The organism is Alloalcanivorax xenomutans, assembly GCF_032810065.1.
Lineage (GTDB): Bacteria > Pseudomonadota > Gammaproteobacteria > Pseudomonadales > Alcanivoracaceae > Alloalcanivorax > Alloalcanivorax xenomutans.
Genome location: NZ_CP136538.1, coordinates 3,938,527 through 3,995,129, shown reverse-complemented (window position 1 = coordinate 3,995,129; position 56,603 = coordinate 3,938,527). Strand labels below are relative to the sequence as shown.

Here is a 56,603-nt window from a genome sequence, read left to right as displayed (position 1 = left end):
CCCGAGGACGTGGTGGCCAAAGGCCGCGTCGGACCCGGCCGGATTCTGGCCGTGGATATCGAGAAGGGCGAGCTGCTGCAGACCGAGGATATCGACAACCGTCTCAAAGTGCGTCATCCCTATCGTCAGTGGCTCAAGGATCACGCGCTGCGTATCGAGGCCGATTACCTTCCTGGCACCAAACACATCGATGACATAAAACCGGAAGAGCTGCTCAGCTACCAGAAATTCTTCCAGGTCAGTTTCGAGGAGCGTGACCAGGTGCTGCGTCCGCTGGCCGAGGCGGGCCAGGAGGCCACCGGCTCGATGGGCGACGACACGCCCATGGCCGTGCTGAGCCAGCGCCAGCGCCCGCTGTATGACTACTTCCGGCAACAGTTCGCGCAGGTGACCAACCCGCCCATTGATCCGCTGCGTGAAGCGATTGTGATGAGCCTGGAAACCTGTATTGGCGCCGAGCGCAATGTGTTCGAGGAAACCGCTGACCATGCGGACCGGGCCATCCTTTCCACGCCGGTGCTGTCCTACGCCAAGTATCACAACCTGCTGGACATCGACCGGCCGGGCTACCGCTCCGAGCGGTTGAGCCTGCACTATGACCCGGCCCTGGGGCTGCGGGCGGCGGTCCATGCTCTGTGTGAAAAAGCCGAGCAAGCGGTGCGTGACGGTGTCGTCCTGTTGGTGCTTTCCGACAACGGCATCAGCCCGGATACGCTGACAATTCATGCGTTGATGGCCTGTGGCGCGGTGCATCACCACCTGACCGGATGCGGCTTGCGCAGTGATGCCAACATCATTGTCGAGACCGCCACCGCCCGTGACGCCCACCACTTCGCCGTTCTCTTCGGTTTCGGTGCCACCGCGGTGTTCCCCTACCTGGCCGAGGATATCCTGGCCGATATGGTCAAGCGCGGCGAACTGCTGGGCGACGTGGTGGAACTGCAGAAGAATTTCCGCAAAGGCATCAACAAGGGGTTGATGAAGATCCTCTCCAAGATGGGGATTTCCACCATCACCTCCTACCGTGGCGCTCAACTGTTCGAAGCCGTGGGTATTGCCAGCGACGTGGTGGATTTGTGCTTCCGGGGCGTGCAGAGCCGCATCGAAGGGGCTACCTTCGAGGACTTCGAGAGCGACCAGAAAACCATCGCCGCCGACGCCTGGAAACAGCGTAAGCCGATTGATGCCGGCGGTGTGCTCAAGTACATCCACGGCAAGGAATACCACGCCTACAATCCGGATGTGGTGCACGCTATCCACCGTGCCGTGCAGAACGGCGATTACCAGGCGTACAAGGAATTCGCCGAGCTGGTCAATGATCGCCCGGTGGCGACTCTGCGTGATCTGTTGAAGGTGCGTACCGATGTGACACCGGTGCCGCTGGAGGAAGTGGAGCCGATCGAAACCATTTTGCCGCGTTTCGACTCCGCCGGTATGTCGCTGGGCGCGCTCAGTCCGGAAGCTCACGAAGCCATCGCCACCGCCATGAACCGTCTGGGTGGGCGTTCCAACTCCGGTGAAGGCGGCGAGGACCCGGCCCGTTACGGCACCGAGCGGGTGTCCAAGATCAAGCAGATCGCTTCCGGGCGGTTCGGTGTGACCCCGCATTACCTGGTCAACGCCGAAGTGCTGCAAATCAAGGTGGCCCAGGGCGCCAAGCCTGGTGAAGGCGGCCAGTTGCCAGGGGGTAAGGTCAATGCGTTGATCGCCCGGCTGCGTCACTCCGTGCCCGGCGTGACTCTGATCTCGCCGCCGCCGCACCACGATATCTATTCCATTGAGGATCTGGCCCAGCTGATCTTCGACCTCAAGCAGGTCAATCCGCAGGCTCAGGTGTCGGTGAAACTGGTGTCCGAGCCCGGCGTCGGCACGGTGGCCTCCGGCGTGGCCAAGGCCTATGCCGATCTGATCACCATCTCCGGTTACGATGGCGGTACCGCGGCCAGCCCGCTGACCTCCATCCGTTACGCCGGCTCGCCCTGGGAGCTGGGACTGGCGGAAGCGCACCAGGCGCTGCGTGCCAACGACCTGCGTCAGAAGATCCGCCTGCAAACCGATGGCGGTTTGAAGACCGGCCTGGATGTGATCAAGGCGGCCATCCTCGGCGCCGAGTCGTTCGGCTTCGGCACCATGCCGATGGTGGTGCTCGGCTGTAAGTACCTGCGCATCTGTCACCTGAACAACTGCGCCACCGGCGTGGCCACCCAGCGCGACGACCTGCGCAAGGAGCATTTCATCGGCGCGCCGGAAATGCTGATGAACTACTTCACTTTCGTTGCCCGTGAAGTGCGTGAACTGCTGGCGGAGCTCGGCATCAAGAGCCTGCCGGAGCTGATCGGCCGCACTGATCTGCTGGAGCGCATCGACGGCCTGACCGAGAAACAGAAACGCCTGGATCTGACGCCGATTCTGCGCAACGATCATGTGCCGGCGGACAAGCCCACCCATTGCCAGGTGCAGCGCAATGAGCCGTTCGACAAGGGCGTACTCAATGCCAAAATGGTGGAAGAAATGCGTACCGCCGTGGAAAGCAAAAGCGGTGGCTCGTTCCACTACACCATCACCAACTGCGACCGTTCCGTGGGCGCCACGGTGTCCGGGGAAATTGCCAGACACCACGGTAACCTGGGCATGGAAAGCGCGCCGATCCGGGTTCGCTTCACCGGCACCGCCGGGCAGAGCTTTGGTGTGTTCAACGCCGGCGGCTTGCACCTGTATCTGGAAGGTGATGCCAACGACTATGTCGGTAAAGGCATGGCCGGCGGCAAAGTGGTGATACGCCCGCCCAAGGGCAGCCCGTTCAAGACCCAGGATACCGCCATCATCGGTAACACCTGTCTGTACGGCGCCACTGGTGGCAAGTTGTTCGCCGCCGGCACCGCCGGTGAGCGTTTCGCGGTGCGTAACTCCGGCGCCCATGCGGTGGTGGAAGGGGCTGGTGATCACTGCTGTGAATATATGACCGGCGGTTGCGTCACCGTGCTGGGCCATACAGGCCACAATTTCGGTGCCGGCATGACCGGGGGCTTCGCCTTCGTGCTGGATCAGGATAATGACTTCTTCGACCGCATCAACCCGGAATTGATTGAACTGCATCGGATCAGTTCCGAGTCCACTGAATCCCATCGCGCTCATCTGCGTCATGTGATCGAGGAATACGTGGACGAAACCGGCAGCGAGTGGGGCCGGGAGATCCTGGACAATTTCGATGCCATGAGCCGCAAGTTCTGGCTGGTCAAACCCAAGGCGGCGAGCCTGGAAGACCTGCTCAAGAGCACGCGTGCGAACCCGGCATAACGAGAGAGCGACATGGCTGAACGTTTAAGCAATAACTTCCAGTTTCTCGATGTCCCGCGGCACGATCCGAAGAAAAAAGACATCGAACTGCGCAAGCACAAGTACGAGGAAATCTACTACCCGTTCGAAACCCGGGAAGTGGAGCACCAGGCCCATCGTTGCCTGCACTGCGGTAACCCGTACTGCGAATGGAAATGCCCGGTACACAACTACATTCCCAACTGGCTGAAACTGATCAGCGAAGGGAATCTGATGGAAGCGGTGGAGCTGTGTCACCAGACCAACTCCCTGCCGGAAGTCTGTGGCCGTGTGTGCCCGCAGGACCGTCTTTGTGAGGGCGCCTGTACTCTGAACGATGGCTTCGGCGCGGTCACCATCGGCGCCACCGAGAAGTACATCACCGATACCGCTCTGGCCATGGGTTGGCGCCCGGACATGTCCAAGGTGGTGTGGACCGACAAGAAAGTCGCCGTGATCGGCGCCGGCCCGGCGGGTATCGGCTGTGCCGACGTGCTGGTACGCAATGGCGTCAAAGCGGTGGTGTTCGACCGCTACCCGGAGATCGGCGGCCTGCTGACCTTTGGCATTCCCGAGTTCAAACTCGAGAAGCCAGTGATGGCCAAGCGCCGTGAAGTGTTCGAAGGCATGGGCATCGAATTCCGTCTCAATACCGAAGTCGGCACCGACGTCACCATCGATGAACTGCTGGAAGAGTTCGACGCCGTGTTCATGGGCATGGGGACCTACACCTACATGAAGGGCGGGTTCCCCGGTGAGGATCTGGACGGTGTGCATGAGGCGCTGCCGTTCCTGATCTCCAATGCCAACCGTAATCTCGGTTTCGAAAAAGACGCCGCCGATTTCATCGACATGGGTGGCAAGCGCGTGGTGGTGCTCGGTGGCGGTGACACAGCCATGGACTGTAACCGCACCTCCATCCGCCAGGGCGCGGACAGCGTGGTTTGTGCTTACCGCCGCGATGAAGAGAATATGCCAGGCTCCCGCCGTGAGGTGGCCAACGCCAAGGAAGAAGGCGTGCAGTTCCTGTTCAACCGTCAGCCCATCGAAGTGGTCGGCGAAAACGGCAAGGTGGTTGGCGTGAAAGTGGTGGAGACCAAGCTGGGTGAGCCGGACAACAACGGCCGCCGCCGCCCCGAGCCGATCCCGGGCAGTGAGGAAGTGCTGCCGGCCGACGCGGTGATCATCGCCTTCGGCTTCCGCCCCAGCCCGGCGGACTGGTTCGAGCCCCAGCGTATTGACCTGGATGACTCCGGCCGCGTGCTGGCGGCGGAACAACAAGCGTTCCCGTTCCAGACCAGCAACGAGAAGATCTTCGCCGGCGGCGACATGGTGCGCGGCTCCGATCTGGTGGTGACCGCCATCTGGGAAGGCCGGGAAGCGGCCAAGGGCATCCTTGACTACCTGGATGTCTAAACCCGGGTGCTCGGAAACGCTTCCATGCAATACGCTAAAGGGCCTGCTTTCGCAGGCCCTTTTTCTATATGATGCGGTAGTCTTTTTATGTTTCGCGTGCTCACCTGCCAGGGTGTTGCGTGAAAGCGCTTTCTAAGGAATTTCCATGACCCACGCCCCGCTCCAAAACGATCGCTTCCTCCGCGCGCTGGCCCGTGAACCCGTGGACCGTACCCCGATCTGGATGATGCGCCAGGCCGGGCGCTATCTGCCGGAATACCGCGCCAGCCGGGAGACCGCCGGGTCGTTCATGGATCTGTGCCGCAACGCCGAGCTGGCCTGCGAGGTGACGTTGCAACCGCTGGAGCGCTATCCGCTGGACGCGGCGATTCTGTTCTCCGACATCCTCACCGTGCCTGATGCCATGGGGTTGGGCCTCTACTTCGAAACCGGTGAAGGCCCGAAATTCCACAAGACCGTGCGTACCGAGCAGGACGTGGCGGCGCTGCCGGTGCCGAACGCGGAGGCCGACCTGGATTACGTCATGCGCGCCGTGTCCACCATTCGTGGCGCGCTTAACGGGCGGGTGCCGCTGATCGGCTTCTCCGGCAGCCCCTGGACACTCGCCACCTATATGGTGGAAGGCGGTTCCAGCAAGGACTTCCGCCACCTCAAGGCGATGATCTACAGCCAGCCGGAGGTGGCCCACGCCCTGCTGGAAAAACTGGCCCTGTCGGTGACCGATTACCTTAATGCCCAGATTCGTCACGGTGCCCAGGCGGTGCAGATTTTCGATACCTGGGGAGGGACCCTGTCCGCCGAGGCCTATCGGGAGTTTTCCCTGGCCTACATGCAGCGCATCGTCGACGGCCTGATCCGCGACCACGAAGGCCGCAAGGTACCGGTGATCCTGTTCACCAAGAACGGCGGCCTCTGGCTGGAAGCCATGGCGGATACCGGTTGCGATGCCTTGGGGCTGGACTGGACCGTGAACATCGGCGACGCCCGCCGCCGGGTCGGCGAGCGGGTGGCTCTGCAAGGCAACATGGATCCGGCGGTGCTGTACGCCGAGCCGGCTGCCATCCGTGCCGAAGTGAAGCGTATCCTGGACGATTTCGGCGACCATCCGGGGCACATCTTCAACCTGGGGCACGGTATTACTCCCCACGTGGACCCGGAACACGCCCGGGTCTTCATCGAAGCGGTGGTGGAGTTGGGTGCCAAGAAAAACGGCCCATAAAGGGCCGTTAAAACTGGAAAAAACAGCAAAAACAAGGAACACATGTCGACCGTTTGGATGCGGTAACGGCGTCATGCAATTGTTACCTTACTCCTATTGGTGCATAAGAAAAACCCCTGACTACGAAGCCGCCGTGGGAGGTCCCATGGTACTTGGCAAGCTCACTGATACGCCGCCACGCTAGCATGCCATTCGCCAGCAGGCTGGCTCCCACAGATCATGCTACGAAGCCGCTGTGGGAAGCGGCCTTGGCCGCGAATGCCCCGCTGGCCGTTGGCCATTCGCTTGCCAGCAAGCTTCCCACAGCGGCTTCGTGGCGATCTGTGAATTCATGCTGAATGAGCCTGGCTTTCCTTTTGCTTACTGACCAATCCGTCGCAACTGATAAAGATTCCGGGTGGTGGCTACCACCTCACCGTGGCTGTCCTTGAGTTCGGTGTCCCAGGCGAAGTCGCATTTGCCGTTGGCCTCGGCTTCGGCCTGAACTCGCTGGACTTCTTCCTCGCTGATCCGGACTTCCACTTCGATATCGGTGGTGGCCGGGCGCCGGAAACGGATCTGCATGTCCTTGACGATGGGATAGAAACGGGAGGTATCGAAACTGGTCATGTAGATCACGCCGCCAGGCAGTTCCGCCAGGGTGTAGAGCGCTCCGGCGTACATGGTGCCCACATGGTTGTGGTTCGGGGCCAGCGGCATTCTCATCCGGCAATAGCCCCGGTCCACTTCCAGAGTTTCCACTCCGCACCTTTCCACGAACGGAAAGGCGCGGCCGGCATGGGTCTTGATCCGTTCTTGTTGTTCTTCGCTCAGGCTCATTAACCGGCTCTCAGATAAAGTTGGTCGGTCTTCGCCGCGCAGATGAAGTCATTGCGATGCAGACCGTGGATCTTGTGGGTCCACCAGGTCACCGTCACCTTGCCGTACTCGGTGAGCAGGGCAGGATGATGACCCTCTTCCTCGGCCATGGCGCCCACCTGGTTGGTGAACGCCAGGGCGTCATTGAAGTCGTGGAAGGAATATTGGCGTTGCAAGCGTTCCTCGCCGTCTTCCTCGATGCGCTTCCAGTCCGGAATTTCCTCGGCCAGGGTATCGGCCTCCTGGTCGCTGATCAGGGGTGCATCGGCACGGCAGGCCTCGCAACGCTGTTGATGCAGAGACATGATGAGGCTCCTTGTAGGGTTTGCGGATCATTTCCAGATTAGTGCATTGGCGTGGCGCTCGCATCCGCCTTTCCCGGCATGGCGGTCAGCCGCGGCCCAGCAGGTCCCGGGCGATGGCGATCACCTGCATCTCGTCGGTGCCGGCGTAGATCTGCAGGATCTTGGCATCGCGCATCAACTGCTCCACACGGGATTCGCGCATGTAGCCGTAGCCGCCGTGGATCTGCACCGCCTCGGTGGCCACTTCCATGGCGGACTGGGCGGCGTAGAGTTTCATCGCCGAGGCTTCGGCCAGAGTCATCTGCTTGCCGGCGGCGGTCAGGTCGATATAGCGGAACACCATGTTCTGCAGATTGCTGCGGGCCACTTCCATTTTTGCCAGCTTCAATTGGATCAGCTGGTTTTCACCGATGGCGCGGCCGAACTGCACCCGTTCACGCGCGTAATTCACCGACAATTCCAGTGCCCGCTCCACCATGCCCAGCGCCATGGCGGCGACACCGGCCCGTTCCTGCATGAAGGTGGATTTGGCGCCGGAGCGGCCGTAACCGGTTTCGCTGCCGCCGAGCAGCCGGTCCGTGCCGACTTTGACGTCGTCAAAAAACAATTCACCAGTGGGAGATGAACCGATGCCCATTTTCTTGAACGGCTTGGATTGGGTCAGCCCCTCCATGCCGCTGTCGAGAATAAAGGAGACGATCTTGCGGTCACGGGGTTCCACACCCTCCTCATCCAGCTTGCAGATCAGGATGATGGTGTCGGCGTAAGGGCCGTTGGTGATCCAGGTCTTGGAGCCATTAATAATGTAGCTGCCATTGCCGTCACGGCGGGCGACGGTCTTCATCTGGCCAAAGGCGTCGGAGCCGGAATTGGGTTCGGAAATCGCCCAGGCGCCGATTTTCTCCATGGTCAACAGGGGCAGGGCCCAGCGTTCTTTTTGTTCCAGGGTGCCTTTGCTCATGATGGCGCCGCCAGCCAGGCCCATGGACACGCCCATGGCGGTGACCAACCCCTGGGCGTGGCGGCACAGCTCGATGGTGGGAATCAGACGTAGTGCCGCTTGTTCGGCCGCGGCGGCGGAGGAGCCTTCCTTATCTTTCTCCTGCTTCGGTGTGCCGGTTTTTTCCCTGGCGATCTGGCGCTCGAAGCTCTGCCGCGCCATTTCGTCCATGCCGAAGGTTTTGATCATCTTGCGCAGGATGTCGTAAGGCGGGACGCCGTTGTATTCGATGTCGTCCAGATTGGGCACCACTTCCTTGGCGATGAAGTCGCGCACCATTTTCTGGATCATTTGTTGTTGTTCGTTCCACTCGATCATGACAATGGGGTTCCTGAGGCTGTATGTCGATCCCACTGACATTAGCAGTGTCCCGGAGGCGGGTCATTGATCTGGAGTGGCGCCGGGATTGGCGGAAAAGGTCAGACCACCCTGTCGATCCGCGGCAGCGGCTCGAAGCTCACCTTCATCACCAGCCCATCGTCCCCGGCGCTGCTGCTGGCCATGTGAATGTCCTCGGGGCGCAGGCGGGGGTGGCTGCCGTCGAAGAACTTCCGTGCCGCGAAGGCGTTACGGGTACGCTCCTGGGCCTGTTCCAGGGTGATGCCGTCGCCGCCCAGCAAGGCCCGAATGTACTCGGCGCAGGCCACGTCCTCGTCTCCGGTGGGGTGGGAGGCCACCAGCACCACCGACGGTGGGGCTTTCTCCTGAATATAACGGGCGGTGGCTTCGGCATTGATCAGCGCCGCCACCAGCACTTCCCGGCTATCCCGCGCCCGCAGGGTGGCGGTGACGCCGTTGGTCGTGCGCAGGATCATGGTGCGGTTCGTCACGTCGCTGTTGGCGATTTCCCAAGGGGAGTTGCCGTAGTCAAAACCCTTGATCGGCAACGCCTGTACCTCGCCGGCCAGCAGCGCTTGAGGGTAGTGCTCGCGCAGAGCAAAGGCTTCCTCCGCCGTGGCCACCGGCAAAATATGGTCGAGACCGCCGACGAACGCCTGATGGCTGGTGGTAAAGGCGCGGATCACGTCGATGATCACGGTGATGCCGTTGATATTGTGCGGCGGGTTGTGGCCTTGAGCGATGCTGATCTTCATGGCGCGTGCGGTCCCTTGAATGGAGCAAGCGCGTATTGTAGAGCCTGGTGCCGCCGGCGGCACCCTCAATCAGAATCCTCTGCCTGGTCTTGGCTGGCGCTCAGCGCTAGCAGGTCCGCGACAGCACCCAGACCCGCACCTCGGTGGCGCCGGCGGCCAGCAGCGTGGCGGCGGCTTCGCGGGCACTGCCGCCGCTGGTCATGACATCGTCCACCAATAACAGCCGGAGCCCCCGAACTGGCGTCTGGATAGTGAAAGCGCCGTGCAGATTACGCAGCCGCTGGCGCCTACTGCTGCCCTGCTGGTGCGCGGTGGCCCGCTGTCGGCGCAGGGCGGGGAGAACCGGCCTGCGCCAGAGTGGGGCCAGCAGGTGGGCCAGACGCTCGGCCTGATCGAAGCCGCGCCATAGCCGCCGGCGCCAATGCGCGCTGATCGGGCACAGGGCATCGGCTTGCGCCCAGGGTAACGGCCGCTGAGCCAGCAAGTGCGCAAAAGCTCGCTCCTGGTACAACTGACCATGATGCTTATAGGCGGTAATCAGGCGATCCAACGGGAAGTCATAACGCCAGTCGCAATGGGTGGTGGTGAACGGAGGCGGTTGTTTCAGGCAACGCCCGCACAGGGCCGCGCAGCCACCGGCGGGATCCGGCAGGCCGCAGCGGCACAGGCTGGCAGGCAGGCGACAGCGCTGGTTCAGGAAGTCCTGGCAGGGCGGGCACAGAGGTGCCCGGGCGCGCCGGCCACACAACAGGCATATCGAGAAAGAGTGTTTTTCGATCAGATGTAAACTTTGGAAATGTTTCATGGTTGACAGGGTGTCCGGGGCTGCCTAGCCTTTGGGATCTCAAGAAGGAGAACCAGCATGACCGTAGCCGCCGCCAACGCCCAGACGACTTCTTCCCGAACCGCTGTACGCCATGACTGGCATCGGGGTGAGATCGAAGCCCTGTTTGCCCTGCCATTCAATGATCTGATCTTTCGTGCCGCCACCGTGCACCGTCAGTTCTTCGATCCCAACGCGGTGCAGGTGAGCACTCTGCTGTCGATCAAGACCGGCGCTTGCCCGGAAGACTGCAAATACTGCTCCCAGTCCGGTCACTACAACACCGAGCTGGAAAAGGAAAAACTGCTGGAAGTGGCGCGGGTGGTGGAAGAGGCCAAAGCGGCGCGTGACAAAGGCGCCTCCCGGTTCTGCATGGGTGCCGCCTGGCGCAGCCCGCGGGAAAAGGACATGCCCTATGTGCTGGACATGGTGCGCCAGGTGAAGGCCCTGGGCATGGAAACCTGTATGACTCTCGGCATGCTGGATGAAAATCAGGCCCGTAATCTGGCCGAGGCCGGCCTCGACTACTACAACCACAACCTGGATACCTCGCCGGAGTATTACGGCCAGGTGATCACCACCCGCACCTATAATGACCGTCTGAACACCCTGGCGAATGTGCGGGACGCCGGCATGAAAGTGTGCTGTGGCGGCATTATCGGCATGGGCGAGAACCGCGATGACCGGGTCGGTCTGCTGCAACAACTGGCCAATTTGCCCCACCATCCGGAATCCGTGCCGATCAACATGCTGGTGAAAATCGAGGGCACGCCGCTGGCGGACGTGGATGACCTGGATCCGCTCGAGTTCGTGCGGACCGTGGCGGTGGCCCGTATTCTGATGCCGGAATCCTATGTGCGGCTGTCCGCCGGGCGTCAGGAGATGCATGACGAGGCTCAGGCGCTCTGTTTCCTGGCTGGCGCCAATTCCATCTTCTACGGTGAGCGATTGCTCACTACCGATAATCCGGAAGCGACTCACGACCGGCAGTTGTTCCAACGTCTCGGCATCCACCCGCTGGACCCGCGCCATGAAGCCTCCGACGAAGCCCACGAAGAGGCGTTGCGCGCCCAGGTGGCGGAGCAGCAAGCAGAGGAACAAGGAGAGGAACAGGGGTTGTTTTACGACGCGATGAGCAAACGCCCCGCCAAGCACGTATTGGACCGCGACACCGGCCGGCCCACCGCCGGCGCCACGCTTGACTCCTGACCCCATGGGGTTCGATCTGCGGGCGCGGCTGGCGGAACGCCGCGCCCAACACCGCTATCGCACGCCACCGCTGATGCATTCCTCCTGCGGACGTACCGCCGTGGTGGACGGCCGTGAATTCCTCAACTTCTGTTCCAATGACTATCTCGGCCTGGCCGGTGATCCGCGTATCGTCACCGCGTTCCGCGATGCCGCCGATCAGTGGGGAGTGGGCAGTGGCGCCTCCCATCTGGTGTGCGGCCATCAGAGCCCGCATCAGGCTCTGGAAGAAGCGCTGGCGGAGCATTGCGGGCGGAAGCGGGCGCTGTTGTTTTCCAATGGCTACATGGCCAATCTGGGGGCCGTGACCGCTCTGGTCGGCCGGGGTGACGCGGTCTTTCAGGATCGCCTGAACCACGCTTCGTTACTGGATGCCGGCCAGCTCAGCGGCGCCCGCTCCCGCCGTTTCGCCCATAATCAGCCGGATGCCCTGGCCGGCCTGCTGGCGCGCAGCGATGCGGCCCGCAAGCTGGTGATCACCGACGGCGTCTTCAGCATGGACGGTGACGAGGCGCCCCTGCCCGCCTATCTGGCTGCCTGTGAGGCCCATGATGCCTGGTTGATGGTGGACGATGCCCATGGCCTCGGCGTGCTCGACGGCGCCGGGCGCGGCTCGCTCTGGCATCAGGGCGTGCAGGACCGGGTGCCGGTCTATATGGGCACGCTGGGCAAGGCTCTGGGCACCGCCGGCGCCTTCGTGGCCGGCTCCGACGAATTGATCGAAACCCTGGTACAATTCGCCCGCACTTACGTCTACACCACCGCCATGCCGGCGGCGGTGGCCGCCGCCACCCTGGTCAGCCTGGACATCGTGCGCCGGGAAGCCTGGCGCAGGGAAAAACTGACGGCACTGGTTCAGCGGTTCCGGCGCGGCGCGGCCGAACTGGGTTATGCCCTGATGGACTCGAAAACGCCGATTCAGCCCCTGCTGGTGGGTGGAGACGCCGATGCTCTGGCTCTGAGCCGGCGCTTGCGCGACAGCGGGCTGCTGATCAGCGCGATCCGGCCGCCGACCGTGCCGGAGGGGCAGGCGCGCCTGCGTATCACCTTCTCCGCCGCCCATGAGGAGGCGGATGTGGACCGGCTGCTGATGGCGTTGCGGCAGGCGTCCGACGGCTGAAGCGGCGCGCACCGTATCACTCAAAGGTGGTTCCATGCCGAAACTGATTCCGTTTCACAACACCTACCGCTGTACCGGCAAGGCCGGTGAACAGGCCGGGGACCTGGTGCTGGTCCACGGCTGGGGGCTGCACGCCATTGTCTTCGATGACATCGTGCCGGCTCTGCTCGAGCACTTCCGGGTGACCGTGGTGGACCTGCCGGGCATGGGCCAGAGTCCGTTGCCCAACGACGAGTACACGCTGGATTTTCTGGCTGATCAGATCGCCTCGGTAATGCCGGAGCGGGCCCATGTGCTGGGTTGGTCCCTGGGCGGGCTGGTGGCCCTGAATCTGGCGCAACGTCATGCCCAGAGGGTCGCCTCGGTAGTGACGGTGGCGACCACGCCGCGTTTCACCCGCGCCGACGACTGGCCGCGGGCCATGCGGCCGCAGATTCTGCGCACCTTCGCCGAGGTCTGCGAAGAGGATTTCGAGGGCACTCTGGTGCGCTTTCTGGCGCTCAACTGCAAAGACAGCGAGAACATGCGCGAGGACGTTGCCCGGCTCAAGGAGATCCTCTATTTTTGCGGCCTGCCGGCTCGCCGGGCGCTGATCGAAGGGCTGGTGATTCTGGCGGACACCGATCTGCGCACGGCTCTTTCGGCGCTGAGCCAGCCCTTGCTGATGGTGTTCGGTGAACGTGACAACATCGTGCCGGTGACGCTGGTGGATGACATCCGCCCGCTGCTGAATGAGCACGGGGAAACCGCGGTGATCGAGCGGGTGTCCCATGTACCGTTTCTATCCGCGCCGGAGCGCTTCTCCGCCGTGGTTCTCGATTTTTATCGGCGTCACGGCATCGTCACCGACGCCGCTGACGGGTAATGACCGTAATGTCCTCTGTTTTCAATCCATCCGCTGGGCATGAGCCCGCCGTCACCTCGTCCACGGCCACCAAACGGGCGGTAGGACGCCAGTTCGGCCGGGCCGCGGCCAGTTATGACGCTCACGCGGTGCTGCAACTGTCCTGTGCCCGCAGTCTTCTGGCCATGGCGCCGGAGTCTCTGCCGATACCCCGGGCAGCGGATCTGGGCTGTGCCACGGCGCCGTTGAGCCGGCAGCAACAGGAGCGCTGGCATGAAGTGCGCTGGCTGGCCCTGGATCTGGCGCCGGCCATGCTTCAGGAAGCGTCCCAGCGCGGCCGCACCGGGCGATTGTTCTCGCCGGTATGCGCCGATGCCGAAGCCCTGCCGCTGCCGGACCGGTCCCTGGGACTGGTGTTTTCCAGCTTTGCTCTGCAATGGTGTGATCCGGCGGTGGTGATCGCCGAGGCCGGGCGGGTGCTCGCTCCCGGTGGTCATTTGTTGCTGGCGGTGCCATTGCGGGACTCCCTGCGGGAGCTGTCCGAGAGCTGGAAAGCCGCGGACCGCCGTCCCCACGTCAATGATCTGCCGACCATGGTGCAATGGCATGACGCTCTGGCCACGGAAGGGTTATCCACGGTAACCCAGCAAACCCTGACGGTGACCCAGCACTACCCCGACGTGCGTGCCATAGCCCGCACCCTCAAGGCCACCGGGGCCGATCACGTGCAAGGTGGAGGGGGTGGCCTCACCGGCAAGCGCGCTTTTCGAACCATGCTCGACGCCTACGAAACCCTGCGCACCCGGGACGGTCTGCCGCTGACCTGGCGGGTGCTGTTTTTACATGCCAGCAAGGAGGTCCTCTGATGCCCGCGTTACCGGCCCTGAAGGGGGTGTTCTTCATCACCGGCACCGATACCGAAGTGGGCAAGACCTGGGTCAGTTGCCGGTTGCTGGAACGGGCCCGGGAGGCCGGCTTGAGCTGCTACGGGCTGAAACCGGTGGCGGCGGGCTGCGAGGACACAGAGGAAGGGTTGCGCAACGAAGACGCCGTCAACCTGATGGCGGCCTCATCGGTGCAACTGCCCTATGACGTGGTCAATCCGGTGGCACTGAAAGCCGCTATCGCACCCCACATCGCCGCGCAACAGGAAGGACGCAGGATCACCCTGGCCCAACTGGCCGGCTATGTACGTGGCGCGATCAGCAGCCATCCGGCGGATCTGATTCTGGTGGAAGGCGCCGGCGGCTGGCGTGTGCCTTTGAACGATCGCGAAATGCTCGCTGGTCTGGCGGTGGAACTGTCCCTGCCGGTGATCCAGGTGGTGGGGATGAAACTCGGCTGCATCAATCACGCCATCCTCACCGCCGAGGCGATTCAGGCGGACGGCTTGCGCTATACCGGCACCGTCGCCAACTGCTTCGGCGACATGCATGTGCGCGAGGAAAACCTGCTCACCCTGCGCCAGCATCTGCCCGGAGCTTTTACCGTTATCTGAGAGACAGATTGTTTGCTGCCCTTTTCTCTCAGTCATCTACAAAGCCGCTGTAGGAGCTAGCCCTGCTGGCGAATCTTTTTGGCTTGGTGCCTTATTCGCCAGCAGGCGGAGGGCTGCCCCGACTGGCTCCTATAACGATTTCGCAGTCCGCTCTGTGGGAAGCAGCTTTACAGCCAATGGGCGCGTGAGCATGTCAGTGTCACGCACCGGCAGGCTGGCCTGCAACCCCGCACCCGTTGTCATCATTCAGTTCTCAACTGCAAGATCAGAACCCGGTTATTACCGGTGTCGCTGATCAGCAGTTTGTCATCGTGGAAACGGACTCCGGTGGGGCCATTCAGGGTGCGTGCCGTGGCGCTGCCGTCATCGCTGCCATCCTGGTTGTCGTCGTTGCGGCTGGTGTGTCGGAAGTCACCCTGCCCGAGCACCACGTCGGCGAGCTGGCCGTTTTCGGTGGGGAAGGTGTTCCAGACCAAGACCCGATGGTTTGAGGCGTCGGGTACGGCCAACTGAGTGCCGTTGGAATCCAGTCCATCGGGCCAGAAATAACCTGCTGGGGATACGGAGGCGTTACTGGTGTTGAAACCAGGTTGGCCGATAACCACATCGGCGGGTTGGCCGTTCTCCGTGGGGAAAGTGTTCCAGATCAGCACCCGGTAATTATGCCGGTCGGCTACCGCCAGACGCTCGCCGTCGGTCCATACGCCGGCGGGATAATTCAGGGTGTTTGCCGAGGGCGCGTCGTCCTTTTCGCCGTCCTGATCGGTATCGTTCTCGGTGCAGTGATTGAAGTCGCTCTGACCCAATATCAGATCAGGTGCCTGGTCACGGCTGTTGGGCACGGTGTTCCAGATCAGAACCCGATGCTGCCCGCTGTCGGCGATCACCAGTTTGCCGTTGCCGCTGAGCGCCACCGAAGTGGGGAAGTTGCGATAGTTTACATCGCAAGGTGAACCAGGATCAGGAAATACTTTCGACAGTGATACCGGAGTGACGGTAGTGCTGTCCGTCGGTACCGGGCCATAGAGAAAAACATCATTGCCATTGTAATCCGCCACCGCCATCTTGCCGTCGCCGATGGCGATGTCACGGGGACGCACGAACAGGCCACTTTCCCCGCTGGTGAAGTCGCCCTGCCCGAGCACAAAGTCGGCAGGCAAACTATTCATGTCGGGGATGACGTCGTAGCCAAGGATCCGGGCGTTCCAGGTGTCGCTGATGAATAACTGACCCTCGGCGCTGACGGCCGGGCTGCCGGCCGGCTTGTCGAACCCGCTGGCGCCGATCGAACCATTCTGGTTCGCTTCCGTGCCGATGAAATCGGGCTGGCCGATGACGACGTCCGCTTTCTGAAATGTCTCCAGCGCCGTCGGTGGTGGCGTGTCGCCACCACCGCCACCACCGCAAGCGGTCAGCGTGAGGGCCGTGCCCAGGATCGGTGCGGCAAGCCGCCAGGAGGTCTGGTGTCTCGAATGGTCCATCATGTCGCGCTCCGTCTCGTTTTTTTCTTGCCGGGGCTTCCCAGCCTTCACGTCATGGAAGCCGCCTGTTTCAACGCCTCCCAATGCCGATCAATGGCGATATGTTAGCGCCCAAGTGCGCATACTCCGTTTCTTTTTCTAATAATTTGGGGATTTTGTGAATAGGTTGCACTTTTACCCATCCCGCTCGATCAACCACTGCGCCACTCGAGGCCAGCTTTCCTGCTGCGCCTTGCCACCGCCGAGAATGGCCATGTGGCCGCCACTCACCGACAGGCACTTGACATCGGTGCTGCTCACCAATGGCAGCATTGCCCGGGAGCATTCGGGGGTAACGATCATGTCGGCGGGGCTGGTGATATTCAGCATGGGCACAGTGACCCGGCTGAGGTCGCCTTCATCTCCTTTCATGGGCAGCCGGCCTTCGGCCATGACATTGTCCACCCACAGATAATGGATGATGTCCTGAATCACCGCGCCGGGGTAAGCCACCATGTCATCGAGAAATGCGCCGTTGGTGGCGTGATTGCTCACATAGTCGTGATCGTCCAGGTGGCGCAACAGGTCCAGGTAGCCCTTGAGGCTGGCTACCGGACTGGTCAGTTTGAACGCCAGACTATTGAGCCAGCCCGGTGAGCGGAACCAACCCGGTGAGAGTTCGTGGGCGCGCCAGCCGGTACGTCGCCGCAGCCAGCCCAGGGTATGGCTGATGCGTTGATACTGGCGGCCGAGTATCCCGTTGCGATGATAGTCCGTGGGCGCGCCGACCAGGACCAGATTGCCGATGTCCGGATCACGTCCCAGCGCGCAATAGCACAGACTGAACAGCCCGCCGAAACTCCAGCCGTGCAGATTCAAGCGACGTTCGCCGCTGTGCTCGCGAACCCGTTCCAGCATGCCGGGAAGGCGTTCGGCAAAGTAATGGGCCAGCCCCTGACGGTCGTGCGCCCTGCCGGGGCGTCCCCAATCGATCAGGTACAGCTCGAAACCCCTGGCGCGTAAATAACGTACCAGACTGCGTTGCGGGAACAGGTCGTAGATCAGCATGTTCACCGCCAGCGGCGGCACCAGCACCAGGGGGGTACGCTGTCGTTGTGTACTTACCACCAGCTCGCTGCCGTCTTCCAGCGGGATAGCGGTTTCCGTCAGTGGTGGGTAGTAGCGCAGCCGGGCCAGCCCGTCGTCATGGATGACTTGAAAAGGCGTGGTTTGCGCCTGAATCAGGGGGCGCGGACGGGTGATCCATTGACGGGCGTTGTCGAAGGTAGCGCGGGCGGTGTCCAGGGTGGGAACGGACAGCGGCATGAAACAAGCCTCCGTAAATAGGGAGGCGCAGTGTACGGCGTGGCTCTGATGTCAGCACTTGCCGTATCGACGGAGCGGACCGGCGTCCCCGTCAAACGGCGGGAGGGCCGTCAATCTGGCAACAGTCGGGAGCAGCTCTCGGCAAACTGGCTCATGATCAGCTGCCGCATCCATCGGCTTGCCGGGTCCATGGTCACGCTTTTCGGCCAATAGAGATTCCAGAATAAAGGCGGCACCTTGAGCGGCGCCTCGGTGATATACAGGCCGGTGGTTTCCGCCAGCATTCTCGGTACCGTCCATAAAAGGTCGCTTTCCGCGGTGATGTTCGCCGCCACCAGGTAGTTCTGAACGCGCATGGAGATATGACGCTGCTCCCCGAGAGCGTGCAGGGCCACATCCACTTGTCCGCGGCCGCGCTTGCGGCTTGAGACGTGAATATGGTCGGCGCCGAGATAACATTGCAGGGACAGCGGGCCCTTCGCCAACGGATGGCCGTGGCGCATGGTAACGACGTAAGGCAATTCGGCAAGGAACGCCTGGTCCAACTCCAGGGCGTTGATGTCCGGTGCATCGATCAATAAATCCAGGCCGCCGGATTTAAGGTCCTCCTCGCCGATACGGCGATCCACGTAATAGGTGCTGAGCGCCACTTTAGGGGCCTGCTCACGTAATTTCTCGCGCAGCCCGGGAAGTATCAGAGCCTGCCCCAGATCATTCATGCCAAGGCGGAATTCCCTTTCCGAAAGCTCCGGTTGAAAACGTAGATTTTCTCCCACACTGCGGCTGAGCAGGTCCAGAGCCTGGCGCACATCCACGATCATGTTTTCCGCCACTGGAGTGGGCACCATCCCTTCGGGGCCACGTACAAAGAGAGGGTCATCAAAGGTCTCGCGTAGCCGCCGGAGCGCGTTGCTTACCCCGGACTGGGTAATATTCAAATGGCGTGCAACCTTGGTTACACGGCGCTCACGGTACAGCGCTTCAAAGACAATGAACAAGTTCAGATCTATGCGGTTCAGTCTCATGGTTCTGTCTTTATTTGATGTATTTGTGATGAAAATGATGGCGTATTTCAAAAAGTGATTTGAGCCCGCCTGCCGCGATTACTACTCTTCCAAAAAGTATAAGCGTGAAATCAATGGCAGGTTGGATGCAAAAATGAATACCGGAAACCCTCTCAAAGTCCTTATGCCCGTGCCGAATAAGCATGCAGGCGCCTCTCTCGCTTATCGGAAAAAATGGGGTGCCATTGATATCGCCAGCTCTTCCCTTGTGAATTCACATCTTATGAAGCGTGCCTTTTCCCGGTTTGACCGGCGTGGTCGCGCTTGCCGGAAGCGGGCGCGCGCTAATTCAATTTAACTCTATTTTTTCGATAAAAAAAGCGGACCTTTCGTTCTGCAATAAAGCAATGGGAGGCAGGCTTTGTGGTGCGAATACGGTGAGGGGCGTTGCCGTCGGTTTCGGAGTGAGGCGGATATGAATTCAGGTTGGTACCAGTATATTGCCCAGGACCGTGTTGTCTGGGGCGTTCCCGCCGGGGAGGCGGTACGTTCCGAAGTGGAGCGTCTTGGTGCCGAGCGTGTTTTCATCATTACCGGCAGAACGTTGAACAGAGCGACGCCGGTGGTTGACGGTATCAGACAGGCTCTGGGCGTAAAAAGTGTTGGCGTATTCGACGGCTGCCGTGAGCATACGCCCCGCCAAACGGTGATCGAGGCCGCCGCCGCGATACGACGCGCCGGACCGGATCTGATCCTGTCCGTGGGCGGTGGAACAGTTATCGACACCGCCAAGGTGGTTCTCGTGGCGCTGGCGGAAAACGTGGTCGATGTGGCGGGTCTGGACCGCTGCCACATAACCGTTGATGCCTCGGGTGAGCGGCGGATTCCTGATTTGCGGGCGCCGCCAGTTCGTCAGATCGCGGTCCCTACCACCCTGTCCGGTGCCGAGTTTTCCTGTCTGGGCGGCGCCGTGGATGAGCGGCGGCATGTCAAGGATGGTTACCATGGCGCCGCTTTATGCCCCGCGACGGTGATCATGGACCCGGCCGTCACTCTGCCAACACCTGAACGCCTTTGGCTATCGACCGGGATCCGCGCGCTGGATCACGCGGTGGAATCCCTCTGCAGCCGTGCGCCGGCGCCACTGGTGGATGCCTGCGCCTTGCACGCACTGTCGCTTCTAAGTGAAGCCTTGCCTCGTAATCGGCGTGCGCCCGAGGATCTGGACGCACGGCTGCGGGCTCAGCAGGGCGCCTGGCTGGCCTCCCAGGGCATCTTGCGGGTCGATTATGGCGCCAGCCACGGTATCGGTCACAGCCTCGGTGCGGTCACCGGTCTCAGTCACGGCTATACCTCCTGTGTATTGCTGCCGGCGGTACTGCGCTGGAATCGTGGACAAGGGGAAAACCGCGCCCGCCAGAAACGAGTCGCGGCATCTATGGGGCGTACCGACGGCGACGCGGTTAGCGCCGTGGAAACTCTGATCAAAGATCTGGGACTGCCTGTCCGGCTGCGGGAACTGGAGGTTGATCCGGGTTGCTTCGAGTCGGTGGCGGAAGGCGCCATGGGCAATATCTGGGTCAATACCAATCCCCGGCCGATACGTACCCGGGAGGACATTGTCGCCATTCTCAACGCCGCCTATTGAGCGGCGTCCACGAATAATGACGTTATTAGTAAAACAAAGGTGGTGAATCATGTTTCTGATCAAAAAGAACTGGAAAAAATGGACGACAGCGGCCTCGCTGGCGGCCTTGTTCGCGGCGCCGCCGGCATGGGCTGATGATCTTGATGCCCCGCAGGGTGTCACCGACACGGAAATCCGCATCGGTCATCTTGGCCCGCAGACCGGACCGGTAGCGGCTTACGATAAAATCCGAATGGGTATCCAGTCCTACTTCAAGCACGTCAACGAGAATGGTGGAGTGAAGGGGCGAAAACTGCGGTTGATCGCCTATGACGACCAGTATCAGCCTGGCCGGACAGTGCAGCTGACCAAGCGTCTGGTGGATGAGGACAAGGTGTACGCCATGCTTGGCAATGTGTGTACTCCTTGCAATGTGGCGACCCGGCGGTTCAATGAACGCAGTGGTATTCCCATGCTGATGACCAGCTCTGGCTCCAAGCAGTTCGTCGATCCGCCTATCGCCAACTATATGGGTTCCAGCCTGGCCAATTATGAATTCGAAGCCCGGGTTTTGACCAACTATATTGCCACGTCTCTGAAGGCGAAGCGGGTGGTTGTTGCTTACCAGAACGACGACTACGGGAGCCCGCTGGCGGAGGCCGCCAAGGAAGCGTTGAAGGAGTATCAGGATGTGGAGCTGGTCGGTGAAGTGAATTTCCAGGCGGCGGATTCCGATCTGAGTACTCAGGCCCAGCGTATTCGCCAAGCTGATCCGGACGCTATCCTGGCCTTCTCAACGCCGGCTCCGGCGGCGCAGCTGAAAAAAGCGCTTTATAACATCGGATTGTCCGAGCCGGCTTTCCTGGTGTCCTCGGTTGGCGGTGACTCTGAAACGATGTTCGACCTGGCCGGGAAGGAGGTATGGAACGGCACCATTTCCAGCGCGGTTTTACCCAAGCCGGATCAAAGCGACGACGAAAGCATCAAGCAGTACATAGAACAGTTTGGCAAGGACTACCCGAAGGTGGCGCTTGCCGACTGGGGACAAACCGGGTGGGCCGCGGCGGAGGTGCTGGTTGAGGCGTTGAGACGTAGCGAGACACTGAGCTGGGATGATTTCCTGAGCGCTTTCGATTCGTTCGATAACTGGACCGGTTCCATGTACGCCGGGGTCAGCTTTTCCGAACATAACCATTATGGACTGACCTCCATGTTCATCACCGAAGCCAAGGATGGGCATATTGTTCCGATTTCCAAGCCGATCACCTTTGATCCGGTGACGGGGCAGATCAGCGGCGGTTGAAGAACAGTGTCGCTCGCAGTAGGCGGCCCCGCTCTGCCTCGGCTGATAGCGGGGCCGCATTAAGAAGAAAAACATCTCGGGAGGTATGTCCGCATGGGACAGATCGTAGTAAGCGGCCTGATCTTCGGCTGTGTCTATGGGCTCGCGGCGCTTGGCCTGGTGCTGATTTTCAGAACCACCGGTCTGGTCAACTTTGCTCATGGCGAGATGGCCATGGTCAGCTCGTTCGTGGCGTTCTCATTACTGACAAACTTTGAATTACCCTACTATGGGGCGTTTCTCGCCGCCATTGCGTTCTCGGCGTTTTTTGGCATCGCGGTGTTCTGGGTGCTGATACGTCATGTCAGTCAGGCATCCCATCTTAATCAGCTGGTGATGACACTGGGTGTGTTTCTCGCCATACATGGCGCGGCGGGACTGATTTGGGGCCACACCCCCACCAGTTTCCCCAAGGCGGTGGAAGGTAAATCCTTCTCCATCGCCGGTGTCTTCATCACGCCCAACGAAATCTTTGTGTTGGTGATCACCTTCCTGCTCTCCATGATTCTCTTTGTCCTGTTTCGCTACACTCGGGTGGGGCTGGCGATGAGAGCCTCTTCGCAGGATCTGGTGGCGGCGCGGCTTATGGGTATCAATGTCAATGCCGTATTTCTGGCGACCTGGGCCGCGGGTTCCGTGTTGGGCGGCATTGCCGGCCTGTTGACGGCGCCCTTCACGTTCCTCGGGGTGTCGATGATGTTCAATGTGCTGATCATGGCCTTCGCGGCAGCCGTGCTGGCCGGATTCATGAGCTTGCCCGGGGCGGTGATCGGCGGACTTATGATCGGCGTATTCGGCAATCTGGTGAGTTACTACTGGGCGCCGGAAATGGCTCTGGTTTGCACCTTCGCACTAATCGTCGCGGTTCTTTATATCCGCCCGCAGGGTATCTTCGGTGACGCCCCGACCATGAAGAAGGTGTGACAATGAAAAAAGTATTTGATCGGCGGTGGTTTGTATCCCTGCTTGTACTGGTTTTGCTGGCATTTCCATTTCTGGTCGGTCAGTCCTCGTACTTCATGGGACTGGTGGTCACCATGGCGATTTATGCCATTGCCGCCATGTCCTTGAACCTGTTAACCGGTTACGGCGGCCAAGTGTCCATAGGTCAAGGCGGCTTCTTGATGATGGGGACGTATTCAACTGGCGTTCTGTCAACGACTTTCGGCTTGCCGATCTGGTTGGCCTTGCCGTCGGCGGGCGTCATTGCCGCGCTGGTGAGTCTGGTGATCGGGCTGCCGGCGGTCCGTCTGAAAGGCCATTTTCTGGCGGTGGCAACGCTGGGGTTTGGATTGTCCATTCCGGAAATTGCGTTGAATTGGAAGTCGGTGACGGGAGGCTATTCGGGCCTGCCTTTGATGCGCCCGGAATGGGCATCCGATGACCTGACGTTCTTTTATGTCATTCTGATGCTGACTTTCCTGGTGACCTGGGTGCTGATGAATATCGCCAACAGCCGGCTCGGGCGGGCATTCCTGGCGATCCGGGACAGTGAAATCGCCGCCGCGGCCACCGGTATCAATGTTGCCGGCTACAAGACCGTCATGTTCATGATCAGCGCCTTCTTCACCGGCCTGGCCGGCGGTCTGTATGCCTATTGGATTCAATACATAAGCCCGAATGACTTCACCATCATGGCCTCCTTCTTCCTGTTGGCGATGATCGTGGTAGGTGGTTTGGCGTCGATATGGGGCGCCATTCTGGGCGCTGTCCTGTTTACCGGGATTCCTCACTTCTCCGATGCTTACGTCGGTGTCACCAATTTGGTCATCGGGTTGGCCGTGGTGCTGGTGATTCTGTTCCGTCCGGCCGGGCTTGTTTCACTGGGTGAGTTCTTCCAGCGGAGGAAACAGCGTCCGTCCGGTGAGACACCTGTGGAAAAGGTACCAGGGCAGGATTTCGAGGAGGCCGACAATGCTTAGTTTCGATCGCCTGACGGTCCGTTTCTCTGGTCTTACCGCCGTGTCCGAGCTGTCCTTGCGGGTGGAAAAGGGAAGCATCCATTCCATCATCGGGCCTAACGGGGCCGGCAAGACCACGGTGTTCAACTGTATCAGCCGGTTCTATACGCCGGCGTCCGGATCGATCAGCTTCGAAGGCACTGACCTGGGGCGGCTTAACCCTCATCAGATTATTGGCCAGGGTATTGCCCGCAGCTTTCAGAACGTGGAGCTGTTCTCGAAAATGACGGTCATGGACAACTTGCTCACCGGCCTGCATTCCCGGTTGAATCACAATCTTCTGAAAATTTGTTTCAACCTCCCCTCTATCCGGCGTACGGAAGCGGAGGCCCGCCGAAAGGCGGACGCCGTGCTGGAGATGTTCGGCCTGTCTCACTGCGCCAATGAACGTGTTGAAAACCTGCCGTATGGGTACCAGAAGATGGTGGATATCGGCCGGGCGGTTATGGTCGAGCCCCGGCTGATACTGCTGGATGAACCGGTGGCGGGAATGAACACCTCCGAAACCGGAGGTCTTTCCCGACTGATCCGAAAACTGCGCGATGATATGGGGATTTCGGTATTGTTGATTGAGCATGACATGTCGTTGGTAATGGACATATCCGATCGCATCACGGTAATGAATTTCGGTGAAAAGATCGCCGAAGGGAGCCCGTCGGCGATCCAGAACGACCCGGCGGTGATCGAGGCCTATCTTGGGGAGGTGGACGATGTTGAAGCTTGATGATGTCTGCCTGTACTACGGGCGGGTGCATGCCTTGCGGGGTATTTCCCTGGAGGTTCCTGAAGGGCGGATCGTCTCATTACTGGGCGCCAATGGCGCCGGCAAGTCGAGCACCTTGAAGGTGATTTCCGGCTTGTGTGCTCCGCAAAGCGGCGACGTGCGGTTGAACGGAGAATCCGTGCAGGGACGATCCTGCGGCGACCTGGTCAAGAATGGCGTCATTCATTGCCCCGAGGGGCGGCGGGTTTTTCCGCAGTTCACCGTGGAGGAAAATCTACGTGTAGGCGCCTACCGCCGTATTGGCAACAAGGATGTCGACGAAGACATGGAGACGGTGTTCGGCTATTTCCCGCGCCTGAAGGAGCGTATGCAACAAAAGGCGGCGACGCTGAGCGGCGGTGAACAGCAAATGCTGGCCATTGGCCGTTCATTGATGGGCAGGCCCAGGCTGTTGCTGCTGGACGAGCCTTCGCTGGGCATCGCGCCGAAGCTGGTGATGGAGATTTTTGAGATTCTCAAGCGGATCAATAAGGCCGGCACCGCTATTCTGCTGGTGGAACAGAACGCCCATATGGCGATCAAGATATCCGACTATTCCTATGTGCTGGAGAATGGCCGCATTGGATTGGAAGGCGACTCCGCCGAAATCAGTCAGCGGCCGGAACTCAAGGAATTGTATCTGGGCGGTTGAAGAGAGGGCTCCTGTTCTCCCTCCCCCGGGCCGGGGAGGGGAACGGGTCAGGCAAATTCCGCTTGTTTGAGCAGGCGGCGCTGTATCTTGCCGGTGGCGGTCTTGGGCAGATCCTCCACGAAGGCGATTTTGCGAGGGTATTTATAAGGCGCGGTGAGTGCCTTGACGAAAGTTTGAATCTCCCGCGCCAACTCGTCGCTGGCCTGATAGCCTGGTGACAGAATGATAAAGGCTTTCACCACTTCACCACGATCCGGATCAGGGCTGGCGGCGACGGCGCATTCATGGATGGCCGGGTGTTCCAGTAAAGCGTTTTCCACTTCCACCGGACCAATGCGGTAACCCGCGGAGTTGATGACATCGTCACCGCGTCCCTCGTAATAAATGTAGCCGTCTTCGTCCATATGTGCGTTGTCACCGGTGATGAACCAGCGTTCTCCATTGGCCTCCACATAACTGCTGGCGCTTCGCTCCTCATCTTTATAGTAGCCGAGCATGATTTGCGGGTTGGGCGTCTTGATTGCCAGACGGCCGATTTTGCCCGGTGGCAGTAACCGGTCCTGTTCGCCAAGAATGGCCGCTTCCACGCCGGGCAGAGGCCGCCCCATGGAACCCGGTCTGACCGGCATGGACGGGTAATTCAATACCGTCATCAGGGTCTCGGTCTGGCCATAACCATCCAGCAACTGAGCGCCGGTGCGGTCACGCCAGGCGTGCACGATGTCCGGGTTTACCGCCTCCCCGGCGGAGACCGTCAAGCGCAGCCGGTTCAGGTCCCGGTTTGTTATATCCTCGAGCAGAAGACGGCGCAGTTCGGTGGCGGACGCGCAGAAAACGCTGACCTGATAACGCTCCAGCAGTGCCAGTCGTGATTCCGGGTCGAAAGGGCCATCGTGGAACAGGACGGCGCTTCCGCAGCTCCAGGGACCATAAAGAATGCTGGTGCCGGCTTTGCTCCAGCCAGTGTCGGCGGTACACCACATCAAATCATCCTGGTCGAGCGACAGCCAGTACCAGGCTGATCCGCGCCAACTGAACAGGGCCGCACTGGAGTGCAACACCCCTTTTGGCATACCGGTGGAGCCGGACGTATAGAACAGGATGGCGGGATCCGTCATGCGCAGCGGGACGGGCGAAAAATCCTCGGCGGCGGCGGCGACGGCCTGATCGAAATCAAGCCAGCCCTCTGCTTCGCCAACACTGATACGGACTTTGAAATGATCTCCGAACTTGGCGGCGTGTTCCGCGGTGGTGATCGCGGCGATGGCGCCGGAATGCTCGCGGCGGTAGCGGATGTCTTTCTCGGTGAGCATGGTGACACAAGGAATCGGTATGGCGCCCAGTTTGTTACAGCCGACCATGGCGATCTGCCAATGGGGCAACCGGGGCAGCACCACCAGAACGCGGTCGCCCTTTTTGATGCCGTGGGAGGCAAGCACATTGGCGAACTGGTTGGTGAGACGTTTAATGTCGGCGAAGCTGTAGATCTGCTCCTGGCCGTGTTGATTGGTCCAGATCAGTGCGGTTTTTTCCGGCGTACGCGCCCAGTAGTCGACCACATCGCCGCCGAAGTTGAAATGGTCGGGAAGCTGCCATTCGAATTGGGAGTGGGTTTTTTCGTAGTTATTCATCGGCATGCGTTGCATCGGCCTGCTCCTTCTCACTTAAAAATACTGGCCCCGGCTAACATCCAGGGCGAATGAACACAATTCCCGGGCGAGTTGCCCGAACTCAACGCCGGAGTCGTTGTCTTCTCCGTTCAGAGTTTTGCGCTGGCATATCTGCTGAAACACCACGGCACTGCGCAGTAGTGCCAGTACCCGGAAATAAGTCAGGGATGTCAGTGTGGTCCCGGTCAGATTCTGGTAGAGAGTGGCGGCTTGTTCGCGGCCGGGGAAGCCGTCACCGGCGGTGGGCATTTGATTCAGGGCGTGCATACAGGGCGGGTCGTCGCGCTCGGTCCAGTAGCTGAGGAGCACCCCCAGGTCATAGAGCGGGGCGCCCCGTGTGCCCATGTCCCAGTCGATCACCGCCACTGGTGACAGGTCGTGTTCACGAAGCAGCACGTTGTCGAGTTTGAAATCATTGTGGATAAAACAATGACCTTGATCCGCGGGTATCCGCTGTTGCAGCCATTCAATCAGCCGGATCAGATCCGCCGGCGGGTGGTTGCTCCAGGCCAACCGGGCCCGCTCGACCCAGCCGGTCAGGGTGCGCTGAATGAAACCGTCCGGTTTGCCCAACTGGTCCAGACCAACACGCTCGGGAGGAACGGCATGCAGGTCCGCCAAAAGGCGAATCAACAGGGTGCCCAGATGCGATCCCAGCGGGACCTCGCCGCGCCAGTTTTGCCGGATCGTTTCCGGGATCTGCCCGCCGATGCTGAGGCCGGGCCGGTATTCCATGATGAAGAACCGGGCGCCCAGCACCTCGCTGTCCTCACAATAATGTAAGGCCCGTGGTGCCAGCGGGTAAGCCTTTGGAAGCCGGGACAGGATCAGACTTTCACGGGCCATGTCATTGGCGCCAGGCGGTATTGGTCCCGGGGGCGGGCGGCGAAGCACCGCCCATTGCTGATCAAGGCGAATCAGATAATTGAGGTTGCCGAAACCGGTGGCGAATTGGCGGGGCGGGATATCGCTATCGAAGTCCAGTCCCTGGCCGTGGAGATAATTTGCCAATCGCCGCCAGTCCTGAGGGTACTGATTGCGCGCATGGTGAAAGTGCGCTTCTGTAACAGTGTGAATCGTATTGGACATGCCGCCTCCCGGATCACAGCGATTTGAGCAGATGGCCGCCGTCGACCGCTAATGCCACGCCGTTGACAAAACTGCCGGCGTCGCTGCACAGCAGCAACAATGGCGCGTCCAGTTCCGATACCTGGCCGAGCCGGCCGGCGGGGGTGTGCCCGATATACCGCTTGCCTTGCTCGGTGGCGAAATAATCCTGGTTCATCTCGGTTTCGAAATAACCGGGACACAGGGCGTTGACGCGGATGCCCTGTTCCGCCAGTTCCAGTGCCATGGCCCGGGTCAGTTGGATCACCGCGGCTTTGGACGCGCTGTAGCTGCTTTGTCCGATACCGACCCGGAGGCCGAGAATGGATGCCACATTGACGATGGCGCCGGGCAGGGATCGGGATACCAGCCGCCGGCTTATTTCATGGGCCACGCGCCAGACGCCGTTCAAATTGGTTTCGATGACAAAGTCCCAACGGGGCTGGTCGATCTTGAGGAAGCGCCCGGGATCGGCCACACCGGCATTGTTGATCAGAATATCCACCGCTCCCCAATGTGCTTCGATACCATCAATGGCGTCGGTGACGCTGGCCGGATCGGTAACGTCCATGGCGACGGCATAAGCTTCGCCGTTATTATCGCCAATTTCTCTGACCAGTCGCTCCAGGGCGCTGGTACGCCGGGCGGCCACGGCCACGCGGGCGCCGGCCAGAGCCAGCACCCGGGCAAAGTGCGCGCCAAGACCGCTGGAGGCGCCGGTGACCAACGCGGTCTTGCCTTTCAGTGACAAGCGATCGGCAACGGGGCTCATGAGGCCGCTCCGTTCTGATCGGCGTAACGGCGGATGATGGTTTTGCCCAGGGTCATTTCGTGAACCTGGTCGGGACCGTCGGCGAGCCGGCACCAGCGCGCGTAGTTGAAGCCTTCCGCCATGCAGTAATCGGCGGTAAGGCCACCGGCACCGTGGATTTGCATACAGCGGTCGATGATGTTCTGCACCAGCCGGGGCACGGTGGTCTTGCTGGCGGCGATCAGATCCAGCGCTCCCTGAGTACCATGCTGATCCATCTGCCGACAGGTTTTCAGGAGGAGCAAACGCGCCATCTCGATTTCCGAAAAACAACGGGCGATATCCTCGCGCACGGACTGATGCTGGCTGAGCGGACGGCCGAAGGTGGCACGGGACTCCGCACGCTGACAAGCCAGTTCCAAAGAACGCTGAGCGACACCGATCAGGCGCATGCAATGGTGGATGCGGCCCGGTCCCAGACGCCCCTGGGCAATTTCGAAACCGCGTCCTTCACCGAGCAACATATTGCCCAGCGGTACGCGAACATTATTGAAATGAACCTCGGCGTGGCCGAGAGGCGCGTCGTCGTAGCCCAGGGTGCTGAGCGGACGGACCAGCTCCACGCCGGGCGTTTCTTTGGGCACCAGCACCTGGCTTTGCTGTTGGTGCCGGTTCGGGTTGTCGGGATCGGATTTGCCCATGACGATAAGAATCTTGCTGCGTTCATGGAAGGCGTTGGTGATGAACCACTTGCGGCCATTGAGCACCCATTCGTCGCCATCACGCCGGATTTGCAGCTGTACGTTGGTGGCATCCGAGCACGCCGTGTCGGGTTCGGTCATGCAGTAGCAGGAACGAATGTCGCCGTTCAGCAGCGGTGTCAGCCATGTTGCCTGCTGGTCGGCGTTGCCGTACTTCATCAACACTTCCATGTTCCCGGTATCCGGGGCATTGCAATTGAATACCTCCGGTGACCACAGCACACGGCCCATGATTTCAGCCAAAGGCGCGTAATCAAAATGACTCAGTCCGGGGTGGTCGGCGAAGTGGCTCAATTCCGGGGTAACGAACAAATTCCATAGCCCGGCCTGCTTGGCCTTGTCCTTTAATTGATCTATCAGGGGGAGCGGGGCAAACCGGTTGTCGGCGTGATCCAGTTGTTCGGCGTGGGCCCGTTCGTTGGGATAGATATAATCGTCCATGAAGCGAACGAGCCGATCCTGGAGTTGTAGAGAGGTGTCGCTGAAGGAATACATTCGGTGTCCTTATGATCACGGTATCAGTTTGTTATATCAGTGATTGGTCGGCTCCGGGGCCAGGCCCGGACCCTGGCCCGCCGGTTACGCCGGGATAGTCAGAGGCCGTGGAATTCCGCGATGTCATCCAATCGTGCCCGCTGGGTGCGAAGCCGGTTCACGTCGGCGCTCTCATCCCGGTAACCGATGGCCATGCCGGTGAACAGCATCCACTCGTCCGGGGCCTGGAAAAACGTCCCCAGCGTTTGCGGATAGCGCGACCAGCACTCCTGCGGGCAACTGTCGAGACCCGCTTCGCGCAGCAGCAGCATCACAGATTGCAGGTACATGCCCAGGTCCGACCATTGCGGCGGACCCATGCTGCGGTGCACGTAGCAGAACAGCGCCACCGGCGCTCCGAAGAACTGGAAGTTGTTGGCGAACCAGCGTAACCGTGCCGCCTTGTCCTTGCGGGGAATGCCAAGCAGGCCATACATGTCCTCGCCGACCTGAAAACGCCGGTCCCGGTAGGGGGCAATCAGATTGGGAGGATAAACGTCGTATTCACGGTCTTCTCCGCCGGGGGCCTGCTCCAGGCGTTGGCGCATTACTGCTTTGAGCGCCGCCATGCGCTCACCGCCGATCACATAAAGATGCCAGGGCTGGAGATTGCCGCCAGATGGTGCCCGGCTGGCTTTCTCAAGCACGGTGCGCAGCAGCGCGCCGTCCACCGGCCGGTCCTGGAAGGCGCGGACCGAACGCCGGGAATCGAGCGACTCACTGACGGTTGTAGCCGTATTGGTCATTGGCGATTACTCCTTCAAAGGCGGTTTGCTCTGACATTAAAAACAGTCAGACATGCGGTCGGTACCGACCAGCGAAGGCGGCGCTGGAATGCGGTGTTCCAAGTCTGAAAAGCGGTGTTGAAACGGTAAATTTGAGTGTGATGTTTCTCAAATCAATTTTCAGAATGACGAATTATTTCTCATGGAAATATACCTGGTGCCCGGGTAGAGGGCAGGCAGGGGCGATTCGCCATCAGACTGGCTTCCCCCAGCGGGGGCTTCGTTTGGAGGCGAATCAGAAAATCCCGTTGTCCAGACCGGCGGCCAGATACAGCCCCAGTTCTTCCACCTGCTCCACAAAGGCATCCTGCCAATCGCCTCGGCAGACCCGTGGTGGCTGCACCCAGTTCCAGCGCAGGCCGGTGACGATGGATTCGATGGCGCGGCGGGTGCCGGTGCCGTCGTGGCCGGCGCGGATGTAAAGCGCGCAAGGCAGTCCCTGTTTGTGTTCCAGTACGGCGTAATAGGTACGGTCAAAAAAATCCTTCAGTGCGCCGCTCATATAGCCCAGATTCTCGGTGGTGCCGAGCAGAATGGCATCGCAGGCCATGACGTCATCGGGGCCGGCTTCCAGCGGCGGTTTCCAGATCGCGCGGACATTCTCGATGTCGTCATGGCCGGCGCCGCGCAGGGCGGCGTCCACCAGTTTGCGGGTATTGGGCGAGGGCGCATGGGCCACGATCAGCAGGGTTTTGGTGTCGCTCATGAGGTCAGTTTAAGGAGCCTCCCCCAGATTCACCAGGTCCGGGTCGATACCCAGGGCTGACAGATTCTCGGTGGTCACCCGCTCGGTGCAGAAGCGCATCAGATAGTGCGGGCCGCCGGCCTTGAAGCCGGTGCCGGAGAGGCGTTCACCGCCGAACGGCTGGCAGCCGGGCACGGCGCCGATCTGGTTGCGGTTGATGTAGAGGTTGCCGACGCGGACTTGCTCCACCCAGTCAGCGATGTGCGCCTGGATGCGGCTGTGAATGCCCAGGGTGAGGCCGTAGCCGGTGCGCTCGATGTAGTCGATCACTTTGTCCCGCTCATCGTGACGCCAGGCGGCGATGTACAGCAGTGGCCCGAAAATTTCTTCTTCAGGCAGGTGTTCCCAGTCCACCAGCGCCGCTTCCGGCGCCACGTAGAATCCCTGTGCGCCAAGAGCCGGGTCAACTTCCGGCGTGACCGCGCTCCAGCGAGCGTGGCGGCGCAACCCGGCGCGGGCCTGTTCCAGTTGATCGCGGGCGCCGGCGTTGATGACCGGCCCCACGTCGCTGGCCAGCAAGGCGGGATGGCCCATTTTCAGCGACGCCATGGCGCCTTCGAGCTTGGGCAACAGGCGGTCGAGCAAGGTGTCCTCCACCAACAGCACCCGCAGGGCGGAGCAGCGCTGACCGGCGCTGGTGCAGGCGCTGGTCAGCACATCCCGCACCAGTTGTTCCGGCAGCGCGGAACTGTCGGCGATGAGGACATTGAGTCCGCCGGTTTCGGCGATCAGCGGCAGCAGGGGACCGTCACGGGCGGCCAGGGCGCGTTCGATGTGTTTGGCGGTGGCGGTGCTGCCGGTCACCGCCACTCCGGCGAGGGCAGAATCGTTAAGCAGGGCGTCGCTGATTTGGCTGGCCTCGCCGCCGACGAAATGCAGCGCCGCCTCTGGCACGCCCGCCTCGTGCAGCAGTTGCACCGCCCGCCAGGCGATGAAGGGTGTGTCGGAAGCCGGCTTGGCCAGTACGGTGTTGCCACTGACCAGCGCCGCGAGAACCTGCCCGCAAAAAATCGCCAGCGGAAAATTCCAGGGACTAATGCAAAGGAAGACGCCACGGGCATGCCAGGTCAGTTGGTTGGCCTCACCGCTGACATGCTCCAGGACCAGCGGTGTTCCCTGCAGTGTCTCCGCCTGTTGCGCGTAGTAGCCACAGAAGTCATGGGCTTCGCGCCAGTCGGCGAAGGCGTCGGCGAAGGTCTTGCCCCCTTCCAGCATGAGCAAATAAAGCAGTTCCGGCTGATGCTGTTCCAGCAAACCGGCGAAACGTCGCACGATGTTCGCTCGTTCCGACACTGGCCGATGGCTCCAATCCACGAAGGCCTCCCGCGCCTGGGCATAGGCCTGATGGACCGTGTCAACGTCGGCAAGGAAAACTTCTCCGAGTTCGCGGCCGTCGGCGGGGCTGTGGCGAGGCCGGGGCTGATTGTTCGACGCGCCGGCGCGCCAGCGGTGACCGGACCACCGGTGCAGGGATTGCCGTAATGAATGCAGAACGTCAGGGTCGGTCAGTGACGGTAGCGTCGGCACCCGGCGGGGCGCGAACCGTTCTGGTGGTGGTAGCAATTCCTGTGGTTGTTCCCGGGCAGGGCGCCAGTTCAGGGTAGGGTCCACCGCCAACTGTTCCGCGGCGATGTGTTCATCCAATAGCAAATTGACGAAGGACTGGCTGCTGCCGTTTTCCATCAGACGCCGGACCAGATAGGGCAGCAGCGTACTAAATGGGCCCACGGGGGCGTACAGGCGAAGTGGATAGCCGTGCCGTTCAACGAAGACCCGGTGCTGGGCTTCGCCCATGCCCGCCAGTCGCTGGAATTCAACATCGCCGCTGCAGCCGTCCAGATGATGATGCAGCCAGGCCAGGGTATGGCAATTGTGCGTGGCGAATTGCGGATAAAAACACGTCGGTTCGGACAGCAGCCGTTTGGCGCAGGCCAGGTAACTGATGTCGGTATGCACTTTACGGGTATGGACCGGGTAATCACACAGGCTCTGCTGTTGCGCCAGCTTGATCTCGGTGTCCCAGTACGCCCCTTTCACCAGGCGCACCGGCAATTTCAGATTATGTTCGCGCGCCTGATCGGCCAGCCAGTCGATCACCGCCGGCGCCCTTTTTTGATAGGCCTGCACCGCCACGCCCAGCCCCTGCCAATCAGCAACTTCCGGCAGGGTGAGGGCTTGCCCGAACAGGCGCAGAGCGATCTCCAGGCGGTCCGCCTCCTCCGCGTCCAGGGTTACCGGAATGCCGATGGTGGCGGCGCGGGACACCAGATCCCGCAAGCGGGGCCACAGTTGCTCCCGTACCGTGGCCCACTGGGCGAATTCGAAGCGGGGATGGAGCGCGGATAACTTGATGGAAATGCCATCCCGGGCCAGTACTGGCAGGTCCGGGGCCTGGCCGGCGAGGGCCTCGATGGCCTGGCGATACTGGCGGTGGTAGTGCTCCGCTTCGTCGTCGCTCTGCGCCGCCTCGCCGAGCATGTCGAAGGAATAACGCAGCGATGGATCGCGGCGCCGCAGAGCTTGTGGCAGGGTTTCGCCGAGCACGAACTGGCGCGCGATCAATTGCACGCCTTGTACCAGGGCGCGGCGGAACAGTGGATCACCAAGGCGCCGGCGCAGCCCATGCCAGGCATCTGGAAGACTTTCATCCTGCTCCAGCCAGCGGGCTGACAGGGACAGGCCGCGGGCGGCGACCTGTATCAACGCCGGGGCGTCGTCGTCCGGCAGGCTCCAGTCGCCACGGGTGAGCAGATCGTGAATCAGGTCGTTGGCGTTATCGGCATCGGGAATGCGTAACAAGGCCTCCGCCATTGTCAGCAGCAGACGGCCCTCGCGGGAATTCAGGCGCCAGCTGTGCAGGAACTGTTCGAACAGGGCCGGGCGGGCGGCGCGGGCCGCCTCCACCAGAGACTGGCATTCGGCGGCGATGGCCTGCCGATCCGTTTCGGCGAGCCTCAGAGCGGGCAACAGATCGGCGATCAGGATGTTCTGATCCGCCAGATGAAGCGCCCGCAACGGGGCCAGGTCGGGGCGGGGGTCGGGCAGGTCGGCAAGCGGTGGGATCATGGTGTCGATCTCCAGGCTCTCCATGAAGCCATCAACGGGGGTATGCTGATGGCAACGGGGCGTGCGGAAAGAGTCACGTCTGTTTTGAGGATAACCGCGACGGGCGGTTTCGGCGAGGATTGGCCATGTTGTCATTACCCGCGCTGGCGGCGCCGTCCTATCTGGGTGGACGGCGACCGGAAAGGCCCTGGCGGCCTGGAGATATCCGCTTGACGCCGTTGTGGCGAAGACTGCGGCGGCGCCATGGTCTTACGCTGGACTGGCGCGGCTGTTTAACGCCACCGGACAAGGCGTCCGGCCAGCCCGCCCTGGCCGAATACCTGAACAGACTTCGAGACGGCGTGTACAACGAACTGAGCAGCGGCCGGCCATTGTTCGTGCTCGGCGGCGATCACGCCAATGCCATGGCGGTGTGGGACGCCGCCATGGCGGCGGTCGGTGAGCGCCGCTTCGGACTGCTGTGGATCGACGCTCATCTGGACTGCCATACCTTCATGACCACCCCTTCGGGCAATGTGCATGGCATGCCGCTGGCGGCCTTGTTGGGGCTGGCGGATCCGCCTCTGGCGGCGCTGATGCCCGGCCGCTGCCGGTTGCGGCCGGAAGCACTGTGTCTGTTCGGGGTGCGCAGTTATGAGCGTGCCGAACAGGAAGCCATGGCGCGCTTGAAGGTCCGCGTGATTCAGGCGGCCCGGGTGCGCCGCGACGGCATCGACGGGGGTTTGGACGGAGCGCTGGATCACCTGGAGCGGCACTGCGAGCACTATGGAATCAGCATCGATCTTGACGCTATCCATCCGCGCCAGGCGCCGGCGGTGGCCACGCCGGTGGTCGGGGGGCTCAATGGTCCCGCCTTGTGTCAGGCGTTGTGCCGGAGGGTGGATCCGGATCGCTGCCGGATCCTGGAAATCGCCGAGTTCTACCCGTCGCTGGATCGTGCCGGCCGCACCCAGCGGCTATTGGCGGATCTGGTTGGCGCCTGGTGGTGGTCCCGCGGCGGCCGTCGGCGGGGGTGGGCCTGAGGCCTCGTCAACCGCCCGCCACCAATGAAAACAAGTCCTTCGGATCGGCCAGATCCGGTACCAGGGTCACCTCGCTACCGATGTCGTATCGCTCCGCCAACCGTGCTACCAGGTCCAGCACCGCCAGGTCTTCCACGGCGATGCCCACGGCATCGAACAGAGTGATTTCATCATCAGTGTCACGGCCGGAGCGCTGATTGGTGAGGATTTCCCATAATTCAGCATGGACGCTGGCAGCCCCGGTTTGCTGGATCTCGCCTTCCTGTTCGCTTTGCGGCCGGTACTCCACCACGGTTTTGCAACGGCGTATCACCTCTGGTGACAGTTCCGTTTTACCCGGGCAGTCGCCGCCCATGGCGTTGATGTGGACGCCGGGACGCAGCAGTGCTTCGTCGATCAGGGACTGGTGTTGCTTGGCGGCGGTGAGGGTGATCCAGACATCGGCGTCACGGAGCGTATCGGCGATGTCCTGTCCCCGCCGCAGCCGGAAACGGTGGCCGAGATGGCCGGCGAATTTGTCCATGGCGGTGCCGTCGATGTCGAAGTAGTTGACCTCCGTCACCGGCAGGCGGCTGGCCAGGGCCAGCACCTGGAATTCCGACTGGGCGCCGCAGCCGATCAACGCCACCCGCTGGCTTTCCAGCCGCGCCAACAGGCCGGCGGCCAGGGCCGCCACGGCGGCGGTCCGCACCGCGGTCAGCAAGGTCATCTCACTGATCATCAGCGGATAGCCGCTGGGCACGTCGGCCAGCAGGCCGATGGCAGTGACACTGAGTTTGCCCCGCGCCGGGTTGCCCGGGTGGCCGTTCACATATTTGACGCCATAGAGCCGGTCATCGGCGCAGGGCATCAGTTCGGTAACGCCGAAAGGGTAATGGAAGGCGTGGCGGGGAGAGAGCTGTAACTCCGGCCAGCGGCGCAGATAGTCCTCGATGGCATCCACGGCCAGCGCCAGGAAAGGTTCCAGGCCGACGCGCCGGATCAGGGCTTGCATATCGGTCACGGTGATCAGCTTCATACGCCCTCCCGCGTGGATACGTCCCCATGCTACCCCCGCTGGCCGCCCTACAGATAGTCCAGAGGCAGGGCACTGGTGTCGATCACCCGCCGCATCACGAAGCTGGAGTGCACGCCGCTGACACCCTCGATGCGGGTCACCTTGTTGAGCAGAAAGTTCTGATAGTGGTCGATGTCCGGCACCACCACCTTGAGCAGGTAGTCCGCTTCCTGGCCGGTGACCAGATAGCACTGCTGCACTTCCGGGTACCGCGACACGGTGGCCTCGAAATTGGCGAAGCGCTCCGGAATGTGGCGATCCATGCTGACCTGAATCATGACGGTGAGATCCAGACCCAGCTTCCGGGGATCCAGCACCGTTTCCCGCCGCAGGATGATCCCCGCCGCTTCCAGCTTTTGTACCCGGCGCGAGCAGGGTGAGGGGGACAGGCCGACCCGCTCAGCCAGTTGTTGGTTGGTGAGACCTCCGTCTTCCTGGAGAGCTCGCAGTATGCGGACGTCGGTACGGTCCAGATTTGCCGGTTTTTCCATTGGTGTGACGATTCCTGTCTATTTTCGAATGATTTTCGAGATAATATTGCTCAATATTCGAAAATTGAGGGAAAAAAGCAAGCACATTGCCTGGTTGTCTACGTAAACTGTCTCTTGTCGTCACGGGTCACAAGTCCGGGCGACACCGGAAGCGGCCCCGCCCTACCCGGCGGTGGTCGTACCCGGATCCGCGTTGGCCGGTGATCCCGGAGAACGACAGAGGGCCTGCCTGGCGGGCCCCCAGAACCCAAAAAGCGGGCTTCCCTTACCAGGGTATCAACTGGAGTCACTTCATGAGTTTCGATCATCGCAAATACAGTCCTTTCGTCACCGTCGACAAACCGGATCGCAAGTGGCCGAGCCGCCGCATCGAGCAGGCGCCGCTATGGGCCGCGGTCGACCTGCGTGATGGCAACCAGGCGCTGATCAAACCCATGTCGGTGGCGCAGAAAAAGCGTTTCTTCAAGCTGTTGGTGGAAGTGGGCTTCAAGGAAATCGAAGTGGGTTTCCCGTCCGGCAGCCAGATTGATTTTGATTTCTGCCGTGCCCTGATCGAGGAAGACCTGGTGCCGGACGATGTCCATATCCAGGTGCTCACCCAATCACGGCACGAGCTGATCGAGCGCACCTTCGAAGCGGTACGTGGCGCCAAGAACGCCATTGTTCACATTTACAACGCCACCTCGCCGACGTTCCGCGATCAGGTGTTCAATGTGGACAAGGAAGGTTGCAAGGCCATCGCCGTGCAGGCCGCCACCTGGGTGCGTGACATGGCGGCGCGGCAGCCGGAGACCCATTGGAGTTTTGAGTACTCGCCGGAGACTTTCAGTGCCACGGAGACCGATTTCGCCGTTGAGGTGATCGATGCCGTGAATGAGGTATGGCGCCCGGATCAGGGACAGCGGGTGATCATCAACCTGCCCGCCACGGTGGAGGTGAGCACGCCGAATGTGTTCGCCGATCAGGTGGAGATCGTGCATGAAAATATCCGCTATCGGGAGCATGTGCTGATCAGCGTCCATACCCATAACGACCGTGGCTGTGGCGTGGCCGCCGCCGAGCTGTCGATGATGGCCGGCGCCGACCGGGTGGAAGGCACCTTGCTGGGTAATGGCGAGCGCACCGGGAACATGGATCTGGTCACCTGCGGCATGAACCTCTATACCCATGGGGTCGATCCCGGAATTGATTTCTCACGGATGAAGGAAATCGTGCAGGTGGTGGAGGAGATCACTGATATCCCCACGCATCCTCGTCATCCGTACGCCGGTGACCTGGTGTTCACTGCCTTTTCCGGCAGCCATCAGGATGCCATCCGTAAGTGTCTCGGCCTGTACAAGCCTGGTGACATCTGGCGTGTGGCTTATCTGCCCATTGATCCGGCGGATCTGGGCCGGCGCTATGAGGAAGTGGTGCGGATCAATTCCCAGTCCGGTAAAGGCGGCGTGACGCACGTGCTGGAGCGGGACTACGGCATCAGCCTGCCGCGCTGGCTGCAGCAGGAAATGGCGAAACTGGTACAGAGTGATGCCGAGGAAGACGGTGGTGAGATCGATAGCCGCCGGGTACATCAGCGCTTCAACAGTGACTATCTGGAAGTGCCGAATGGCTGGACCCTGCGTTCCTATGACCTGCATCGCGGCGAAGAAGGGGTGCAGGCGCAGATCAGCATTGGCGATGAGCGTTCACCGGTGACGGTACTGTCCGGCCGCGGCGAAGGTGCCGTTGGCGCTCTGGTGGAGGCACTCAATCGCCGTCAAGGGTGGCAGTTGCAGGTGGAAGCGTTCGATGAGTATTCCTTGGGCGACAACACCGAAGCCAATGCCATGGCCTGTGTCCGGGTGCAGGTTGGCGGCCACACACAAAGTGCCGTGGCGCTGGCCGCGGACACCACCGCCGCTGCCCTGCAGGCGATCCTGTCCGCCGCTGGCCGCATGGCCGAAGCTCAGGCGCGGAAAAGCGCCTGAGATTGGCATCGCGAGCCTGCCCCTTCCCATTCGTTTCCGATCACCGGTCCTGTTCTTGTGGCTGGTGATCGGTTTTGTCCTTCTTCTCTCCGGGCTCTCCCTCGCTTCCATCATCTTTTTCGCCTGGATTTGGTGGCGAGCAATCATCAATCCAGGCAACCGCCTCGGTGGGGACGAAGTAGGTCTTTTTTGAGCTTGTGCCGTGTGGGCGTACCACATATTGGCTGTCCGCTTCCGTCAGAATTTTCAATGGAATGCTCGTGATGGGGGTGGCGCGTATATCATCTAGAACAGAAAGCTGAGTGTTCAAACCAAAAATTGCACAGGCCCTGGCGCCGGAGGCGGAGATTTGTAGAGCATTGGCGGTTAATGCCGACCCCACCGGTTGAAGAATGGTGTGGGATAAAGTCATCAATGCCAGCGCAGCGAAAGTGCTAGTGGCGATCGGCTGCTTATTTTTTGACAACGTACCTATGAAAATGGCGCCAAGGATTTGAGTGAGTATCAAGGCAATGAAAAAAGTACTAATTAGAGAGATTCTTTGATCATTGGGTCCTTGTTGGATACTGCTTTCCGAAATCGCTAATGCGGGAAGGGTAAAGATAAAAAAAGTCAGGATTTGAAATAGGCTGCTGAAGAGACTTATAAAAAAAGCATGAGTTATGCTTTTCCTGGTTCGTAATATAATGGCTACCAGGGTGGTTAGGAAAAAAGTAGCGAAGACGAGGAGCAGACCTGACGTAGTGATTCGGGTTCCATCTTCCGAATTTGGTTCTAGAGCGAGAAGTTTGTATACGGTTGCCAACCATATGACGCATGACAATAGTGAGGCCATCGACCAGATTAGAGCAAAAGGATGTTTCTGAAAGAGTAGTTTCGCTCTTCCCGTTATACTCTGAAATCGACTCCGCTTGGTCGCTAGTAGAAGCCTTTTCTTTCTGGAAGGAACTCTGACTTTTGGTAGCTCTGAATACAGAAAGAGTGCAGGAGAAAGAATCATTGCAACGATGAGGGTAATCGCCAGCAACTGAAATACAAATAAGGCCGGTAACCCAGTAATGATTCCGGGTGAGAATAAGCTTAGTGGGACTTTTTCGTGGACGATATAGCCATAAAGCCCCAGTACGGCCAGGACAAGAACCATACTGGCCAATGGCCAGGTCCGCTCATTTAACCATTTCAAGTCACGACTGATTGATTTTATTGCGCGGTGGGTGGCAGGGCCGCCGGAGGTTGAAAGTGCTGTCTTATTCAAACCTAACTATCCATGAATATAGAAAACCCAATTAATCCGAGCCGATATCGAAAAAACGCCCCAGCAACACCGACAGCAACCGCTGATTGGCGGTGAATACCTGGGGCATGCTGAGGATTTCCGTGGCGCTCTGGGTCCAGGGGCCGGGGCTCAGGTCGGTCGCGCATTCCTGGCATAGGGTGCGGGCGTTGTCCTCGCCCATTTCCAGGTGAAATTGCAGGGCCAGGACGTTTTCACCGTAGCTGAAGGCCTGATGCTCGCATCCCCAACTGCGTGCCAGATGCAGGGCGCCGTCGGGGATTTCGAACGTATCACCGTGCCAGTGAAATACCGCGGGTGCATCGTTGAACAGGCTGCCCAGCGGGTGCTGGCGGCCCAACTCGGTGCTCTGTACCGGAAAAAAGCCGATCTCCTTGTCCGGATTCTTATGCACCCTGGCCCCGAGCGCGCGGGCGATCAGTTGGGCTCCCAGGCAGATACCAAGCACCTTGTGGCCGCGATCGATGCAGGCGCGGATAAAACGCTTCTCGTCCGCCAGCCAGGGGTAGCGGTGCTCATCGTCCGCGCTCATGGGCCCGCCCATGACGATCAGCGCGTCCAGGTCATCCGGATCGGGCAGCTCTTCACCGTGATAAAGGCGGGTGGCGGTGATGCGCGCGCCATTGGAGGCCAGCCAGGGTTCTATGGCTCCCAGCTTCTCGAAGGGCACATGGGTCAGGTAATGGATGCGCATGACCAGCCTCTCAGTTCCGGTTACAGGTACTCCGCGGTGAACACCGCCAGCAGATGGTGTTCCTGGTCGTAGAGACTAAGCCGCTCACCATCGATCCGAAAGCCCCGGGTTTGCTCCAGACTGGCGAGGAAGGCGCCGGAGACATTGTCTCCGGCGCAGGCGCGCCGGGTGGTGGCCAGCTCTCCGAAGCTGAGGTTGTCGCCGTCCAGGGTGAAGCCGCCGGTGAGCCGGTTACAACCGGTGTCGCCTTTGACGGTCTTGTCACTGGCGAGGATCAAATGGACCTGGTTCTGGCCTTCACCAGGGGGCGGGGCGGACTGGCCGTTCACGTCAATCAGCTTCCAGTAGGTGTTGGTGAGCTGGGCGGAGGGTTGCTCGCACTGCTCGGGTTCTCCCACGTTGCGATAGTCGCGAACCACCAGGGCATCCACCTGCGTGCCGGCCTCCTGGCCGCGCCGTTTTTCCAGGGTCCCGTCCAGTTCCATGAACAGGGGAGCCATGGGTTCCAGGCCCGCCTGCTGATAAGCCTTGGTCAGGGCGTCGGCCATGGCGCCGGCCACCGTCAATCGCCGGTCGCTGTTACACGGCGTGAAGATGGCCTGCCCGTCGTGATAGAGGTAGCGGCCGACCAGACTGACCGGCGCCGGGCCGCTGTCGTGGGCGGTCAGGGCCAAGGTGTCGAGGTTTCCCTCACCATCCCGCTGCAAAGGCGCGTCCCCGGTGTTCATGACGACGCCGCCGTCGACAATGACCCGGGCATTGACCGCATAGTCGGTGCCGGCCTTGAGGCGCCCCTTGGCCAGGTACAGATGGAACGGCTGCGGACTGTCCCGCAAGTGAACCAGGCGCTGCAGCAAGGGGGTCCGGTTGGCGTCCATCAAGGTCACGGCCAGCACCGCTTGCGGGGGCAGTTTGGTATCGCTGGCGAAGGTGATTTCGCCGGCGATCTCTTCCACCGCTTCGCTATCCCGTTGATACACACCGGTGTAAGGGAGGTTTTCGTCCTGCTCTCCCTCCTGGCCTTCCAGGGTCAGTGTGTCCTGCTCCAGGGCCACGCTCAGGGTGGCTTCGTTGACGTTATCCTGCCCATTCAGGTAGCGCAGGATCAGTTGATCGTCGCGGCGTTCCCAGCTCAACCCCTGGTGCTTGCTGTCGCCAACCAGAAACAATTCGCCGTCCTCGGCCAGTACCAGGATGCGTGTTGCCTTGTCACCGTCGGGGCGCCAGGCGCCGCTGATGCTGTCCCGTTTCACGGCGGCCGGCTCGGGGGCTGGGCTGGCTTGCTCGGGCTGCGGTTGCGGCGCAGCGGGGGCATCGGGGGAGGGGCTGTCGTCACAGGCAGCCAATAGCGCTACCAGGGGCAGCACGAGCCCGATTGCTTTCATAGGAAGCTCTCCAAATTCTGTCTTGAATCTCTAGTCGAATCGAACGCCGGGTTCGAACCCGTGGGTGCGTGATGGTGAGATACCAACCGCCCCGTTTTGTTCAGCTCCGGTCTGGCAAGGCCACCAGCGGGAGCTGGTTTTGTATCCACTGGGTGCGCTGGTGAACGTAATCGGTGACACCACGCACGTCGTAGTAGCTGGGGCGCGGCAGCATCGCCGCCAGTTGCGCCGCCTGCGCCGGCCCCAAGGACGCGGCGCTGATGCCGAAGTAATGCCGGGCGGCGGCTTCGGCACCGAAAATCCGGTTGCCCCATTGGGCGGTATTCAAATACAGCTCCAGGATCCGCTGTTTGGACATGGTCGCTTCCAGCATCAGCGCGATCAGCGCCTCCTGGCCTTTGCGCCAGTAGCTGCGGTCACTGTTCAGGAACAGGTTCTTGGCCAACTGCTGGGTGATGGTGGACCCCCCGGCCACCGGGCGCCCCGCCTTGCGGTTGCGCTCGATGGCGTGGCGGATTCCGCGCCAGTCAAAGCCGATATGCTCAACGAAACGGGCATCCTCGGAGACCAGCACCGCCCGTTTCAGGTCCGTGGCGATCTGATCGTAATCACGCCACAGATACTGCACCGTGCCGTGTTGGCGGGACCGTTCCATGAAGGCGGTATTTTGCGGGTTGTAGGCACGTAAATACAGTACCTGGCCGAGGAACCACAGTTGTGTTCCCAGCACCACGATGACGGCCAGACCCAGCAGCGAAAGAAAAAAGCGTTTCATGGCGTACCCGTTCCGTCCGGCGATGCCGGCGGCGTCCCTTCTCATGATCCCGGTCTATGTTGTCCAAAAGCGGCGGGTTTGTCAGGTTGAAAACGTCGGGAACGTGACCGGAGCCTGCTCCTGGTCAGCGTCCCGGCACCGGCAGGTCGAGCTTGGGCGGCTCATGCCGCTTCGGTGAGGAAAATGGCTTGGCGGTGTTTCGAGGCTGGTCCTGGCTCTTGGTGCCGGTCATATCGTTGATTTCCAGCTTGTGTTTTTCCATGGGGTTCTCCTCGAGAGAGCCGGAATCATCGTTCTGCAGGCGGGTACGCGGAGTGCTGCTCAGGCCTTCGTAGTCGAGGCCGTAATTGTAGTCTTCCTCGTAGACGTCATCGCCGCGGATGTAGTCGTAGCCGTCCGCGTGAACCGGGCCGGCGGTCAGCAGGCCGGCCGCCAGGAGGGCGATAAGCAGGCGCATGAGGCTTCTCCCTGTGGCTTCACGGAAGATTGGACGCCAGCGGGCCGGAGGGGTTCCCGGCCGGGTCAGTCTTGCTCGGGCGTCTTTGCTGTCAGAGCCACGATCGCCTCGCGATTGTTGACGAACAGATTGTCGTCACCAAGCCGTTGCAGCAAGCCGATGTGGGCCAGACGGTCGCGCACCTGCTTTTTCACCCCGGACAGGGCCAGCCGGATGCCGCGCCGCTGCAGGTCCTGATGCAACTGGGACAGGGTGTCGGCACCGGTGGCGTCCATGTCGTTGACCGCTGAAGCGCAGATCAGGATAACCCGGAGATCGGTTTCTTTTTGCAGACGTTCGCGGATGAAACGGTCCATTAGCGGCGCGGTGATGTAGGTCAAAGAGGCGTCCAGGCGCAGCGACAATACCCCCGGCGCGATCGGAGGCAGGCCGTTGAGGGTACGATCGCGCAAGGTACCGGCGGGATCCAGCCCCAGCTCAATCAGGCGCGGGTGGGCGCGCCGGTAAAGAAAGAACACCATCGCCAGCAGAAAGCCGGTGAGGACACCCCAATGCAGGTACGGCACCGCGATCAGAGTGGCGATGAAGGTGGCCACGGCTACCACGCCATCGTCCCGCGAGGTGCGGAACAGATGCAGAAAGGCCTTCGGCTGGATCAGATTGAGTACCGGCACAATGATGATCGCCGCCAATACCGCGCGGGGCAGATGTTGCAGGTAACCGGTGAAAAACAGCAGGCAAACCAGTGTACACAGGGCGGCGAACAGAGCCGACCAGCCGCTGGTGGCCCCCACGTAGAGATTCAGGGCGCTGCGGGAGAAGGAACCGCTCACCGGGAAAGCGCCGCTCAGACCACTGGTGATCTTGGCCAGGCCCTGGCCCACCAGTTCCTGATTCTGATTCCAAAGGCGGCCGTCCGGATTGGGCAGGGTGCGGGCACTGGCCATGGCTTCGGTAAAGCTGATCAGGGCGATGATCACCGCCGCCGGCAGCAAGGCGCGGTGTTGTTCAAGGGTGAGGGAGGGTGGCCATTGGGGGGTGGGCAGACCGGCGGGAATCAGTCCCACCACGTTCCCTCCCAGTGCCTGATAGCCGAACAGGGCACTGATGGCGATGCCCACCACACACACCACCAGAACACCGGGCAGGCGTGGCGCGAAGCGTTTTTGCAGCCACAGCAGTGCGATCGACCCCAGGCCGAAAGCCAGGGTCCATAGCCAGGCGGCGTCGGCATCGGCCAGATGACGCTGGAGGCCGGCCAGGGCAGTGCTGAAATCCTGGCTCTCCAGGCCGAGCAGGGCCGGCACTTGAGACAGTAAAATGATCAGTGCAGCCGCGTTGATGAATCCCGTTATCACGGCGTTGGAGATGAAGTTAGCGATCACTCCAAGGCGAAAGGCGCCAAGCAGGAACTGGATCAGACCGGCATACAACGCCAGCCAAATGGCCAGCACCACCCATTGGCCGCTTTCCGGTTCGGCCAGAGGGTGCAGCGCGGCGTAGGTCAGCAAGCTGGTGAGGGCCACCGGGCCCACCGCTAGCAGCGCCGAGGAGCCCCACAGAATCCCCACGATACTGGGCAACAGCGCGGCATAGAGCCCGGTGACCGGGGGCATGCCCGCCAGAGTGGCGTAGGCGATGGCTTGAGGAATCAGTACCAGTCCCACGGTAATGCCGGCGAAGGCGTCCTTGCGCAGTGATTGTGCGCTGGGACGGGGCCACTGCGTGAACGGCAGCAGGCGGCGGATCCAGGGCTTCATTGAAACTCCATGAGCGACATCGCGGCGCGGCTCACGGTAAGACCGGAGCGCCGGTGCAAGCTTATTTGAGGTAATGTGAGGCAATTATAAATGAGGAGGGGCGGGTATTGAAATTGGTTCTCCAGCCTATTTTTTGATGGCTGGTTATTAACAGGGATGATTACGGCAAAGGCTGAAAGCGGCCACCGGCCGCTTTCGCCAGGATGGATCACTCCACGGTGATGAAAACAGGGTTGGAGTAGAACCACAGATCGTTGTAATTGCGGGCGTTGATGGCATCAAAGCGGGCGGCGTCATTGGCTACCTCTACTTTGGCGTCCGGCAGCGGCTCGCCGTCTTCCATTTGACCAGGCACATTGACCGCCAGATTGGTGCCGCGCAGACGCAGGTACTGATCGCCGGTGACGGTGAGAGTGTGGGTGATGACATTGTAACCGTCCTCGTCCACGGTCCAGTCGTTGGCGGTGAAGCGGGCCAGAACCCGGGTGCTCGGGTTGCTGGCGGACTGGTAATCGGCGGAATCGGGTTGCGCGGGCGCCTGGACATCGCCGACGATCAGGTCCACATGATCCACCGTCGGTTTCATATAGGCGGACTGGCCGCTTTCCAGCGGATACTCGTAGTGATTGGTTTGCGGGCTACGGAAGCGGATGGTCACCGTCACCTGTTCGCCCAGGGCCGCCGTCAGAGTGCCGCCCATCGGCGTGCTGCCTTCGGTGCTCTCGGCCTGAAACTCCAGTGCGTCGATCAGATCACCGAAAACGCCGAACAGACGGCCGCCGCGCAGACCGTCCAGCAGGGCGGAAGCATCCTCGCCATCCTTCCAGACATAGGTTTTGGCGTACTCGCCAGGGGCATAGCCGCTGCTGTATCGGCCCTGCGCCGTGGTGAAATGGTAGTCGGAGTTGGCCACGTTCCAGATCCGCCGGCCTTCACCCAGCAGCGCGTCCCAGGTGCCTCCCAGTTTCGCTACCAGGTAGTCGACACCGCCATAGGTGCGCGAACCGAGGTTTTCCTCGGTATAGGCCTCGGCGTAGCCGCCCCGATCCGGCTCCATCTGATTACCGACCATGCCTTCGATGGCGAAGAACTGATCGGGGGCCAGGTCGTGCATCTGACGGATCTGGGCGATGGTGTATTTGCCCATGTAGCGGGAAGGGTGATTCAACAGCATATAGCTGTCGGGATGATTGTCACGCAGCCAGCGTAACGCGGTGAGGGCGTCCTCGTGGGTAGTGTTGGCGCGCGGCTGATCGCCCAGGCTTTCCACCAAAGCGGGATCGAAAAGGCTGGCATCGCGGGTGGTGAACAGATACTCGAACTCCGCCACCGCTTGCAGATTGGCCTCGGACATCGGGTCGTCCATGCCGATGCCGACATTGACGTGATCATGGGTCGGCATGTCCCACTCGAAAGAGGAGTACATCAAGGCGCCGGGATAGCGGTCCTGGTCCAGGGCCTGCTTCAGATAAGGCACTTCGTAGTCGATGAGCGCCTGATAAAAGGGTATGGATTCTCCCAGCTCGGCGCCGTCATGATCCCGATAGGACGTGCGCAGATGATTGGAAATGGTGAGCCAGTCCAGGTCGTAGCGGGTGAAAGCATCGTCCAGCACGCTTTCCAGGGACACCTGGGCATCGTCGGATTGATAGGTATGCACATGCAGATCGCCGGCGCTCCAGGTCCCGCTGGGTTGCGGTTCTGGAGTTGGCTCCGGGGTGGGTTCCGGAGAGGGTGAGGAACTGTCCCCGGAGCCGCCGCAGGCGCTCAGGAAAGTGGCGAGTGTGATGGCCGACAATAAAGAAACGCGAGAGTCGCGGGAAAAAAGAAATGACATTAAAAGTACTCTCCAGATCAGGGCACCAGGTCTGGCGCCGTGAAAAAGAAGAGCACTGTGGATCAATCAGGTGACGATATAATGACGCGGAGATACATACTGGTCAGTCTTTCTTTTCTTTCCAAAAGCGCAGGTGAAGAGCGGCGGCTTCCTCTTCCAGTAGTGGTCCGATCACCTGAACGGAGCGCTGTCCGGCGGCGAAAACCGTCCGGCAGGGCAGGTCCAGGGTCGGATTCTCGGGGTGGTTGCCGGTAATCGCTTTGAGTCGTTTCTCGGAAAGACCGTAGACCACGCGTCCGATGCCCGCCCAGTAGGCCGCCCCGGCGCACATGGCGCAGGGCTCGGCGGAGGTATAGAGCGTGCACCGGGCAAGAAAATCCGGTGAATAAGATTGAGAAGCACGCGTGAGGATCACCCGTTCCGCATGTCCGGTCATATCATGATGAGGCAGGAAGGCGTTCTCCTGTTCCAGCAGAATTTCGCCATCGGCATCCACAAGTAGCGCACCGAATGGATGGCAGCCATCGTTCAGTGCCCGTTCGGCGACCAGGAAGCTTTGCCGTATATAGTGCTCGTGATCCAGTCCCCGTGATATTTCATTGGTGTTCATGGTTATCCCATTCATCTCTTAATAGCTGCGACGGCAGAGTGATAAAGCGCGCTCAGGATTTCGGCAGGCTCCAGGGGAACCACCATTTCTGGATCATCGCCACCAGCCGGAACAGGATCAGGCTGATGGTGACCAGAATGGCCAGTGCGGCAAACGCCTGGGGCACTTTGAAAAACGAGGTGGAGAAGGCGATGAAAAATCCCAACCCATTCTCGGCGGCGACAAATTCCGCCACCACCGCGCCGATAATGGCCAGCGTGATGGAAATGCGCAGCGCGGAGAAAATATGGGGCACCGCGAAAGGCAGTTGAATGTTGCGAATCTCGCGCCAGCGGCTGGCCCCGAGGGAACGGGAGAGCTCCAGCAGTTCAGGTGGTGTCGACATCAGTCCAGTGACGGTGGAAACGACGATGGGGAAAAAGGTGATCAGGAATGTAATGACGATGCGCGGCGCGTCTCCGGCGCCCAGCACCACCACGATAATCGGCGCCACGGCGACGATGGGGGTGGACTGCACCACCACCAGCATTGGGTAGAGTGTTCGGGACAGCAGCCGGCTGTTGGCCAAAGCCACCGCCAACGGAATGCCGATCATCACCGCCAGCGCATAGCCCAGCAGGCTGACCCGGAGCGTTGCCCAGATATGGCCACCCCAACTGCTGGGGCTCACCGCCAGTGCGCCTTCAACGATGGCGCTGGGAGGGGGAAGCAGATACACCGGCACGTCCAGCAGACGGCAGCCAAGCTCCCAGATCAGCAGCAAAAGCAGGGCGGCAAGGACCGGTGCTCCCCGGTCCAGCAGTCGCAGAAGCGCGCGCCCGGCGGATTCAGGCGAGGACCGCATGGCTGAAGACCTGGCCGCGGATATGGTTGGCGATTTCATGGAAGCGGGGCTCCGACAAGGTTTTCAGGGTGCGCGGGCGTGGCAGGCCCACGTCGATGATCTCGCGAATGCGTCCGGGGCGGGCGGACATTACCAGGATGCGGTCCGCCAGCAGCAGGGCTTCGGGAATGGAGTGGGTGATGAATAGCACTGTTTTGGGGCGCTCGGTCCAAATGCGTAGCAGTTCGAAGCTCATCTCGTCACGGGTCAGGGCGTCGAGGGCGGAAAACGGTTCGTCCATCAGCAGAATATCCGGGTCGTGCAGCAGGGCACGGGCGATGCCCACCCGCTGTTGCATGCCGCCGGATAATTCGGAGGGGCGTTTATGGGCGAAGTCCCGCAGCCCCACGGTGCCCAACAGTTCCTGCGCCCGCTGTTTTTCCTCAAGGGTGACGCGGCCGTACTTGTGCTTCATCGGAAAGGTGATGTTGTCCTCCACATTGAGCCAGGGCAGCAGCGTGGGCTGTTGGAATACGATGCCGATTTCCTCGCGGGGCTCGGTCACCGGCAGTCCATAGATTTCCGCCCGCCCGGAGGTGGGCCGTACCAGGCCAGCGATCACCCGAAGCAGCGTGGATTTGCCGCAGCCGGAAGGACCGATAACGGCAATGAACTCGTGCTTGTGAATGTCGAAGCTGACGCCGTCCAGCGCGTTGATGACGCCGCCATCGGAGGAAGTGAACACCTGGCCCACATTGTTGAAGCGAATGCTTGGTCGCGGGCCGTCGTTATCGTCGTGGGGCGCCATGAAAACCTCGAATCGGGTTTGAGTCCATAAAGCCATCCGGAGTGGCCGTCATAGTGTGAGCGTTGCAACATGCGCGCCAAAAGCAGAGATTTCCGCACGGGCCGTTGCCAGACCGGCATCATCCTAAGCTGCGAAAAAAACGCGGGCCGGAAAGCCCGGACCCGCGTGCAATGAAAACGTTTTCTTGATGTTGTGCTTGCCTACTTGCTGATGAAGTCACCACTGACGGCGTCTTCCGGATTCAGCGTATCCTCCGGTAACCCCTGGGCTTTGGCGACCCACTTCCAGGTGGTCGCAAGGAGAGAGGGATTGAAAGTGCCAGCGCCATCGCGCTCGCTGATTTCGTTTTTCATCAAAGGAATGGAGGCGGAAAACTCCTCGGCGGCCACCGCCGCGTCCACTTCCGCCACCTTCGCCTTCAGCGCTGCTCCCGCTTGTTGGGGATCTTCAATAGCCATTTTTTGCGCCTGGCGATAAATGGTGAGTACCTTTCTGACCAGCTCCGGCTTTTCCTTGATCAGACGGTCGGATGCAAACACCGAGAGGCCATAGCCATCAAAGCCATAATCGGACCAGGGTAAAACCCGAATCTCCTTGCCGGCTTGCTTCATTAAGGCGTTGAAGGCCGGCAGCTTGGTGATCCAGTTGATGGTGCCGTCCACCCGGCCGGTACTCATCATCGGGCCCATGGCTCCGGGATCCACTTTGGTGACACGCACATCGTCCGGCGACATGCCGTTGGCTTCCAGGACCAAGGGCCAGGTGACATTGGAGGCGGAGAAGGTGGCGGTAGCGAGATTCTTTCCTTTCAAATCGTCCAGGGTTTCGATGCCGGAATCGGCACTGACGAAAACCGCATCCGGCTGTTTGGTATAAACGGAAAGCACGGCAGTTACTGGCACGGTGGCCCCTGCCTTCGCTTGCAGTAGCGCGGACAGGCCGCCGGTTCCCATGTCGGCGGCGCCAGTGGCCAGTTTGGTGACCACATCGCTGGAACCACGCCCTGACATGATTTCCACTTCAATATCCTCGGCGGCGAACAAGCCTTTTTCCACGGCGAGGTAAATGATGGCCTTGTCGCCGGCGGGCAACCAGTCGTTGAGCCAGCGGATTTTATCCGCCGCCTGAACGCCCGCCGTCATGCTCACCAAGACGGCGGTCAAAAGGTAACGTCTGAAACGGTAGATCATGGAAAACTCCTTTTGGGTCCGGGGTCGCGTGCGGCGATACACCCTCGTCTATCTATAGTGGTCCATGCAAAGGGCATGCCTTGTCCCGTGTGTTAACGCGATGAAAGAAACCAGCCAGTATCTCTCCAAGCTTTTGGGGAGAAGCCAGTTGCGGGGCATGCCCTGTATCGAGTGTGGCGACGTCTGCGCCGGGCACCTGTTGTTGCATCCAGCGCTGTGCCTCCAGGATCACCGAGCGGTCACGCAGCGCTTCCACATACAAGCGTGGTAATGCACCGAAGCGCTCAGGTGTCCAATGCGCGACACCAGCGCGAGGACCTTCTGGTTGCGGTGTGAGCTGTCGCGCGGCGGCCCAGGCGGGAGCATCGTCGACGTCGTGAAAAAAAATGTCGCGGCCTGCGGCAGGCGGCACCTTGCTGTAACGGCGCCTTTGGTCCCAGATCAGATGCGGGCCGATGCCGGCGGCGGCGGGATTTCTCTGGACCAGATGCCGGGTCAGGTCGGCGAAGCCGGTGCCCGTGGGCAGCATCATTCCTGCCACGTAGGCGATGCCCGCGATATGGTCCGGGCGGTTTTCCGCCACCTGGGTGGCGATCACGCCGCCGCCCGAGTGCGCCACCAGGAAGGCGGGGCCGTCGAGCTGATCGAGGGCTGTTTCCACACAGGCGACGCAGTCCGCGAAATCGACCTGCTCCGCGGTGCCGGTACCGTGGCCATTGCCGGGCAGATTCAGCGCGTGGGGATGGAATCCCCGCTGACGCAACAGGGGTACCAGGGCGTCCCAGACCCAGGCGCCGGCCCAGGCGCCGTGAATCAGAATGACATCGTTCATCGAGTTACTTGAGCTACTTATAGGTGCGTTGATACATGTCGATCATGTGCTGTTCGACGGTAACCGGCGGATACTTCGGGGAAGCGCCTGGGGCAAGACAGCTGGGCAGGCACCGCACCTGATGGTCCGGATTTCCGGAATGGAAGAACGGCACGGAGAAACGCTCACGGCCGGACAGGTTGACCACGCGATGCAGGGTCGAGCGATAGCGGTCATTGGTCCAGCGGGCGATCATGTCACCCAGGTTCACCACATAGGTGCCGGGAACGGGATCGGCATGAATCCAGCCCTGGCTGGCCTGATCCCAAACCTGCAGACCGGGATTGTCGTCCTGTAGCAGCAAGGTGATGCCACCAAAATCGGTATGGGCGCCACAGCCTTTTTCGCCGGGCTCGGGATTGCCCGGTTGCGGCGGATAGTGCAACAGACGCAGGACCGCCATCGGCTCATGGCAAAAATCAGCGAAGTAGTCTTCCGGCAAGGAGAGTGATAGCGCCAACCCTTGCATGATCCGCGCGCTGAGTTCGTTCATGGCTTCGAAGTAGGTTTCCATGGTCTCACGGAAGCCGGCTTGCCGTGGCCATTGGTTGGCGCCGTGATTGAACTTGCCGGCGCGTACCGCCGGATGGTCGTCCGGCAAGTCGCGGCCAATATAGTAGCCTTCCTTCAGATCCGGTGGCGCGTCCGCTTCCAGAGTCTGGCCGCGCAGCGGTTCATAACCCCGGTTGGCGGGCGAAAGCGCTTTGTCGACCTGTTTTTTGGTCGCCAGTGGCTGTTCGAAGAACGCCTTGGCGGCAGCGAACACCCGCGCCTGCAAGCGCGCTTCGATACCGTGGTTGCGAATGTAGAAGAAGCCCTTGTCGAGGCAGGCGGCGCTGAGTTGTTCGGCCACCGTTCGGCGTTGTTTCTGGTCACCGTCGATCAAGGCCCCGATATCGATGATCGGCAGTGACTGCTGATTAACCTTTTGCGCTTGCAGGGTGCTCGTCATGGAACTTCTCTCGTTGGCGGACGATCCTTGCCTGCCAGTTTGCGCGGCGTCCCGGCGGTGCCAAAGAAGAGAATATCGACCATGCCGATGCCGATCCGGCAGCGGCGTCGGGGATCAATCGGTCAAGGGTTCACCGATGTCGTTGGCCTCACGGAGTTCCCGCTCCGCCAGCTCATCGGCCAGCAATCTTGCCACTGCATCGGCCGCTACTGGCAGGGAACGGCCGGTACGGGCATAGATACCGAGGTCACTGAAAACCGGGCCATTGTCATTGAGAGGAATATGCCGAAGCGTGCCGGCGGCCAATTCCGCTTCCAGCCCGATACGGGTCTGGAAGGTGACACCGACACCGCGTCGCGCCAGCTCCTTGCCCAGTTCCACCGAGTTGGACTGCACCACGCCCTTGTCGCCGACGCCGGCGCGCTCGATGGCCGGCTTGAGCAGGTGGTATACCGATAGATCGGTCTTGGCCAGGATCAGAGGGTACTCAGCACAGGTGGCGAAGCTGACTTCGTGGCGTTTTGCCAGAGGATGCTCAGCCGGCACCAGGGCTCCGAGTCGGAACCGGCCTACCATGATCTGTCGCAGGCCGGTGCTGCGTTGCAGGGCGAAGGCCATGCCCAGGTCGGCGGCGCCGCTGGTTACGGCTTCGGGAATGTCGCGGGAACCGAGGGTGACCACGCCCAGGGTCACCTTCGGGAAGTGCTCCCGGGCGCGTTCAATGATGGTGGGCATGAAGTCCGAGGTGACCCCTTCCACGGTGGCGATTTCCACGTGACCGGTGCGCAGCCCTTTGAGCGCGTCCAGCTCCGAGCGTGCCCGTTCCGCGTCCTGCAATACCACCAGGGCATGGCGGGCGAAGATCTCACCGGCGGTGGTCAGCCTGAGTCCACCAGGCAGGCGTTCGAACAGTGGCGTGCCAACTTCGTCCTCGAGTTTCAGGATCTGCCGGTTGACCGCGGAGGACGCCACGAACAAGCGCCGTGCCGCTTCCCGTATGGAGCCGGCGCGGCGTACCGCGTCGAAGTACACCACCGCCGGAGAATGAACGCGCAACCGTGTGCTCATCGGGAGCCTCTCTAACCGTGGATCAATCACCGTCGATCAATCTAGCCGTCGATCAATATCCGCGACAATTGATTGTGCCGTTCCACCAGACGTGGCAGTTCCACAGTGGTGAGTTGTCCGTCGCGCACCACCGTCTTGCCATTGACGATACTCAGCGAAACTCGTCGGGGCGCACAGAACAACAGGGCCGCCAGCGGATCGGACAAGCCGCCGGCGAAGGCGATGTCGTCCAGTTTCCAGGCCACCAGATCAGCGCAGTAGCCAGCCTGAATACGCCCCAGATGATCACCGCGCCCCAGTACTTCGGCGCCGCCGCGGGTAGCCAGTCGCAGTGCTTCGCGGGCCGACAGGGCGGTGGGGTCTTCGTCTCGGACCCGCGCCACCAGCATGGCCTGGCGGGCCTCTCCCAGCAGATCATTGCCGTCGTTGGAAGCGGAGCCGTCCACGCCCAGGCCGACACGGACACCGTTGTCCAGCATGCGGCGGATCGGGGCATGGCCCGATGCCAGGCGCATATTGGAACAGGGGCAGTGGGCGACGCCGGTGCCGGTGCGGCCGAATAACTGAATACCGTGCTCGTCCAGGTGCACACAGTGAGCGTGCCAGACGTCGTCACCGACCCAGTCCATTTCCTCGGCGAATTGCGCCGGTGTCATGCCGTAGCGCTGCTGGCTGAAGGCCAGATCCTTGCCGTTCTCGGCGGTATGAGTGTGCAGCCGCACGCCAAGATCACGTGCCAGGATAGCGCTCTGACGCATCAAATCCGGCGATACCGTGAACGGCGACGATGGCCCCAGCGCCACCTGCAACATGGCATCGGCGCTGGCATCGTGGTGCGTTTCCACCACTCGCTGCATTTCCTTGAGCACCGCGTCCTCATTCTTCTCCACCACCAGATCCGGCGGCAGCCCGCCCTGACTTTTGCCCAGCGTGATGGCGCCACGGACACCGTGATAGCGCAGGCCCATGATCGAAGCCGCCTCGATGTTGTCCTCCAGGCGGCCGCCGTTGACATAGAAGTAAGCGTGGTCGGCGGCGGTGGTGCACCCGGAAAGCATTAACTCCGCCATGGCGGTTTGCGCCGATACCGTCATCATTTCCGGGGTGATATTGGCCCAGACTGGAAACAGGGCGTCGAGCCAGTCGAACAGCTCGGCGTCTTGCGCCGCCGGTAAGGCCCGAGTCAGGCTCTGGAACATATGGTGATGGGTGTTGACCAGACCCGGTATCAGCACATGGCCACTGAGGTCGATGGTTTCGTCCGCCTCCCGGGACAGGGTGTGGCTCGGGCCCACCGCGCGAATGCGGTTGCCTTCGATCAGAACGGCGCCGTCACGGATCTCGGTGCCGTGATCGTCCATGGTCGCCACTACAGTGGCGTTTTTCAGTAGCAAAGTGCGGCTCATCACCCGGGCTCCCTTTTCTAAAAAGCAAAAACGCGAATCAGCGCGACCCGAGGACCGCGCGGAAGAACGTACACTGACCTGTATACCGCCACCGGTGGCGCACACTCAAACCCGGCCGAGAGGGCCGTCGCCAGGACCAGCGGTCCGTTTTACCTCAGGTGTAACGCAAGATGCTTGCCAGATCGATGTCGCCGGAGGGCTCATCCAGATCCAACAGGCCTTCAAGGGTGTCCAGGTGTTCCCGCGCCAGTTGCGCGGCCTGGTCCGCCTCGCCCTTGATAATCAGGTCGGCCAGGCGACCGTGATCATTACCAAGAAAGCAGGCGGTGATGCCCGGGGCTTTGTATAGCGCGATGACAATGGAGGTGCGCAATACCAGTTCCAGCATCATCTTGCCGAGCACCTGATTGGGGCACTGGCGAGCCAGATACTGGTGAATTGCCATGGAGCAGTGCACGCGGTGTTGGTCCTGGCCGCGCTCGTGGGCGCTCTTTTCTTCCTTGATCAGTTTGCGCAGGGCTTGTGCCTCGGATTTGCCCAGGGTGCCGGCCACCAGGCGGGTGACCTCCCCTTCCACCAGGCGGCGGGCGGCGAAAATCTGCCGGGTTTCCTCGATGCCGGGTCTGGCCACCACCGCCATTTGATTGGGGCTTTGCTCGGTGACGTGATCGGATGCCAGCCGGGTCAGTGCCTTGCGCACGATGGACCGGCTCACTCCGAACAGTTCGCTTAACGCCACTTCCGGCAGTTTCGAGCCGGGAGGCAGCCGCTGGGTGAGCACCGCCTGATAGATGGAATCGTAGATGGTCTGGTCGGTGGCTTTGCGCGAGCCCCGGCCACCATTGGTGTGCATGGCGCCTAGCGACGCGGCGGCCTGTTTGTCCGTACGGGGATCGACAGCCATGGGTACCGTTGTTCCTTCTTTTTTGGACTAGCGGAATGTATACAGACCTTTATACGGGTGCAACCGGAAGGCGGATACCCTCCAGAAGATGTTCCTCGCAATTGTGGCCCGGCCCTTCCCGGTCCACTACCAGGAAGTCGCCGCCAGGCGAAAGGGCCAGCAGGGGATGATGCCAAGTGCCCGCGTGATAATTGACGCCGGTGCCATTGGTGATCAAAAAAGCGTGCAGGTCCGCCACCGCCGGCGGTGGTCCGGGAGGGGCGACCACCACGATGTAAGGCTGACCGGCCAGCGGCACGAATGCCTGGCTGCCGAGGGGGTGGCGTTCCATCAGCACCAGAGTGTGCGGTAGTGAGATCGGTCGCGGCCGGAACAGACTGAGAATGGCGCCGCCGTCGGTGCCGGTTTCCACTTTGGCCAGCCGATGGTAACGCCGGCATTGGCCATCGTTGATCAGGAAGTAGTCCCGCTCATGGCTGTGGATGAGGTCGCCGAAGGGGGTGAACGCCTCCGCCGTCAACGGCTCCAGTGTCAGCTCTTGAGTGGTCATTGTATCTGGCCGAACACGCGAAAGCGGCTGATGCCGCCGTCCGGGTGCATATTAAGACGAACATGCGTCACCGCATCCAGGGTCTCCAACTGATCCTGGAAGTGGTGCATGGCATCCGGGCCCAGTGGTTGCGGTGTCAGCAGCGTCGGCCAGAACATACTGGAAGCGCGTAGCAGGGCGGTGTCCGCGTGGTCTTCCAGATTGGCCGCTTGCACTGATACCTGAGCCGGAAAGTTGCCTTTGAAAAAGGCGGTGTCCACTTCCAGTCCGGTGACACGGCCACGGTGGCCCAGACCGATCACGCACCAGTCGAAACCCGGTTCGCGGCGCCGCCGGGTTTCCCAGCCGTCCCCCATATTAAGGCCCCGGCCGGGATAGAGCAGGGAGT

At 61.1% G+C, this 56,603-nt stretch carries 51 protein-coding genes (2 of these 51 only partly in view); 16 read left to right on the top strand and 35 right to left on the bottom strand.

What is annotated here, in order from left to right:
* From gltB to hemE, 3 genes are all read left to right on the top strand, one after another.
* A protein-coding gene (gene gltB / locus RYH70_RS18490) for a glutamate synthase large subunit (protein WP_063140949.1) crosses the window boundary here: on the top strand, window positions 1–3,297 show its 3' portion. It extends 1,167 nt beyond the left edge of the window; the window shows 3,297 of its 4,464 coding nt (coding positions 1,168–4,464); its start codon lies beyond the left edge, outside the window; the stop codon is at window positions 3,295–3,297.
* A 12-nt stretch (window positions 3,298–3,309) separates the two neighbouring features.
* The gene (locus RYH70_RS18485; protein ID WP_022995178.1) at window positions 3,310–4,731 is read left to right on the top strand and encodes an FAD-dependent oxidoreductase; all 1,422 of its coding nucleotides are present in this window, start codon (window positions 3,310–3,312) and stop codon (window positions 4,729–4,731) included.
* A 145-nt stretch (window positions 4,732–4,876) separates the two neighbouring features.
* Entirely contained in the window at window positions 4,877–5,950 is a 1,074-nt protein-coding gene (gene hemE, locus RYH70_RS18480) for a uroporphyrinogen decarboxylase (RefSeq protein ID WP_026948236.1), read from the top strand.
* Window positions 5,951–6,310: 360 nt separating this feature from the next.
* Here hemE and RYH70_RS18475 read toward each other — a convergent pair whose 3' ends face one another.
* The 5 genes from RYH70_RS18475 to RYH70_RS18455 all read right to left on the bottom strand — a co-directional run bounded on the left by RYH70_RS18475 (window position 6,311) and on the right by RYH70_RS18455 (window position 10,012).
* Window positions 6,311–6,769, bottom strand: coding sequence for a YiiD C-terminal domain-containing protein (locus RYH70_RS18475; RefSeq protein WP_055099539.1), 459 nt, complete (start codon window positions 6,767–6,769; stop codon window positions 6,311–6,313).
* Window positions 6,769–7,113 carry a 4a-hydroxytetrahydrobiopterin dehydratase gene (locus tag RYH70_RS18470; RefSeq protein WP_014996274.1) on the bottom strand — a complete coding sequence of 115 codons (345 nt, stop codon included), beginning with the start codon at window positions 7,111–7,113 and terminating at the stop codon, window positions 6,769–6,771. The genes RYH70_RS18475 and RYH70_RS18470 overlap by 1 nt, the downstream gene beginning before the upstream one ends.
* A gap of 85 nt (window positions 7,114–7,198) precedes the next feature.
* Window positions 7,199–8,431 carry an acyl-CoA dehydrogenase family protein gene (locus RYH70_RS18465; protein WP_317009487.1) on the bottom strand — a complete coding sequence of 411 codons (1,233 nt, stop codon included), beginning with the start codon at window positions 8,429–8,431 and terminating at the stop codon, window positions 7,199–7,201.
* 101 nt (window positions 8,432–8,532) lie between these two features.
* On the bottom strand, window positions 8,533–9,207 hold the full coding sequence (locus RYH70_RS18460; protein WP_022995183.1) for a 2-phosphosulfolactate phosphatase: 675 nt from the start codon (window positions 9,205–9,207) through the stop codon (window positions 8,533–8,535).
* Window positions 9,208–9,313: 106 nt separating this feature from the next.
* The gene (locus RYH70_RS18455) at window positions 9,314–10,012 is read right to left on the bottom strand and encodes a ComF family protein (protein ID WP_317009486.1); all 699 of its coding nucleotides are present in this window, start codon (window positions 10,010–10,012) and stop codon (window positions 9,314–9,316) included.
* 57 nt (window positions 10,013–10,069) lie between these two features.
* On the opposite strand from RYH70_RS18455, the gene bioB reads away from it, so the two are divergent.
* Genes bioB through bioD form a run of 5 tightly spaced genes read left to right on the top strand, consistent with a single transcriptional unit; the run spans window position 10,070 to window position 14,740 of the window.
* Complete coding sequence (gene bioB, locus RYH70_RS18450; RefSeq protein WP_097058854.1) at window positions 10,070–11,239, top strand: biotin synthase BioB; 1,170 nt, start codon at window positions 10,070–10,072, stop codon at window positions 11,237–11,239.
* Between the two features lie 4 nt (window positions 11,240–11,243).
* Window positions 11,244–12,398, top strand: a complete 1,155-nt coding sequence (gene bioF, locus RYH70_RS18445) for an 8-amino-7-oxononanoate synthase (protein ID WP_080531631.1) — start codon at window positions 11,244–11,246, stop codon at window positions 12,396–12,398.
* A gap of 34 nt (window positions 12,399–12,432) precedes the next feature.
* A complete protein-coding gene (bioH, locus tag RYH70_RS18440) occupies window positions 12,433–13,263 on the top strand; it encodes a pimeloyl-ACP methyl ester esterase BioH (protein WP_055099536.1) in 831 nt (276 codons plus the stop codon).
* Between the two features lie 8 nt (window positions 13,264–13,271).
* A complete protein-coding gene (locus RYH70_RS18435; protein WP_055099535.1) occupies window positions 13,272–14,108 on the top strand; it encodes a methyltransferase domain-containing protein in 837 nt (278 codons plus the stop codon).
* Complete coding sequence (gene bioD / locus RYH70_RS18430) at window positions 14,108–14,740, top strand: dethiobiotin synthase (RefSeq protein WP_022995189.1); 633 nt, start codon at window positions 14,108–14,110, stop codon at window positions 14,738–14,740. Before RYH70_RS18435 ends, bioD begins: the two co-directional genes overlap by 1 nt.
* Before the next feature lie 242 nt (window positions 14,741–14,982).
* On the opposite strand, the gene RYH70_RS18425 is transcribed toward bioD, so the two are convergent.
* The 3 genes from RYH70_RS18425 to RYH70_RS18415 all read right to left on the bottom strand — a co-directional run bounded on the left by RYH70_RS18425 (window position 14,983) and on the right by RYH70_RS18415 (window position 18,551).
* The gene (locus RYH70_RS18425; RefSeq protein ID WP_317009485.1) at window positions 14,983–16,224 is read right to left on the bottom strand and encodes an NHL repeat-containing protein; all 1,242 of its coding nucleotides are present in this window, start codon (window positions 16,222–16,224) and stop codon (window positions 14,983–14,985) included.
* A 171-nt stretch (window positions 16,225–16,395) separates the two neighbouring features.
* Window positions 16,396–17,526 (bottom strand): alpha/beta fold hydrolase, encoded by a 1,131-nt coding sequence (locus tag RYH70_RS18420; protein WP_317009484.1) that lies wholly within the window; start codon window positions 17,524–17,526, stop codon window positions 16,396–16,398.
* A gap of 110 nt (window positions 17,527–17,636) precedes the next feature.
* The gene (locus RYH70_RS18415) at window positions 17,637–18,551 is read right to left on the bottom strand and encodes a LysR family transcriptional regulator (RefSeq protein ID WP_080531628.1); all 915 of its coding nucleotides are present in this window, start codon (window positions 18,549–18,551) and stop codon (window positions 17,637–17,639) included.
* Window positions 18,552–19,005: 454 nt separating this feature from the next.
* Here RYH70_RS18415 and RYH70_RS18410 point away from each other — a divergent pair, with 454 nt between their 5' ends.
* The 6 genes from RYH70_RS18410 to RYH70_RS18385 all read left to right on the top strand — a co-directional run bounded on the left by RYH70_RS18410 (window position 19,006) and on the right by RYH70_RS18385 (window position 24,875).
* Window positions 19,006–20,178: an iron-containing alcohol dehydrogenase gene (locus RYH70_RS18410; protein WP_317009483.1), complete on the top strand. Its 1,173-nt coding sequence runs from the start codon at window positions 19,006–19,008 to the stop codon at window positions 20,176–20,178.
* A gap of 49 nt (window positions 20,179–20,227) precedes the next feature.
* On the top strand, window positions 20,228–21,460 hold the full coding sequence (locus tag RYH70_RS18405; RefSeq protein WP_080531626.1) for an ABC transporter substrate-binding protein: 1,233 nt from the start codon (window positions 20,228–20,230) through the stop codon (window positions 21,458–21,460).
* A 93-nt stretch (window positions 21,461–21,553) separates the two neighbouring features.
* Entirely contained in the window at window positions 21,554–22,423 is an 870-nt protein-coding gene (locus tag RYH70_RS18400; RefSeq protein ID WP_080531625.1) for a branched-chain amino acid ABC transporter permease, read from the top strand.
* Window positions 22,424–22,425: 2 nt separating this feature from the next.
* The gene (locus RYH70_RS18395) at window positions 22,426–23,421 is read left to right on the top strand and encodes a branched-chain amino acid ABC transporter permease (RefSeq protein WP_063139826.1); all 996 of its coding nucleotides are present in this window, start codon (window positions 22,426–22,428) and stop codon (window positions 23,419–23,421) included.
* Entirely contained in the window at window positions 23,414–24,184 is a 771-nt protein-coding gene (locus RYH70_RS18390; RefSeq protein WP_063139825.1) for an ABC transporter ATP-binding protein, read from the top strand. Before RYH70_RS18395 ends, RYH70_RS18390 begins: the two co-directional genes overlap by 8 nt.
* On the top strand, window positions 24,171–24,875 hold the full coding sequence (locus tag RYH70_RS18385) for an ABC transporter ATP-binding protein (protein ID WP_063139824.1): 705 nt from the start codon (window positions 24,171–24,173) through the stop codon (window positions 24,873–24,875). Before RYH70_RS18390 ends, RYH70_RS18385 begins: the two co-directional genes overlap by 14 nt.
* A gap of 47 nt (window positions 24,876–24,922) precedes the next feature.
* Here RYH70_RS18385 and RYH70_RS18380 read toward each other — a convergent pair whose 3' ends face one another.
* From RYH70_RS18380 to putA, 7 genes are all read right to left on the bottom strand, one after another.
* Complete coding sequence (locus RYH70_RS18380) at window positions 24,923–26,521, bottom strand: acyl-CoA synthetase (RefSeq protein WP_201303727.1); 1,599 nt, start codon at window positions 26,519–26,521, stop codon at window positions 24,923–24,925.
* Window positions 26,522–26,539: 18 nt separating this feature from the next.
* The gene (locus RYH70_RS18375) at window positions 26,540–27,634 is read right to left on the bottom strand and encodes a phosphotransferase family protein (protein ID WP_063139823.1); all 1,095 of its coding nucleotides are present in this window, start codon (window positions 27,632–27,634) and stop codon (window positions 26,540–26,542) included.
* A gap of 13 nt (window positions 27,635–27,647) precedes the next feature.
* Window positions 27,648–28,424, bottom strand: a complete 777-nt coding sequence (locus RYH70_RS18370) for an SDR family NAD(P)-dependent oxidoreductase (RefSeq protein ID WP_063139822.1) — start codon at window positions 28,422–28,424, stop codon at window positions 27,648–27,650.
* The gene (locus RYH70_RS18365; protein WP_063139821.1) at window positions 28,421–29,659 is read right to left on the bottom strand and encodes an acyl-CoA dehydrogenase family protein; all 1,239 of its coding nucleotides are present in this window, start codon (window positions 29,657–29,659) and stop codon (window positions 28,421–28,423) included. Before RYH70_RS18365 ends, RYH70_RS18370 begins: the two co-directional genes overlap by 4 nt.
* Window positions 29,660–29,757: 98 nt before the next feature.
* Entirely contained in the window at window positions 29,758–30,444 is a 687-nt protein-coding gene (locus RYH70_RS18360) for a nitroreductase (RefSeq protein ID WP_063139820.1), read from the bottom strand.
* Between the two features lie 274 nt (window positions 30,445–30,718).
* Entirely contained in the window at window positions 30,719–31,189 is a 471-nt protein-coding gene (locus tag RYH70_RS18355) for a flavodoxin family protein (protein ID WP_026948225.1), read from the bottom strand.
* Window positions 31,190–31,198: 9 nt separating this feature from the next.
* Window positions 31,199–34,294, bottom strand: coding sequence for a bifunctional proline dehydrogenase/L-glutamate gamma-semialdehyde dehydrogenase PutA (putA, locus tag RYH70_RS18350; RefSeq protein ID WP_317009482.1), 3,096 nt, complete (start codon window positions 34,292–34,294; stop codon window positions 31,199–31,201).
* A 125-nt stretch (window positions 34,295–34,419) separates the two neighbouring features.
* Between putA and RYH70_RS18345 the strand changes: the two genes are divergently transcribed.
* Window positions 34,420–35,316, top strand: a complete 897-nt coding sequence (locus tag RYH70_RS18345) for an arginase family protein (protein WP_317009481.1) — start codon at window positions 34,420–34,422, stop codon at window positions 35,314–35,316.
* Window positions 35,317–35,323: 7 nt separating this feature from the next.
* On the opposite strand, the gene RYH70_RS18340 is transcribed toward RYH70_RS18345, so the two are convergent.
* Window positions 35,324–36,334 (bottom strand): ornithine cyclodeaminase, encoded by a 1,011-nt coding sequence (locus RYH70_RS18340; RefSeq protein ID WP_080531618.1) that lies wholly within the window; start codon window positions 36,332–36,334, stop codon window positions 35,324–35,326.
* Window positions 36,335–36,381: 47 nt separating this feature from the next.
* Complete coding sequence (locus RYH70_RS18335) at window positions 36,382–36,864, bottom strand: Lrp/AsnC family transcriptional regulator (protein WP_022993629.1); 483 nt, start codon at window positions 36,862–36,864, stop codon at window positions 36,382–36,384.
* Window positions 36,865–37,157: 293 nt separating this feature from the next.
* Between RYH70_RS18335 and RYH70_RS18330 the strand changes: the two genes are divergently transcribed.
* Entirely contained in the window at window positions 37,158–38,831 is a 1,674-nt protein-coding gene (locus RYH70_RS18330; RefSeq protein ID WP_063139901.1) for a 2-isopropylmalate synthase, read from the top strand.
* Between the two features lie 40 nt (window positions 38,832–38,871).
* On the opposite strand, the gene RYH70_RS18325 is transcribed toward RYH70_RS18330, so the two are convergent.
* The 18 genes from RYH70_RS18325 to alc all read right to left on the bottom strand — a co-directional run.
* Entirely contained in the window at window positions 38,872–40,086 is a 1,215-nt protein-coding gene (locus tag RYH70_RS18325) for a hypothetical protein (RefSeq protein WP_145953622.1), read from the bottom strand.
* A 31-nt stretch (window positions 40,087–40,117) separates the two neighbouring features.
* Window positions 40,118–40,819, bottom strand: coding sequence for a type 1 glutamine amidotransferase (locus RYH70_RS18320; protein WP_055099521.1), 702 nt, complete (start codon window positions 40,817–40,819; stop codon window positions 40,118–40,120).
* 20 nt (window positions 40,820–40,839) lie between these two features.
* Complete coding sequence (locus tag RYH70_RS18315) at window positions 40,840–42,204, bottom strand: META domain-containing protein (RefSeq protein WP_055099519.1); 1,365 nt, start codon at window positions 42,202–42,204, stop codon at window positions 40,840–40,842.
* Between the two features lie 100 nt (window positions 42,205–42,304).
* Entirely contained in the window at window positions 42,305–42,979 is a 675-nt protein-coding gene (gene mtgA, locus RYH70_RS18310; RefSeq protein WP_022993624.1) for a monofunctional biosynthetic peptidoglycan transglycosylase, read from the bottom strand.
* Between the two features lie 124 nt (window positions 42,980–43,103).
* A complete protein-coding gene (locus RYH70_RS18305) occupies window positions 43,104–43,436 on the bottom strand; it encodes a hypothetical protein (protein WP_316308871.1) in 333 nt (110 codons plus the stop codon).
* Between the two features lie 65 nt (window positions 43,437–43,501).
* Window positions 43,502–45,196 (bottom strand): SulP family inorganic anion transporter, encoded by a 1,695-nt coding sequence (locus RYH70_RS18300; protein ID WP_022993622.1) that lies wholly within the window; start codon window positions 45,194–45,196, stop codon window positions 43,502–43,504.
* 208 nt (window positions 45,197–45,404) lie between these two features.
* A complete protein-coding gene (locus RYH70_RS18295) occupies window positions 45,405–47,033 on the bottom strand; it encodes a CehA/McbA family metallohydrolase domain-containing protein (RefSeq protein ID WP_022993621.1) in 1,629 nt (542 codons plus the stop codon).
* Window positions 47,034–47,136: 103 nt separating this feature from the next.
* A complete protein-coding gene (locus tag RYH70_RS18290) occupies window positions 47,137–47,643 on the bottom strand; it encodes a nucleoside deaminase (RefSeq protein ID WP_022993620.1) in 507 nt (168 codons plus the stop codon).
* 52 nt (window positions 47,644–47,695) lie between these two features.
* Window positions 47,696–48,487, bottom strand: coding sequence for an ABC transporter permease (locus RYH70_RS18285; protein WP_022993619.1), 792 nt, complete (start codon window positions 48,485–48,487; stop codon window positions 47,696–47,698).
* Complete coding sequence (locus tag RYH70_RS18280; protein WP_022993618.1) at window positions 48,471–49,274, bottom strand: ABC transporter ATP-binding protein; 804 nt, start codon at window positions 49,272–49,274, stop codon at window positions 48,471–48,473. The genes RYH70_RS18285 and RYH70_RS18280 overlap by 17 nt, the downstream gene beginning before the upstream one ends.
* A gap of 200 nt (window positions 49,275–49,474) precedes the next feature.
* On the bottom strand, window positions 49,475–50,464 hold the full coding sequence (locus RYH70_RS18275) for an ABC transporter substrate-binding protein (RefSeq protein ID WP_022993617.1): 990 nt from the start codon (window positions 50,462–50,464) through the stop codon (window positions 49,475–49,477).
* 52 nt (window positions 50,465–50,516) lie between these two features.
* Entirely contained in the window at window positions 50,517–51,296 is a 780-nt protein-coding gene (locus RYH70_RS18270) for an alpha/beta fold hydrolase (protein WP_022993616.1), read from the bottom strand.
* Window positions 51,297–51,309: 13 nt separating this feature from the next.
* Entirely contained in the window at window positions 51,310–52,287 is a 978-nt protein-coding gene (locus RYH70_RS18265; RefSeq protein ID WP_063139894.1) for an isopenicillin N synthase family dioxygenase, read from the bottom strand.
* 114 nt (window positions 52,288–52,401) lie between these two features.
* Complete coding sequence (locus RYH70_RS18260) at window positions 52,402–53,355, bottom strand: LysR family transcriptional regulator (RefSeq protein ID WP_063139893.1); 954 nt, start codon at window positions 53,353–53,355, stop codon at window positions 52,402–52,404.
* 41 nt (window positions 53,356–53,396) lie between these two features.
* Window positions 53,397–54,761, bottom strand: a complete 1,365-nt coding sequence (locus RYH70_RS18255) for an 8-oxoguanine deaminase (RefSeq protein ID WP_080531612.1) — start codon at window positions 54,759–54,761, stop codon at window positions 53,397–53,399.
* Between the two features lie 154 nt (window positions 54,762–54,915).
* Window positions 54,916–55,665: a GntR family transcriptional regulator gene (locus RYH70_RS18250; RefSeq protein WP_022993612.1), complete on the bottom strand. Its 750-nt coding sequence runs from the start codon at window positions 55,663–55,665 to the stop codon at window positions 54,916–54,918.
* Between the two features lie 49 nt (window positions 55,666–55,714).
* Complete coding sequence (locus tag RYH70_RS18245; protein WP_317009480.1) at window positions 55,715–56,215, bottom strand: ureidoglycolate lyase; 501 nt, start codon at window positions 56,213–56,215, stop codon at window positions 55,715–55,717.
* Window positions 56,212–56,603: the 3' end of an allantoicase gene (gene alc, locus RYH70_RS18240; RefSeq protein WP_080531610.1), read on the bottom strand. Its footprint extends 595 nt past the window's final position; the window shows 392 of its 987 coding nt (coding positions 596–987); its start codon lies beyond the right edge, outside the window; the stop codon is at window positions 56,212–56,214. The genes RYH70_RS18245 and alc overlap by 4 nt, the downstream gene beginning before the upstream one ends.

What these genes read in the sequence shown, in the direction of transcription:
- RYH70_RS18485 (WP_022995178.1), top strand. Translation starts at nt 3,310, where the DNA reads ATGGCTGAACGTTTAAGCAATAACTTCCAGTTTCTCGATGTCCCGCGG.
- hemE (WP_026948236.1), top strand. Translation starts at nt 4,877, where the DNA reads ATGACCCACGCCCCGCTCCAAAACGATCGCTTCCTCCGCGCGCTGGCC.
- RYH70_RS18475 (WP_055099539.1), bottom strand. Translation starts at nt 6,769, where the DNA reads ATGAGCCTGAGCGAAGAACAACAAGAACGGATCAAGACCCATGCCGGC.
- RYH70_RS18470 (WP_014996274.1), bottom strand. Translation starts at nt 7,113, where the DNA reads ATGTCTCTGCATCAACAGCGTTGCGAGGCCTGCCGTGCCGATGCACCC.
- RYH70_RS18465 (WP_317009487.1), bottom strand. Translation starts at nt 8,431, where the DNA reads ATGATCGAGTGGAACGAACAACAACAAATGATCCAGAAAATGGTGCGC.
- RYH70_RS18460 (WP_022995183.1), bottom strand. Translation starts at nt 9,207, where the DNA reads ATGAAGATCAGCATCGCTCAAGGCCACAACCCGCCGCACAATATCAAC.
- RYH70_RS18455 (WP_317009486.1), bottom strand. Translation starts at nt 10,012, where the DNA reads ATGAAACATTTCCAAAGTTTACATCTGATCGAAAAACACTCTTTCTCG.
- bioB (WP_097058854.1), top strand. Translation starts at nt 10,070, where the DNA reads ATGACCGTAGCCGCCGCCAACGCCCAGACGACTTCTTCCCGAACCGCT.
- bioF (WP_080531631.1), top strand. Translation starts at nt 11,244, where the DNA reads ATGGGGTTCGATCTGCGGGCGCGGCTGGCGGAACGCCGCGCCCAACAC.
- bioH (WP_055099536.1), top strand. Translation starts at nt 12,433, where the DNA reads ATGCCGAAACTGATTCCGTTTCACAACACCTACCGCTGTACCGGCAAG.
- RYH70_RS18435 (WP_055099535.1), top strand. Translation starts at nt 13,272, where the DNA reads ATGTCCTCTGTTTTCAATCCATCCGCTGGGCATGAGCCCGCCGTCACC.
- bioD (WP_022995189.1), top strand. Translation starts at nt 14,108, where the DNA reads ATGCCCGCGTTACCGGCCCTGAAGGGGGTGTTCTTCATCACCGGCACC.
- RYH70_RS18425 (WP_317009485.1), bottom strand. Translation starts at nt 16,224, where the DNA reads ATGATGGACCATTCGAGACACCAGACCTCCTGGCGGCTTGCCGCACCG.
- RYH70_RS18420 (WP_317009484.1), bottom strand. Translation starts at nt 17,526, where the DNA reads ATGCCGCTGTCCGTTCCCACCCTGGACACCGCCCGCGCTACCTTCGAC.
- RYH70_RS18415 (WP_080531628.1), bottom strand. Translation starts at nt 18,551, where the DNA reads ATGAGACTGAACCGCATAGATCTGAACTTGTTCATTGTCTTTGAAGCG.
- RYH70_RS18410 (WP_317009483.1), top strand. Translation starts at nt 19,006, where the DNA reads ATGAATTCAGGTTGGTACCAGTATATTGCCCAGGACCGTGTTGTCTGG.
- RYH70_RS18405 (WP_080531626.1), top strand. Translation starts at nt 20,228, where the DNA reads ATGTTTCTGATCAAAAAGAACTGGAAAAAATGGACGACAGCGGCCTCG.
- RYH70_RS18400 (WP_080531625.1), top strand. Translation starts at nt 21,554, where the DNA reads ATGGGACAGATCGTAGTAAGCGGCCTGATCTTCGGCTGTGTCTATGGG.
- RYH70_RS18395 (WP_063139826.1), top strand. Translation starts at nt 22,426, where the DNA reads ATGAAAAAAGTATTTGATCGGCGGTGGTTTGTATCCCTGCTTGTACTG.
- RYH70_RS18390 (WP_063139825.1), top strand. Translation starts at nt 23,414, where the DNA reads ATGCTTAGTTTCGATCGCCTGACGGTCCGTTTCTCTGGTCTTACCGCC.
- RYH70_RS18385 (WP_063139824.1), top strand. Translation starts at nt 24,171, where the DNA reads ATGTTGAAGCTTGATGATGTCTGCCTGTACTACGGGCGGGTGCATGCC.
- RYH70_RS18380 (WP_201303727.1), bottom strand. Translation starts at nt 26,521, where the DNA reads ATGCAACGCATGCCGATGAATAACTACGAAAAAACCCACTCCCAATTC.
- RYH70_RS18375 (WP_063139823.1), bottom strand. Translation starts at nt 27,634, where the DNA reads ATGTCCAATACGATTCACACTGTTACAGAAGCGCACTTTCACCATGCG.
- RYH70_RS18370 (WP_063139822.1), bottom strand. Translation starts at nt 28,424, where the DNA reads ATGAGCCCCGTTGCCGATCGCTTGTCACTGAAAGGCAAGACCGCGTTG.
- RYH70_RS18365 (WP_063139821.1), bottom strand. Translation starts at nt 29,659, where the DNA reads ATGTATTCCTTCAGCGACACCTCTCTACAACTCCAGGATCGGCTCGTT.
- RYH70_RS18360 (WP_063139820.1), bottom strand. Translation starts at nt 30,444, where the DNA reads ATGACCAATACGGCTACAACCGTCAGTGAGTCGCTCGATTCCCGGCGT.
- RYH70_RS18355 (WP_026948225.1), bottom strand. Translation starts at nt 31,189, where the DNA reads ATGAGCGACACCAAAACCCTGCTGATCGTGGCCCATGCGCCCTCGCCC.
- putA (WP_317009482.1), bottom strand. Translation starts at nt 34,294, where the DNA reads ATGATCCCACCGCTTGCCGACCTGCCCGACCCCCGCCCCGACCTGGCC.
- RYH70_RS18345 (WP_317009481.1), top strand. Translation starts at nt 34,420, where the DNA reads ATGTTGTCATTACCCGCGCTGGCGGCGCCGTCCTATCTGGGTGGACGG.
- RYH70_RS18340 (WP_080531618.1), bottom strand. Translation starts at nt 36,334, where the DNA reads ATGAAGCTGATCACCGTGACCGATATGCAAGCCCTGATCCGGCGCGTC.
- RYH70_RS18335 (WP_022993629.1), bottom strand. Translation starts at nt 36,864, where the DNA reads ATGGAAAAACCGGCAAATCTGGACCGTACCGACGTCCGCATACTGCGA.
- RYH70_RS18330 (WP_063139901.1), top strand. Translation starts at nt 37,158, where the DNA reads ATGAGTTTCGATCATCGCAAATACAGTCCTTTCGTCACCGTCGACAAA.
- RYH70_RS18320 (WP_055099521.1), bottom strand. Translation starts at nt 40,819, where the DNA reads ATGCGCATCCATTACCTGACCCATGTGCCCTTCGAGAAGCTGGGAGCC.
- RYH70_RS18315 (WP_055099519.1), bottom strand. Translation starts at nt 42,204, where the DNA reads ATGAAAGCAATCGGGCTCGTGCTGCCCCTGGTAGCGCTATTGGCTGCC.
- mtgA (WP_022993624.1), bottom strand. Translation starts at nt 42,979, where the DNA reads ATGAAACGCTTTTTTCTTTCGCTGCTGGGTCTGGCCGTCATCGTGGTG.
- RYH70_RS18305 (WP_316308871.1), bottom strand. Translation starts at nt 43,436, where the DNA reads ATGCGCCTGCTTATCGCCCTCCTGGCGGCCGGCCTGCTGACCGCCGGC.
- RYH70_RS18300 (WP_022993622.1), bottom strand. Translation starts at nt 45,196, where the DNA reads ATGAAGCCCTGGATCCGCCGCCTGCTGCCGTTCACGCAGTGGCCCCGT.
- RYH70_RS18295 (WP_022993621.1), bottom strand. Translation starts at nt 47,033, where the DNA reads ATGTCATTTCTTTTTTCCCGCGACTCTCGCGTTTCTTTATTGTCGGCC.
- RYH70_RS18290 (WP_022993620.1), bottom strand. Translation starts at nt 47,643, where the DNA reads ATGAACACCAATGAAATATCACGGGGACTGGATCACGAGCACTATATA.
- RYH70_RS18285 (WP_022993619.1), bottom strand. Translation starts at nt 48,487, where the DNA reads ATGCGGTCCTCGCCTGAATCCGCCGGGCGCGCGCTTCTGCGACTGCTG.
- RYH70_RS18280 (WP_022993618.1), bottom strand. Translation starts at nt 49,274, where the DNA reads ATGGCGCCCCACGACGATAACGACGGCCCGCGACCAAGCATTCGCTTC.
- RYH70_RS18275 (WP_022993617.1), bottom strand. Translation starts at nt 50,464, where the DNA reads ATGATCTACCGTTTCAGACGTTACCTTTTGACCGCCGTCTTGGTGAGC.
- RYH70_RS18270 (WP_022993616.1), bottom strand. Translation starts at nt 51,296, where the DNA reads ATGAACGATGTCATTCTGATTCACGGCGCCTGGGCCGGCGCCTGGGTC.
- RYH70_RS18265 (WP_063139894.1), bottom strand. Translation starts at nt 52,287, where the DNA reads ATGACGAGCACCCTGCAAGCGCAAAAGGTTAATCAGCAGTCACTGCCG.
- RYH70_RS18260 (WP_063139893.1), bottom strand. Translation starts at nt 53,355, where the DNA reads ATGAGCACACGGTTGCGCGTTCATTCTCCGGCGGTGGTGTACTTCGAC.
- RYH70_RS18255 (WP_080531612.1), bottom strand. Translation starts at nt 54,761, where the DNA reads ATGAGCCGCACTTTGCTACTGAAAAACGCCACTGTAGTGGCGACCATG.
- RYH70_RS18250 (WP_022993612.1), bottom strand. Translation starts at nt 55,665, where the DNA reads ATGGCTGTCGATCCCCGTACGGACAAACAGGCCGCCGCGTCGCTAGGC.
- RYH70_RS18245 (WP_317009480.1), bottom strand. Translation starts at nt 56,215, where the DNA reads ATGACCACTCAAGAGCTGACACTGGAGCCGTTGACGGCGGAGGCGTTC.